Source organism: Streptomyces sp. Edi2, assembly GCF_040253635.1.
Lineage (GTDB): Bacteria > Actinomycetota > Actinomycetes > Streptomycetales > Streptomycetaceae > Streptomyces.
On record NZ_JBEJGX010000003.1, the window covers coordinates 2,976,600 to 3,034,270 of the forward strand.

Sequence of the window (57,671 nt, forward strand, 5' to 3'; positions counted from 1 at the left end):
GGTTGCAGCGCCGGCACGCGGCGACGACGTTTTCCCAGGTGTGCTGACCTCCGCGGCTGCGCGGGATGACGTGGTCGACGCTGGTTGCGACGCCACCGCAGTACATACAGCGCCCGCCGTCACGCGCGAACAGCGCCCGGCGGGTCAGGGGAACGGGGCCGCGAAAGGGCACCCGCACAAACCGCTTCAAGCGGACCACACTCGGAGCGGGTATGACATGGGTCGCACTGTGCATCAGGGCGCCGGACTCCTCGAGGCTGACAGCCTTCTCATTGAGGACGAGGATGAGCGCGCGGCGGAGCGGTACGACGCCGAGCGGCTCGTACGACGCATTGAGGACCAGGACATGCGGCACGGGTGCCTCCTTGTACGCCGGCGGCGCGTGGCTCGCGCCGGGACGATCTCCCCACAGTGTCCCCCGGTGCCTGGTGGGAGCGCCACCATGACCGAGTAACGGGTCGGAGGTGTTTTCCACCACACACCGGCACGTCCGGCCGGATCCGGTTCATTCCGGCCCTCCGCACAACTATCCGACTCGAACAAGGGCGCGGACCGTTCCTGTTGCCCCGTTAGTGTGGTTGGTCTGCCCGGTTCACGGTGTCCCACCGGGGCCCGGGTCTGCTGTCCCACACGGAAGGTTCGACTGTGTTCTGGTCCGCTTCGCCGGCCGCTGCCGCGCACCTGAGCGCCGCCACGCCCGGCCCATCCGGCCCGACGTCGCTCGACGACGCCACGGACAAGGCCACCAATGCCGCCGGCTGGGTGCAGGAGAACTGGGGGACGTGGCTCACGTCCGGCCTGCAGATCTTGCTGATCATCGTGATCGCGGTGGTGCTGCGGCATGTGATCCGCCGCACGATCACCAAGCTCATCGAGCGGATGAACCGCACCGTGGCCGCCGCCCAGGGCACCGCGCTGGGCGGTCTGCTCGTCAACGCCGAGAGACGCAGGCAGCGCTCCGAGGCCATCGGCTCGGTGCTGCGCAGTGTCGCCTCCTTCGTCATCATGGGCACCGCCGCCCTGACCGTGCTCTCCGTCCTGAAGATCAACCTGGCGCCGCTGCTGGCCAGTGCCGGTGTGGCCGGTGTCGCCATCGGTTTCGGCGCCCGCAACCTCGTCACCGACTTCCTCTCCGGCGTCTTCATGATCCTTGAGGACCAGTACGGCGTCGGCGACGAGATCGACGCGGGGGTGGCCAACGGTACGGTCATCGAGGTCGGCCTGCGGGTCACCAAGCTGCGCGGCCCCAACGGCGCGATCTGGTACATCCGCAACGGCGAGGTCAAGCGGATCGGCAACCTCAGCCAGGGCTGGGCCACCGCCGCCGTCGATGTGGTGATCGCCGCCGACCAGGACCTGGAGCGCGCCCGCGAGACCATCACCGGCGCCGGCGAGGAGATGTCCAAGGCCGAGCCCTGGAACGAGCAGCTGTGGGAGCCGGTGGAGGTCCTGGGCCTGAGCGAGGTCCACCTGGACACGGTCACCATCAGCGTCTCGGCCAAGACCATGCCCGGCAAGGCCCCCGGCGTGGAGCGCGAACTGCGCTGGCGCATCAAGCGCGCCCTGGACGCCGCCGGCGTCCACCTGGCCCCGCGCCCGGCCCCCGAGGACGAGGACGAGGAGGCCGCCGACTCCTCGGCCGGCATGGGCGCCCCCTCGGCCCTCAACAACCCGCTCTCCCCGCAGTCCCTGGCGACGAATCCGATCGCCTCGCCGTCGAAGATGGGGAAGTGAAGGGGAGTAAGAAGTAGGGGGAAGTAAACCGGCCCTCCGGGCCTGACGGCCGGGCTGTCGGGGGAGGGGCGCGCCGCGTGGGTGCGCCCCTTCTGCGTTGCGCCGGCCCTGAGCCCGACCGGAGGCGTGCCCGGTCCGCGGCTGCGCCGCTCAGACAGGCCGCAGATTCCCGCTGATCCAGTTACTGAAGAACTCACCTTTCGTCAGCGCCGAGGCCATACGCTCCGGTGTGATGGCAGCAATAGAATGCGCCGTCCTCGGCCACGAGGAAGATCGCACCGTCGGGAAGGTCGTATCCGATCCGGAACAGGCGCTTTTGCAGCTCGCGGGACAGCTCCGCGATCTCGCGGAAATCGCCGTCGCAACCGCCGGTCGGATTGGTGATCAGCAGGCTCGTGGGGTCACTTGGGTGTACCAGCCTGAGCAGCCCGTAGGAAGCGATGAACCGTTCGGCGACACCGAACGAGGCCATCGGAAATCCTTCCGCTTCCGACTCCGCCACTGCTTCCGCAAGGAATGCGCGAGCCTTCTCCCCGATATCTCCGTTACCTCTCTTTCCGCTGTTACCTCTGTCCGGACTCCAGCCATTTCCGGAGAGCCACTGCTGGATCTCGCCGCGTGACATTTCCACAAGCCCGGGAGCTTACGCCCAGGGCGCGGCGACCGGGGGGGCGGAGGGGACGACGGGCGGCGGGCGGTAGGCGGCGGGCAGCGGGCGGCGAAGCCGGCCCGCCCGCACCGTTGACGCCGCCTCGGCCCGCCGCTTAGCTTCCTGTGGGAACAATTGGAAGGTTTCTTAACAGATGCTCGGCGAGCGTTCCTGCGCCGCCGGAAAACGGGGGACCGCTCTCATGGCCGGTGGGCACAGCGCGCAACGGGCACAGAGAACGCCCGGAACGCAGAAAACACCCGGGACGCCGCGGGTGTTGCGGGCCATGAACGACCGGGCCGCGCTCGATCTGCTGGTGTCGCGGGGCCCGTTGACCCGTACGCAGATCGGGGAGCTGACCGGGCTGTCGAAGCCCACCGCCTCGCAGTTGCTGGCACGGCTGGAGGCCGCGGGGCTGGTGCGGACGACCGGGAATGTGACCGGGCGGCCGGGGCCCGGTGCGCAGCTCTACGCGATCGCCCCGGCGGCGGCCCATGTTGCCGCGCTGGCCGTCGATCAGCTGGGGATCACCGCCGCGGTCGCCGACATCACCGGGCAGGTGCTCGGGGAGGAACGGGTGGACGCCGGCATCGTCACCAGCACCGATACCGGCACCGCCGCCGTTGCCGAGGATGCGCCGCACCGGACCGCGCAGCTGGTCGCGCGGGCCGTCGACGGGGCGCTGGCCCGGGCCGGGCTGGAGCGCGGGCAGCTGCACGGGGCGGTGATCGGCACACCCGGTGCGCTGGACCCGCGGACCGGGCGGCTGCGCTATGCGCCGCATCTGCCGGGGTGGCACTCGCGGGCGCTGCAGGACGAACTGGCCGAGGTGCTGGGTACGCCGGTCACCATCGAGAACGATGTGAACCTGGCGGCGGTCGCCGAGCAGTACGACGGGGCCGCACAGGACGTCGACGACTTCGTGCTGGTGTGGGCGGACGAGGGGGTGGGCGCCGCCCTCGTGCTGGGCGGCCGGCTGCTGCGCGGGGCCACCGGCGGCGCGGGCGAGATCGGCTATCTGCCGCTGCCCGGCGCCCCGTTGTCCCGGGGCGGTGACCGCGGCGCCGGGCAGGCGGAGGCCGGCGGCGGCTTCCAGAGCCTGGTCGGTTCGCCGGGCGTGCTCCAACTCGCCCGGGAGTACGGGGCGCCGGACGTCCGTACCGTCGAGGCGGCGATGGCGCACGACGGGGTCCGGGCCGAGATCGCGCGGCGGCTGGCGACCGGGATCGCGGCCGTGGTCGCGGTCGTCGACCCGCGGCTGGTGGTGCTCTCCGGCGAGGTCGCCCGGGCCGGCGGGGAGGCGCTGCGCGCCCTGGTCGAGGAGGAGTTCACCGGGCTCCCGCTGCCCCGCCCCGCCCTGCGCCTGAGCTGTGTCGACGGCCCCGCGATCCTCACCGGCGCACTGCGGACGGCGCTCGCGAAGGCACGCGATGCGGTGTTCCACACCGGCTGAGTGCCGGGCTCCGGCCCGCGGATCCACGCCGCGCGGAACGTCACCGTCCTCTTCTTCGCACAGATCCTTCGCACAGATCCTCCGCACGGATTCTCCGCACGGATTCTCCGCACAGAAGGCCTTCGTCGAAGGCGTCACGCTCACCGGAGTGAAGGGCTGGTCCGTATGCCGTCTCCCCAGGGACGCACCCCGCACGCCCGTATCAAGCTCGCCGTGGTCGGCGGCGGCTCCACCTACACCCCCGAACTCATCGACGGTTTCGCGCGCCTGCGCGAGGTGCTGCCGCTGGAGGAGCTGGTCCTCGTCGACCCGGCAGCGGACCGGCTGGAGCTGGTGGGCGGCCTGGCCCGGCGGATCTTCGCCAGGCAGGGCCACCCGGGCCGGATCTCCTGTACCGACGACCTGGACGCCGCTGCCGACGGCGCGGACGCGGTGCTGCTGCAACTGCGGGTCGGCGGCCAGGCCGCCCGCCACCAGGACGAGACCTGGCCGCTGGAGTGCGGCTGCGTCGGCCAGGAGACCACCGGGGCAGGCGGCCTCGCCAAGGCGCTGCGCACGGTCCCCGTCATCCTGGACATCGCCGAGCGGGTGCGCCGCCGCAACCCCCGTGCCTGGATCATCGACTTCACCAACCCCGTCGGCATCGTCACCCGGGCGCTGCTCACCCACGGCTACAAAGCCGTGGGGCTGTGCAATGTCGCCATCGGTTTCCAGCGCCGGTTCGCCGCGCTGCTGGGCGTCTCCCCCGGCGGGGTCGAGCTGGAGCACGTCGGCCTCAACCACCTCACCTGGGAGCGGGCGGTACGCGTTGCGGGCGAGGACGTCCTCCCCCGGCTGCTGGCGGACCACGGCGACGCGCTGGCCGAGCATCTGCGCCTGCCCCGCTCGCTGCTCGACCGCCTCGGCGTCGTCCCCTCCTCCTACCTGCGCTACTACTACCGGCACGACGCGGTGGTACGGGAGTTGCGCGGCGCTCCGTCCCGCGCGGCGGAGGTCGCCGCCCTGGAGCAAAAGCTCCTCGGCATGTACGGCGACCCGGCACTCGACGAGAAGCCGGAGCTGCTGGCGCGGCGCGGCGGCGCCTTCTACTCGGAGGCCGCGGTGGCCCTGACCGCCTCCCTCCTGCGGCACACCGGCGACACCCAGGTCGTCAACGCCCTCAACCACGGCACCCTGCCGTTCCTGCCCGACGACGCGGTGATCGAGGTGCCCGCGACCGTGGACTCGACCGGCGCCACGCCCCTCCCGGTGCGCCCCCTGGAGCCGCTGTACGCCGGGCTGGTCGCGCACGTCAGCGCCTACGAACACCTCGCCCTCGAGGCCGCGTTGCGGGGCAGGGGCGGCCGGACATCCGACCGGGCGGGCGGGCGCAACGCCGTCTTCTCCGCGCTCCTCGCCCACCCCCTCATCGGCCGGGCCGACCACGCGGACCGGCTCACCGACGCGCTGATCGCGCACAACCGGGAGCATCTCCCGTGGGCCTGACCGGTACGGCGCTCGCCATCGACGCGGGCAACAGCAAGACCGACGTGGCGCTGGTGGACACCGACGGCAGGCTGCTCGGCACGGCACGCGGCGGTGGCTTCCGGCCGCCGGCGGTGGGGACCGGCCCGGCGGTCGACGTCCTGGCGCCGCTGGTGCGGTCGGTCCTGGCGCAGGCCCGCGCCGCGGGTCCCGTCGGGCACCTCTCCGCGTTCCTGGCAGGCGCCGACCTCCCCGTCGAGGAGGAGCGCCTGGCCGCCGAGATCGCGGGCCGGGGGTGGGCACGCACGGTGAGCGTCCGCAACGACACCTTCGCGCTGCTGCGGGCCGGGCTGCCGGACGACGGGGAGCGGGTGGGCGTCGCCGTGGTGTGCGGGGCGGGCATCAACTGCGCGGGGGCCGGCCGGGACGGTGCCACCGCGCGCTTCCCGGCCCTCGGCCGGCTCTCCGGTGACTGGGGCGGCGGGGCGTTCCTCGCCGAAGAGGCCGTGTGGTGCGCGGCCCGGGCCGAGGACGGCCGCGGCGCCCCGACCCGGCTGGCCGACGCCCTGCCCGCGCACTTCGGCCTGGCCGGCATGCCGGAACTGATCGAGGCCTTTCATCTGGGGGCCCTCCCCGGCCACCGCCGCCATGAGCTGGCGCCGCTGCTCTTCTCCGTGGCGGAGGCCGGTGACCCGGTCGCCCGGGGCCTCGTGGCCCGCCAGGCGGAGGAGATCGCGCTGCTGGCCACCGTCGCCCTGAAGCGCCTCGGCCTCCTCGGGGAAGGGGTCCCCGTGGTGCTGGGCGGCGGCGTCCTGGCCGCCCGTCACCCGCTCCTGCACGACCGGGTCACCCGGCTCCTCGCGGAACGTGCCCCCGGGGCGGTGCCCCATGTGGTGACCGCCCCGCCGGTGTTGGGGGCCGCCCTGGACACCTTGGACCGGGCGGGGGCGGGGGCGGACGCGTACGGACGGTTGCGGGCGGCTCGGTGGGCGGAGCGGCAGCCGCCCGGCCCTCAGCAGCCCGCCCCTCAGTCCCCCGCCGGAAGCGCCAAGTCCCGTACGTGACCGGCGAGGAGCAGGACCGCGGCGTCCACGGCGGCCCGGGGGTCCCGGTCGCGGATGGCGTCGGTGAGGCGGGAGTGCGGGTCGTCGGGAGCCGCGGTGGCGGTGTCCAGGCAGGCGGCGCGGCGCAGTTCCTCGCGCAGGGCGGCGCTCAGCGAGCGGTAGATGTCGGCGAGGACGGGGTTGTCGCTCGCCTCGGCCACCAGGACGTGGAACTCGGCGTCGGCGGCGGTGAAGGCCTCGCTGTCCTGGGCGTCGAGAGCGGCCCTGCGGCGGGCCAGCGCGGCTTCGATGCCGGCGAGCTGGCGGTCCGTACGGTGCTTGGCCGCCTGGCGGGCGGCGACCACGTCGAGGCCCTGGCGGACCTGGGTGACATGGCTGAGCTCGGCGCGTTCGAGGCGGCGGCGGAGGGCGAGGGCGCTGTCGTCGTCGGAGAGCACGAAGGTGCCGTCGCCCTGCCGGGGCTCCAGGAGGCCGGCGTGCACCAGGGACCGTACGGCTTCGCGGACCGAGGCGCGGCTGACCCCGAGGGTTTCGGACAGGGCGCTCTCGGGCGGGATGCGGCTGCCCACCGGCCAGGTGCCGTTCACGATCTGGGCGCGGATCTCGTCGGTCGCGGTCTCCACCAGCGACACCCTGCCCTTGCGGACCGACTGCACGGGATCACTCCCCCTTCGGCGCGGTGTCCGGGCCCCGGTGTCACCTGATGTCTGATGATTCTCCGCCCACTGTAGTGCCGGTCCCGGCGGCACGGCGGGCCCCGCCGGAACGCGGCCCGGACACGGCCCGGACGTGGCCAGGACAAGGCCCGGACGCGGTCCTCGAACAAGATCTCCGAACAAGATCGGGGCAATCGCGGTGTGTGTGTCAGTGGCTGCGGACATACTGCTGCCCATGCACCGGTTCTTCTCGTGAGCGCTCCCGGGCGCCGTGCACGGGGTCCGGTCCCGACGTCAGCGCCCAGGGGGAGGTTCCGTGTCGAGCACCAGCGCGCCGGCCTGCGACGGGTCACCGCCCACCGCGGGGCGCAGAACGGCCTGGGCCGAGGGGCTGGACGAGCTGCGGGCCGCGGCGACGACGGAGCCGGGCCGGCTGCGGGTGATCGGTGCGGTACTTGCCCTGCTGGTGGTGCTGTTCGGCGCGGTCACGGCCTGGCAGGCCGCGGACCGGGCGGCGGCCGCCGACGACGTGGTGGAGCGCAGCCAGCCGCTGTCCGCGGACGCCGCGAGCATCTACCGCTCGCTGGCCGATGCCGATACGACGGCCGCGGCCGGTTTCCTGGCCGGCGCCAAGGAGACCAGGGCGACCCGCGACCGGTATGCCGCCGATATCTCCACGGCGTCCGCGCTGCTGGTCAAGGCGGCCGCCAACAGCAGCGGTCCGTCCGGCGCCGGCGCGCAGATCGCGAAGCTCAACAGCGGGCTGCCGCGCTATACGGGGCTGGTGGAGACGGCGCGGGCGAACAACCGGCAGGGGCTGCCGCTGGGCGGCGCCTATCTGCGGTACGCCAATGAGCAGATGCGCACCGAACTCCTCCCTGCCGCACGGGCGTTGTACGACGCGCAGACGGACCGGCTGACGGCGGACTACGGCGCGGCCGGCGCCCGGCCGTGGTACGCGGTGGCGGCGGGGGTGGTGGCGCTCGCCGCGCTGGGGTGGGCGCAGCGCCGGCACTACCGGCGCACCAACCGGGTGTTCAACAGGGGCCTGCTGGCAGCGACGGCGGCGTCCGTGGTGGTGCTGGTGTGGCTGGTGGCGGGGCATAGCGTGGCGCGTACGGGGCTGACCGGTTCGTACGAGCACGGCGCCCGGTCGCTGCGGGTGCTCAACGAGGCGCGGATCGATGCGCTGCAGGCGCGCGCGGACGAGAACCTGACGCTGGTGGCGCGCGGCGCGGTACTGACGCACGGCCAGGAAGATTTCTACGAGGCCGGTTTCCGCTCCCGGATGGCGTACCTGGCGGGCGGGGGCGGCCCGGGGGCCGCGTCGGCGAAGAGCAGACTGGGAGCCGCACTGGCACTGGCCGACGACGAGGCGGGGCGGCGTCCGGTGCGCGCGGCGCTGACCGGCGTGCGGCAGTGGCAGGCGCGGCACGGCAAGGCGCGGACGGCGGACGAGAAGGGCGATTACCCGCAGGCGCTGGCCAAGGTGATCGGCCCGGACGGGTCCACCGGGGAGTCCTTCGACCGGGTGGCCGCCGGGCTGCAGCAGGCGCTGGTGCACGAGCAGGCGGAGTTCCGGTCGGCGGCGGACGCCGGGCGCAGGGCGCTGGACGGGCTTCCGGTGGGGGCCGGGCTGCTGGCGGCGTCGGCGGCGGTGGGCGCGGTGCTGGGAATCGGCCGCAGACTGGCGGAGTACCGGTGAGGAGGCCAGGTGAGAGGGGCATGCGGGTGCACGCGCGAGACCTGGTGAATCTGCGTGCCGTCCTTGCGCCGGTCGCGTCCGGGATGGGCGTGATGGCTATGGTCGCCGCCGTGCTGGTGCCGGCGCTGGGCGGCGACGCCGGGCATCCCCGGCACGGCCCCGGCCACGTCTCCTCGTCCGCGGCGGCACACCGGGCGTACGGCCCGGGGGCGGCGCCGGCCACACCTGCCGCCGCGCCGTGCACGGCGCGCAACGCCGCGGAGAGCCTGCGCCCTTCGCCGGACGACGGTGCGGCGGTGCGGCGGATCAAGGCGCGGGGTCAGCTGGTCGTCGGGGTGGACCAGAACACCTACCGGTGGGGGTACCGCAATCCCTCCACCGGCACGCTGGAGGGTTTCGACATCGATCTGGCGTGGGCGATCGCCGAGGACATCCTGGGCCCGCATCCCCCTGTGGTCTTCAAGACGGTGCCGACCAACCAGCGGATCCCGGCGCTGCAGAAGCGTGCGGTGGACATGGTGGTGCGGACGATGACGATCAACTGTGCCCGCAAGCGACAGGTGGCGTTCTCGACCTCGTACTTCCAGGCGGGGCAGCAGGTGCTGGCCCCGATCGACTCGACGATCAAGGCCTTCGACGATTCGCTGCGGGGCCGGCGGGTGTGCACGGCGGCGGGTTCGACGGGGGAGACGGCGCTGCGGGCGCGGCCGCACGGCGCGCAGGTGCTGACGGTGCCCAGCCAACTCGACTGTCTGGTGCGGCTGCAGCTGGGCCAGGCGGATGCGGTGGTCACGGACAGCGCGCTGGCGGCGGCGCAGGCGGCGCAGGACCCGAGGGTGGAGCTGAAGGGCGCGCCGTTCACGGACGAGTCGTACGGCGTGGCGATGAACAAGGACGACCCGGATCTGGTGCGGCGGGTGAACAAGGTCCTGGACGACTACCGGGGCGGCGGCGAGCACAGCGCCTGGATGCGGGCGTACCGCAAGTGGCTGAAGGCCGATCTGCCGGGCATATCGGGACCGCCCGCGCCGGAGTACGGCGACTGATCGCTCCAAGGAGCGGAGTAGTGCCACTGATCGCCCCGGGAGGGCCGGATGCCGTCACTATGGAAGAGGTCGTGGGAGGAGCAGACCGCAGCGGCCGCCCGGCCGCGGCAAACGCCGTGCACCGTACGTGTATTGGAGAGGTGATCGATGGGGGTCCCCAGGCCCTTCCCCGGTTCGCCGGGGGAGCCCGATGCCCCGGTGCCGGGCCAGGAGGAGGTGGACCGCGCGCTGGCGCGGCTCGGTGCCGAGTACGAGGCGATCGAGACGTCGCTGCTCGCGTTGCAGGATCACGCGGGCCGCCGGCTGCTGGAGGGCGCCGGTCTGGCCGGCACCACCAAGGAGCGCTGGGCCGCGGCGGAGCGGTCCATCACGGTCCTGTGGACGCTGTTCGACGCGTATACGGCGGCGCTGGAGCAGGCGCGTGAGCTGCGGGCCCGGCGGCGCCGGCCGTCCCCGGAGGACCTGGCGGAGCTGACCGGGCTGCTGTTCGGCGACGGGGTGACGGTGCCGGCTGCGGCCGCGTCCGGCGGCGGCGGGCCGGACGGCCCGGCCCTCACGGGTGAACGGTTCGGTCTGGAGGAGCTGGTCGAGCGGGTGAACGGGCTGTACGCGCAGTCGCTGGACGTCATCGTCGCCGCCGATGCGGTCTGGTCGGCGCTGCCGGCCCGGATAGACCTGCTGTCGGCCGAGTTGCAGCGGACGCGTTCGCTGGCGCATTCGGTGGGCGTGCGCCCCGGTGAGCATCCGGCCGGCGACGACCTGGAGCGGATCACGGACGAGCTGCTGCGGCTGCGGGAGCGGGTGATCGCGGATCCGCTGGCGTTCTGGGTGTCGTCGTCGACGGGGAGTTCGGCGCCGGGCGGCGGCCGCCCGGACACCACGCGCTACGACCGTGCGGCCCGTGCGCTGGAGGACATCCGGCGTGAGGTGGCGGCGGTGCTGGATGTGCGGCAGGACGCGGAGCGGCGGCTGATGCAGCTGCGGGACGTGCTGTCGCGGGCGGACCGCACGCTGACCGAGGCGCGGCAGGCCCGCGGCGAGGTGCTGGCGAAGATCGCCGCGTCGGAGGTGCCGGCGGTCAGCGGCCCGTCGACGGCGCTGCACGAACAGCTGGCCGCGGCCGCCGACTACCGAAGACGGTCGCAGTGGCACCGGCTCTCGCCGCTGCTGGACAGTCTGGAGGAGCGGGCGGAGGACGAACTCCTGCGGGCCCGCGAGTCGCTGACGGCGGTGACCGCGCCGCTGGCGGTACGGGCCGAGCTGCGCGGCCGGCTGGATGCGTACAAGGCGAAGCTGGCACGTCACGGTTTGGCTCAGGATCCGCTGCTGACCGAACGCTACGACCTGGCGCGGCGGATGCTGTGGAGTGGGCCGTGTGATCTGCGGGCAGCCGAGCAGGCGGTGTGGCGCTATCAGCAGGCGGCGGCGGAGGCATTGGCCGTGCAACAGCGGGAGGGCAGGGGGGATTCGTGACGGAGCGGGCCGACGAGCGCTGCCAGCGGCGGGAGTGCGCGGGCAGCTATGAGGATGTCGGCGGCGGCGAGCTGTACTGCGACCTGTGCGGGCTGGCGCCGGTGGTCTCGCCGGACGGCCTGCTGTCCTCGCCGCCCACGGGCCTGACGAGCCGGGCGCTCACGGACGGCACGACGGGCCGCGAGGCGGCGGGGGCGCTGCTGACGGTCCCCTCCCCCGGCCCCGGTTCCGGCCCCGATTCCGGCCCAGGTTCCGGTTCCGGCCCCGGCACCCGCACCGCCCGTTCCTCGCCCTCGCGGCGCTCGGTGCCCGGGCGGCACTCGCGCGCGGTGTCCGGCAGGGGGCCGGAGCGCGGTATGGCAGCGGTGTCGGTGCGCGGTGCGGGCAGCGGCTCCTCGTCCGGGGCGGCGCGGGGACGGCTGGGCGCGGGGCTGGTGACGGTGCCGGAGGTGCCGCGGCCCGATCCGCGTGCGGCGGTGCTGGAGCATCCGGAGGTCCCGGAGCGGAAGCGGTTCTGCAGCCGTACGGACTGCGGTGCGCCGGTGGGCCGGGCGCGCGGTGAGCAGCCGGGCACCACGGAAGGCTTCTGCATCAAGTGCGGCCACCCGTACAGCTTCGTGCCCAAGCTGCGGCCCGGCGACATGGTGCACGGCCAGTACGAGGTCGCGGGCTGTCTGGCGCACGGCGGGCTCGGCTGGATCTATCTGGCGACGGACCATGCGGTCTCCGACCGGTGGGTGGTCCTCAAGGGACTGCTGGACACCGGCGACGAGGAGGCGCTGGCGGTGGCGGTGTCCGAGCGGCGCTTCCTCGCCGAGATCGAGCACGCCAACATCGTGCGGATCTACAACTTCGTGGAACACCTCGACCGGGCGACGGGCAGCCTCGACGGCTACATCGTCATGGAGTACGTCGGCGGCAAGTCGCTCAAGGAGCTCGCCAACGACCGGCGCACGCCCCAGGGCAGGCGCGATCCGCTGCCGGTCGAACAGGCCTGTGCGTACGGCATCGAGGCGCTGGAGGCGCTGGGCCACCTGCACCGCCGCGGCTACCTCTACTGCGACTTCAAGGTCGACAACGCCATCCAGCAGCACGACCGGCTCAAGCTGATCGACATGGGCGCGGTGCGCGGGATGGACGACCACCGCAGCCCGGTCTACGGCACGATCGGCTATCAGGCGCCGGAGATCGCCGCGCTGGGCCCGTCGGTCTCCTCCGACCTCTACACCGTCGCCCGCACCCTCGCGGTCCTCACCTTCGACTTCCAGGGCTATACGAACGTCTTCGCGGACTCCCTGCCCGATCCGGACCACATCGAGGTGTTCCGCGCCTACGAGTCGTTCTACCGGCTGCTGGTGCGCGCCACGGACCCGGACCGGGCGCGCAGATTCGCCTCGGCGGAGGAGATGGCCGAGCAGCTGACGGGCGTACTGCGGGAGGTGGTGGCGCTCCAGACGGGCGAGCCGCGGCCCGCGCTGTCCCCGCTGTTCGGGCCCGAACTCCGGGTGGTCGACACGGAGCTGATGGCGGCGGCGGAGGGCGACAGTTCGCTGCTGGGCGCTCGGGGGGCGCGGGGTCGGGGGGCGGCGCCGGCACGCCCCGCGGCACCAGCATCCGCAGGCCCCGCGCTGCGCCCCCTGGACGTCGCCGGCGCCGCCCTGGCCCTGCCGGTGCCGCGGGTGGATCCGGACGACCCCCACGCCGGGCTGCTGGCGGGGTTGCTGGCCGCCGCGCCCGCCGAACTGCTGGACGCGCTGCGCTCGGCGCCGGCCGACTCCCTGGAGGTCCGGCTGCGTGCGCTGCGCGCCCGTCTGGAGACGGGTGACGGCGCGGCGGCGCAGCGGGCGCTGGAGGAGATGGCGGCGGAGCCCGCCGGGGAGTGGGCCGCCGGGGAGTGGGCCGCCGCGGAGTGGGCCGCGGCGGGGCGTGACGGCGGCGGGCCCGGCACCCGGGGCGCGGACTGGCGGGTGGTGTGGCATCGCGGCCTGGTGTCGCTGACGACCGGTGACCGCGAGGGCGCCGCGCTGGCCTTCGATGCTGTCTACGATGCCTTCCCCGGTGAGCCGGCGCCGAAGCTGGCGCTGGGGATCTGTGCGGAGCTGCTGGACCAGCTGGACAACGCCGTGGAGTACTACCGCCTGGTGTGGGCGACCGACCGCAGTTACGTCAGCGCGGCGTTCGGACTGGCACGGGTACGGCTGGCGGCGGGCGACCGCGCGGGCGCGGTCGGGGCGCTGGAGTCCGTCCCCGAGTCGTCCATCCACTACATCGCGGCACGGATCGCGGCGGTCCGCGCCCGGCTGCGGGGGCGCCCGCCGCGCGATCCGCTGACGGCGGACCTGCGGGCGGCCGCCGAACAGGTCGAGGCGCTTGCGGACTTCGGTCTGGACGCCGAACGAAGGGAACAACTCACCACCGAGGTACTGGGCAGCGCCCTGGACTGGGTACTCTCCGGGGGCCACGGTGCCGGGCCGGACGGTCCGGCGGGCGTGGCCGAGCGGCCGTCGCTGCTCGGCTGCCCGCTGGACGAGCGCGGTCTGCGGTTCGGCCTGGAGCGGTCGTACCGCTTGCTCGCGCGGCTGGCGCAGCGTGGTGAGAAGAGGATCGAACTGGTGGAACGGGCCAACCGCTTCCGCCCCAGGACGTGGGTGTGACATGGGTGTGACTGAGCCGTCCCGGTGCCCGGGCTGCGACGAACCGCTGGCTCCGGGAGACAACTTCTGCGGGCGGTGCGGCGCCGCTCTCCCGGCGCCCGCCGCGACGCCGGCGTACGACGCCCGGCCCGCGCACGGCGTCCCCGCCGCACCTCCCGTGCCGCCCCCGCCACCGGTGCCGCCCGGGGTGCCCGGTCCGGCCGGGCCGCCGCACGCCAATAGTGCGGGTGCGGCCGGGCCGCCGCCTCCTCCGGACCCGCAGGCCCGCCTCCCGTACGGGGACGCGGGCACGGTGCCGGGGCCTGGCCCCGTGCCTGCGCCGGTGCCGGGCAACGCCCCGCCGGTGCCCAGCCATGCGCCCTCGGTGCCTGGCCATGCCCCCTCGGTGGCCGGTCCCGCACCGGTGGCCGGTCCCGCCCCCGTGCCCGGTGCCGCACCGGTGACCGGTGGTCCCGCGTCCGTGGCCGGTGGTCCCGCCCCGGCGGCCGACACGCCGCCGCCCGTGGACCCGCCGGTGGACCCGCCCGCCGCCGCGCCCGTCGACCCGCGCGTGGCCGGAGCGGCAGGCGGCGCCGCCCGCTGTGCCGCCTGCCGTTCCGGCGCCGTGGGGCCGGACGGCTACTGCGAGCACTGCGGGCACGCCCAGCCCCGTGAACGCGACCACATGGAGCGCGAGTTGGCGGGCATCGCGGCGGTCAGCGACCGGGGCCACCGGCACCACCGCAACGAGGACTTCTTCGCGCTCCGCGCCGCCGCGCTCCCCGACGGCACCCCCGCCGTGGTCGCGGTGGTCTGTGACGGCGTCTCCTCGGCGACCCGTCCGGACGAGGCGTCCACGGCGGCGTCCGAGGCCGCCGGCGAGGCGCTGCGAACGTCACTGCCGCAAGGCACCCATCCCCAACAGGCCATGCACGAGGCCATCCTGGCGGCCTCCTCCGCCGTCGACGCGCTGGCCCCCGACCCCGCCTCGGCGCATGACGCACACCGTCAGCAGAACGCCCCGGCCTGCACCTTCGTCGGTGCGGTGGTGGGCGGCGGACTGCTGACCGTCGGCTGGGTCGGCGACAGCCGCGCCTACTGGATCCCCGATGACCGTACGGCGCCGCCCGCCCGGCTCACCGAGGACGACTCCTGGGCCGCCCAGATGGTCGCCAACAACCTGATGTCCGAGGCCGAGGCGAACGCCGACGAGCGGGCGCACGCCATCACCGGCTGGCTCGGGGCGGACGCGTACGAGGTCGAGCCGCACACCGCCACGTTCAAGCCGGACGGGCCCGGTGTCGTCGTGGTGTGCACCGACGGGCTGTGGAACTACGCGGAGTCCGCGGAGCAGATGGCCGCGGTGCTGCCGTACGACGCGCCCAGCAGGCCGCTGGAGAGCGCCCGCACGCTGGTCACCCACGCCCTCGACGGCGGCGGCCACGACAATGTAACGGTGGCAGTGGTGCCGTTCCCCGCCCCCGCGGGGCGGGCAGGATCGGCCTGACCAACTCACCACCGCCCCACCGGCCGCCGGTCCGGATGCCGCTCCGGCGGCCGGTGGGGCGCACCGCACAAGGCGCCCTGTACGAAGCACGGGCGCGCCCTGTGGCAACACGGCGCGCCCCACACACCGCCGAAAACCGGACACACCAGAGCCGGAACAGGCCACATCACGCGCCCTGGACGACCTGCACCACGCGCTCTGCCAGACCGACCCGCACCACGTGCTCTGTACGACCGGCCCGCAGCACATGCTCTGCACGGCGCGCCCCCTGCGTCCTGCACAGCGCGCCCCACGCACCCCCGCACCACGCATGAGGCAGCACGGCCCCGCCTCGGCCCCGATCGACCGGTTACGGCGTCTCAAGGAGCGGAACGGATGGCCAACTTCACCAAGTCCCGCGTGCCGCGCTTCTGTACCGAGGTGTACCAGAACCCCTGCCTGCCCGAAGGCGGGCGCGAGGTGCACGCCATCGTGACGGTCACCGCTACCGGGGGCGGCACGACCGGGGGCCGGCCGGTCCGTGCGGTGGGCACCGGCGGGCCGGACGCCGGCGTGGTGATCATGGTGGACTGCTCCGGGTCGATGGACCATCCCCCGGAGAAGATGCGCGGCGCTCGTGCGGCGACGGCCGCCGCCATCGACACCGTGCGCGACGGCGCCCGCTTCGCGGTGGTGGCCGGAACACACCGGGCCGCCGAGATCTTCCCCGGCGGCGGCCGGCTGGCCGTAGCCGGTGCGGCAACCCGCGCACGGGCGAAGGAGGCCCTGCGGAAGCTGAGCGCGGGCGGCGGTACGGCCATCGGGACCTGGCTGCGGCTGACCGGCCGGCTGCTGTCGGACGCCGAGGTGGGTATCCGGCACGCCGTTCTGCTCACCGACGGCCGCAATGAACACGAGTCATCGCAGGAGCTGCGCGCCGTCCTGGACGCCTGCGCCGGCTCGTTCACCTGCGACGCCCGCGGCGTCGGCACGGACTGGGAGGTCAAGGAGGTCACCGGGATCGCCTCGGCGCTGCTCGGCACCGCCGATATCGTCGCCGACCCGGCGCACCTCACCACCGACTTCACGCAGCTGATGGAGAAGGCGATGGGCAAGGAGATCGCCGATGTCGCCCTGCGGCTGTGGACCCCGCTGGGCGCCGAGACCGTCTTCGTCAGGCAGGTGGCGCCCGCCGTGGCGGAGCTGACCGGTCGGCGCCGGGATGCGGGCCCGCGGTCGGGGGACTATCCGACCGGCTCCTGGGGCGACGAGTCCCGCGACTACCACCTCTGCCTGCGGGTCCCCGCAGCCGCCGTCGGCCAGGAAATGCTCGCCTGCCGCGTCTCGTTGATCATCTCCGCGCCGGACGGCCCTGCCCCGTCCGCCACCCCGCCGCGCCCCCTGGCGCAGGGGCTCGTACGCGCCGTGTGGACGGACGATGTGACCGCTTCCACATCGATCAATCCGCAGGTCGCGCACTACACAGGACAGGCGGAACTGGCATATGTCATCCAGCAGGGCCTGGATGCCCGCAAGTCGGGTGATACCGACGGCGCCATGGCGAAACTGGGCCGTGCGGTGCAGCTGGCAGGCGTCTCGGGCAACGAGGAGACTGCGAAACTGCTTGCGAAGGTGGTGGACGTCGTCGATGCGGCGACCGGTACTGTGCGACTGAAGGCGAAGGTCGCCGAAGCGGACGAGATGACTCTCGAGACGCGCTCGACGAAAACCGTTCGCATGAAGAATTAGCCACGATCAGTACCGAGCAGTTCCACCGCAGCACATCGGTACGGAGGGGGAAGAACCGACATGCCGACCTGCCCGAGCGGCCACCAGTCGGTGGCCGAAGACTGGTGCGAGGTGTGCGGCCAGCGGATGGCGGGCGCTGTGCCCCCGTCGCCCTCCTTGCCTGCAGGATTCCTGAACACGCCGCCCGGCCCGCCGCCCGGACAGCCCGGCCCGCCCCCTGGACAGCCCGGCCCGCCCCCCGGCCAGCCCGGCCCGCCGCCCGGCGGCCCCGGCCCCGGCTTCGGCGGCCCCGGCGCACCGGACGGCCAGGGCGGCCAGGACAGCCAGGGCGGCTACGGCTTCCCGCCCCCGGCACCCGGCCCCCAGGGCGGCCAGGACGGCTACGGTTTCCCGCCCCCCGCTCCCGGCCCCGGCGGCCCCGGCCCCCAGGGCGGCCAGGACGGCTACGGTTTCCCGCCGCCCGCCCCCGGCCCCGCGGCTCCCGGCCCCGGCACCCAGGGTGGTCAGGGCGGCCAGGGCGGCTACGGCTTCCCGCCCCCCGCGCCGGGCCCCCAGGGCGGCCCCGGGCAGCCCGGTCCGTCCGGGCAGCCCGGCCAGTCCGAGACCTGCCCTCAGTGCGGTACCCCGCGTGAGGCGATGGCGCCGTTCTGTGAGGGCTGCCGCTACAACTTCCTCACCAACTCCCCCACGTCCTACGCGCCGCCGCAGCCGGGCCCGCAGGGCGGCCAGGGCGGCTATGGCTTCCCCCCGCCCGCACCCGGGCCGCAGGGTGGCCAGGACGGCTACGGCTTCCCGCCCCCGCAGCAGCCCCAGCCCCAGCCCCCGCAGCAGCACGGCATGCCCCCCGGCGGCCCCGGCGGCTTCCCGGGTCAGCCGGGCCCCGGCGGCCCCGGTCAGCCCGGCCCCGGCAATTTTCCCGACCAGCCCGGCCCGGGCGGTTTCCCTGACCAGCCCGGCCCCGGTGGCTACCCCGGCATGCCCGGCCCCGGCCCGGCCGGCCAGCCCGGCCCGCCGCAGCAGCAGCAGGGCGGCGACGACTGGACGCTGAATCCGCCGAGCGCCCAGCCCGGGCCCCCGCCGATGGCACCCGCCCCGCCCGGACCGGGCCCGCAGGCCCCGTTCGAACAGCAGCCGCCGTCGCCGTTCCCGCCCCAGCCGCAGGCCCCGTACGAACAGCAGCAGCCGCAGGCTCCGTTCGAGCAGCAGCAGCCCGGCCCGTACGAGCAGCAGCAGCAGCCCGCGCCGTTCGAGCAGCAGCAGATGCCGCCGCAGCAGCAGCCCGGGCCCGACCAGCAGTGGAACGGCGGCCCCGGCCAGGGGCCCGCGGCACCGCCGCAGGGTCCGCAGCCGGTCGTCGGCAACGGCTGGGTGGTGGCGATCGCGCCGGACCGCGAGTACTTCATGGCGATGATGGGCCGCAGCGGCCCGGAGGCGGCGGGGCTCAATCTGCCCTCGTACTCCCCCGAGCAGGTGCTCCCGCTCGCCAACGGACAGATCGCGGTCGGCCGCCGCCGGAACAGCACCGGTGAGGCCCCGGACATCGATCTGGGCAGCACGCCGGAGGACCCGGGCGTCTCGCACCAGCACGCGCTGCTGGTGCAGCAGCAGGACGGCAGCTGGGCGGTGGTGGACCAGAACTCCACCAACGGCACGACGGTCAACCTCGCCGAGGACCCCATCCAGCCCTATGTGCCGGTACCGCTCCATGAGGGCGACCGGGTGCATGTCGGTGCCTGGACGACGCTGACCGTCCGCCGCGGCTGACCCGCCGCAGGCCACCGGGCGCCCCCGGGGCGTGATCAACCGGTCACGCCCCGGCCGCATTTCCGGCCGCACTGCGGTCGCGGTCCGGCCGTGACCGGTCTCTCCGTCCTACGACCGAAGTCCTCGGCCGGGGCGTCTGCCACCATGGACGGGTGAACAAGATTCCACGCGGCACGCTCGAGGAGCAGACCTTCTACGAACAGGTCGGTGGCGAGGAGACCTTCCGGCGCCTGGTGCACCGCTTCTACCAGGGAGTCGCCGAGGACCCGCTGCTGCGGCCGATGTACCCGGAGGAGGACCTGGGCCCGGCCGAGGAGCGGCTTGCGCTCTTCCTCATGCAGTACTGGGGCGGCCCCCGTACGTACAGCGACGGGCGCGGACACCCGCGGCTGCGGATGCGGCACGCCCCCTTCACCGTCGACCGGGCCGCCCACGACGCCTGGCTGCGCCACATGCGGGACGCGGTGGACTCCCTCGACCTGTCCGAGGCCCACGCCACGCAGCTGTGGAACTACCTGACGTACGCGGCCGCCTCGATGATCAACGCCGCGGACTGACACGGCCGTACGCGTGCCGGCGCGGACCCACACGGCCTGACGCACGCCGCCCGGCTGTGTGAGTCCGGGTGTGATGCGTTCCACGGTCCGCTCGCGCCGGCACGCGTCGGTGGTCCGCTCCGGCGCGCGCCGGTCCGCCTCACCGCCTGGTCAGGCAGGCGTGACGGTGAGCCCCGAGAGTCCGGTCAGCCCTTCCGGGCCCCCGGTCCGTACGGCGATCGACCCGTACGGGGTGCTCAGCCGCAGCCAGCCGCCCGAGGACAGCAGGCTCAGCGGCTGGGGCTGCGGTACGGGGCCGGGGGCAGCGGCGCCGGAAGACGTACCGCTCCCCACGAGCGCACCCGCCCGCGCCGGCCGGAGAAAGCCCAGCGACTGCGCGGCATGGGCGGCACGCAGCGGAAGATGGGTGTCGCCGAGGGTCCGCGACCAGATCTCCCGGCCGATACGGTCCCGTTCGCTGCGGGTGCGGTGCTGCGGCGGCAACGCCTCGTCACGGGCCCGGAATTCGGCGACCGCACCGGCCACCGCACGCAGCAGTGCCTCGGGCGCGGGCAGTCCCGGCACCCGCTGCCAGCCGCCGCGCGGCGGCAGCAGCCCCGTCCACGGCGGACCGGTCACCGCGGCGGGCACGGTCACCACGCCCGCCGGCTCCTCGATGCCGTCGAGGAGTTCACCGGCCGAGACGGTGGCGTCCACAGCGGTGTGCGCGGCGTGCGCAGCGCTGTCCCCGGCGTCCGGAGTGCCGTTTCCGGCGTCCGCGGTGCCGTTCCCGGCGAGCCGGGCGGTGCGGATCGCCAGCACCTCGAAGGACGGCGGGCGGCCGAAGACGGCAAGCACCCCGCCGCCGGCCTGGAGGCGTACCGCGGCGGCCTTGTCGTAGTGGATCAGCCGGGCAAGGAAGGCGGCGAGATCCGCCGCCTCCCCCGCGTCGGCCAGGTGAAGCGCCGTCATACCGCGGCGGTCCCCTTCGGGTGCGACGTCTGGTGTGACGTCTGGTGTGACGCGTCGTCCAGATACTCCTTGAGGATCGCCTTCTCCTCCGCGGTGAGGCGGCGCGGGCGCTCCTCGGTGAAGTTGTACGGGACGACGACGGTCGAGGCGCGCAGGTAGAGCGCGTCCTCGTCCTTGACCTCGTAGCCGACCGTCATCGACGCGGCGCTGATCTTCGTCACCCACAGTTCGACGGTCACCGGGGCGGGCCGGTGCACCAGCGGCCGCACATAGTCGATCTCGTGCCGGGCGACGACCGAGCCGCCCGTGAACGACGGACTGCCGCCCTCCGGCGCCAGCCGGCGCATGAAGTCGATCCGCGCCTCTTCGAGGTAGCGGACGAACACCGCGTTGTTGACATGGCCGAACGCGTCCATGTCCGACCAGCGCAGGGGGCAGGAGTAGAGGTAACGCACGGCGGTCAGCCCCGGGTCAGCTTCTTGTACGTGGCGCGGTGCGGGCGGGCCGCGTCCGCACCGAGGCGCTCGATCTTGTTCTTCTCGTACGACTCGAAGTTGCCCTCGAACCAGAACCACCGGGATTCGCCCTCGTACGCCAGGATGTGCGTGGCGACGCGGTCCAGGAACCAGCGGTCGTGGGAGACGACCACGGCGCAGCCCGGGAACTCCAGGAGCGCGTTCTCCAGCGAGGACAGGGTCTCGACGTCGAGGTCGTTGGTCGGCTCGTCGAGGAGCAGCAGGTTGCCGCCCTGCTTGAGGGTGAGCGCCAGGTTGAGGCGGTTGCGCTCACCACCGGAGAGCACCCCGGCCGGCTTCTGCTGGTCCGGGCCCTTGAAGCCGAACGCGGACACATAGGCGCGCGAGGGCATCTCGACCTGGCCGACGTTGATGTAGTCGAGCTCGTCGGAGACCACGGCCCACAGGGTCTTCTTGGGGTCGATGTTCTCGCGGCTCTGGTCGACGTAGGAGATCTTGACGGTCTCGCCGACCTTGATGTCGCCGGAGTCCGGGGTCTCCAGACCCTGGAGCATCTTGAACAGCGTGGTCTTGCCGGCGCCGTTCGGGCCGATGACGCCGACGATGCCGTTGCGCGGCAGCGTGAAGCTCAGGTTCTCGATCAGGACCTTCTCGCCGAAGGCCTTGTTGAGCTTGTCGACCTCGACGACGACATTGCCCAGACGCGGGCCCGGCGGGATCTGGATCTCCTCGAAGTCCAGCTTCCGCATCTTGTCGGCCTCGGCGGCCATTTCCTCGTAACGGGCCAGTCGCGACTTGGACTTGGCCTGCCGCCCCTTGGCGTTGGAGCGGACCCACTCCAGCTCTTCCTTCAGACGCTTGGCACGCTTGGCGTCCTTCTGGCCCTCGACCTTGAGACGGGTCTCCTTGGTCTCCAGGTACTTGGAGTAGTTGCCCTCGTAGCCGTGCAGGCGGCCGCGGTCGACCTCACAGATCCACTGGGCGACGTGGTCGAGGAAGTACCGGTCGTGGGTGACGGCGACGACGGTGCCGGGGTACTTCGCGAGGTGCTGCTCCAGCCACTGCACGGACTCGGCGTCCAGGTGGTTGGTGGGCTCGTCGAGGAGCAGCAGGTCGGGGGCTTCCAGCAGCAGCTTGCACAGCGCGACGCGGCGGCGCTCACCACCGGAGAGGTTGGTGACCGGCCAGTCGCCGGGCGGGCAGCCCAGCGCGTCCATGGCCTGCTCCAGCTGGGTGTCCAGGTCCCACGCGTTGGCGTGGTCAAGGTCCTCCTGGAGCTTGCCCATCTCCTCCATCAGCGCGTCGGAGTAGTCGGTCGCCATGAGCTCGGCGACCTCGTTGAAGCGGTGGAGCTTGCCCATGGTCTCGGCGGCGCCGTCCTGCACGTTCTGCAGCACCGTCTTGGACTCGTCCAGCGGCGGCTCCTGCAGGAGCATGCCGACGGTGTAGCCCGGGGAGAGGAACGCGTCACCGTTCGACGGCTGCTCAAGACCGGCCATGATCTTCAGCACCGTGGACTTACCGGCGCCGTTGGGACCCACGACACCGATCTTTGCGCCCGGCAGGAAGCTCAGCGAGACGTCATCGAGGATGACCTTGTCGCCGTGCGCCTTGCGCGCCTTGCGCATCGTGTAGATGTACTCAGCCAAGAGAAACCGTCCGGCAGATTTGGATGGATCAGGGTCTGTGCGCCACCGCCCCAGGGCCGTCATACGCCGTGACCATGGGAAGGGCAGATACACCCATCTTGCCGTACGCCCGTGCTCTGGCGGAAACGAGTAGGTCAGAGCGCCCCTGCTCAGCGCCCGACCCGCTACGACGCGGTGTCCGCCCGGTTGCCGTCTGTCAGCATTGACCGCTTTTGATCGCCGTGCGGCGGGCCTTCTTCCGCGGCCGGCGTTCGGGGCCGGGGCCGGGCGGGGCCAGGGCCAGGCGGGGCCAGGGCCGGGCGGGGCCAGGGCCGGGCGGGGCAGGGGCCAGGGCCGGGGCGGGGACGAGGCCGGGGCTTCCCTGCGGGAGGGAGTTGCCCGGGGCCCGGACGCAGCAAGGCCCCGGAGCGCCGTTGCGCTCCGGGGCCTTGTTGCCGGCCGACCGGCGGCCGCTCGCTCACCTGAGGTGCCCGAGCGGCGCCGATGGCCACTGCTCGCCGGCTCTCACCGGTTCCGGCCAGGTATCACCGGACGCCGGGGGTCACCGAGCCGGGTGTCACTGAGCCGGGTGTCACTGAGCCGGGTGTCACTGAGCCGGGGTGCCGGTCTTCTTCTTGCGGAGGAAGAACACCGCGGCGCCGCCGACCACGACGAGGACGACCGCGACGCCCGCGATCATCGGGGTGGCGTTGCTGGAACCGGTCTCGGCGAGGTCGCCGCCCTTGTCGCCGCCCGTGCTGCCGCCGACCGAGGCCGGGCTGGGCTTGCTGGAGGGCTTGCCGCCGCCGCTGCCGGCGGTCTTGCAGTCCAGGACGCCGGAGAAGGACTTCTTGAAGCCGCCCTCACCCTTGATGGTGATGTTGTACGGCTGGTCCTCGGACACCGGGACGGTCACGGTCTGCGACTTGCCCGGGGCGATCTCGTAGTTCTTGCCGGAGAGCTGGAAGCGGAAGGCCTCATCGCCCTTGTTGGCCGCCGTGACGTCCACGCCGCCCTTGGCGCAGTTCTTCTCGGCGGTGATCGCCGGGATGGCGCCCTGCTTCTTCCAGGAGACCGTGGCGGCCGCGGAGACCGTGGACTCGCTGGAACCGGCCAGGATCTGGGTCTGGCTCTTGGCGTGCTCACCGATGCCGGTGAAGGCACGGCCGACCGGGACCTTGGTGGCGGCCTGCGCGGTCAGCGAGGTGCTGCCGTCGGCGGCGCCCTTGGGCACGTCGAAGAACAGCTGGGTGCCGTCGGCGGCGCTGGTGACCGGCTTGCCGTCCTTGCCGACGACCTTCACACCGGCCGGCACACCGGCGGCGGGGGAGATCGTGACGCTGTCGGCGTTGGTGTGCACGGTGACCGGGCCGAGCTTGCTGCCGGACTTGCCGGACACCGCCGGCGGGTCCAGGGTCAGCGACGCCTTGGGCTCACCGACGTTCTGTGCGTTCTTCTCGAGGTAGTCGGCAAGCTTCTCGGCCGCCGGGTCGACCGCGTCCACCTTGACGTGGTCGGAGAAGCGCCAGATCGCGACCTGGGTGCCGGCCGCGGCGGTCTTCTCGGTGAGGTTCCCGGCGCCGGCCTTGGAGGCGAGCGTGGCCAGGTCGTTCACCTGCGGGTACGAGTTCTGCAGAATCCAGCGGATCTTGCCCGCGTCCCCGTTGTTGTGCAGCGACGAGGCGCTCCAGGGCACTTCCTGGTACTTCGCCTGCTGCTGCGTCGGGTTGTGGATGTCGATGCAGTACGTCTGGAGCGTGCCGCCGTTGTCGACCGCCATCTCGAAGAGGCCCGCGCCTACGCGCTGGTCCCCTCCGTCGTTGTGCACGACCGCCTGGTCGAAGGTCTTCAGACCGCCGAGCGTGGCGGTGGCACCCCCGTGCGTGGGGGTCGTGTCATCCGCCGCGGCAGTGCCCGCGGTGGCTATCGCACCCGCCGCGACCAGGCCCGAGGCCACGACCGCGGCGGCAAGGCGAGCTGCGCCCCGCCTCTTCATCGAAAGCATGAATTTCCCCTCTGGGCGAGGCGGTCGAGTGGGAGAGGATGCCTCGCCGGAAAGATCCCAAAGAACTCAACAGCCGAACACGTCAGCCCCCGTGAGTACTTGTCGGATCTTATGGAGCAGGCGCATCAGGGTCCCCAGTAATGGCATCCCATAAGCGATCCGAATCGCAATCGTTACCGACAACGGGCACCCTGACCCACCATTATCGACAAATCCCCGGAACTTTTCAGGACACAGCGACCTTCTCGGGCGAACAGGCTGCAGCCGAGGCTGACGGAACGGACGCTTCCGGGAGCTCGGGCGGTGGCGAAATCACGTCGGTCGGCGGCCTCTTGGCGGGTGGCCGTGACTTGGTAGGCGGCTGTGGCTTGGCGGGTGACTGTGGCTTGGCGGGCGCCGGTCTCGTGGCGAGCGCAGGTCTCCTGGCGGACACCGGTCTCTTGGCGGGTCCCTCTGCGGGTGCAGGTCTCTTGGCAGGTCCCCTTGCGGGTGCAGGCCTCTTGGCGAGTGCCGGTTTCTCGGCGGGTTCCGTCGCCGGTGCCGGTTTCCTGGCGAGCGTCCGTGCGTCGGCCTGGGCCTGGACAGCCGCCGGTGTCGCCGCTGGTGTCGATGTGTCTCCGTCCGCCGCTGTCAGCGCCTCTCCAGCCGCCGGTGCGTCCCTGGCCGCCGGCACCTCTACGGCCACCGGCCCTTCCCCGGCCGCCGGCAGTTCCCCCTCTGTCGGTTCTGTTGCCTCTGTTGATTCTGTTGGTTCTGCCGGTGACCCGGCGGCGCTCGGCGGTGTCCGGCCGGCCGGCAACATCTCTTCCCCGGGCTCTTGTTGTCCGGGAGCGCCTTGCCGCGACGAGGGCGAGGAGTGCGGCGCCGATGACGGGGGCGGCCCGTGGTCGGCGTCCGTACGCGGCGGCCGGACGACTCTCCGGAAGGCGGCGGTGCCGCGCGCGAGATCGTGGCCGATCGCCACGGCGTCGACCTCCGCCGAGAACCAGCGCTGCCCGCCCCGCTCAGGCGGCTGCTCCCCTTCCCGCAGCCGCAAGCGCCCCTGGACGACGAGTGGTTCCCCCACCGCCACCGACGCCGCGACATTGTCGGCGAGCGCGCGCCACGACCGGACCGTGTAGAAGCTCGTCCCCCCGTCGGTCCAGCGCTCCTGCGCCCTGTCCCACCGGCGGGATGTCGCCGCCAGCCGGAACCTGGCCACCGTCACACCCGCCGTCGTCTGCCGGTGCTCCACCGCCGTTGCGGCATTCCCCACCAGCGTCACCATCGTCTCGTTCACGGAACACGCCTCCCCCGCGTCATGCGCTCGCTTCCGTCATGTGCCGCTCGCGCTGCGTTGACCTCATGCTGCACGGATTCGGCGGGCGCCGCGGCGGCCTGTGGACGGTCAACCGACTGTGGACAACTCGGCCACCCGGGAGAGGGAATCCGCCGTCCCTGCCCACAGTCCCGCGCCCACCGTCACGTGCCAACCGCCCCGCAACAGCCACCAAGCACCGCCGCCAGGCCAAAGCCGTCAGGCACCCCCGCCAGGCCGGAGCCGCCACCCACCCCCGCCAGGCAATAGCCATCAGGCACAGCCGCCGGACTCAGTCGCCACCGAGCCCGAGGCAACGCAACACCCTTCACGCGCCCGGCATCAGGCGCCGCCACCATGCAGCACCACTCAGACACCCGCCCGTCCCGCGCCACCATCCCGACCCCACCCGCCACGCCCCCGCCCTCAGGCGCCCGACGCCACCGCGTACTGCTCCCGTACCTCGCGATAGCGCAACAGTTCGGCCGCGACCGGTTCCAGGACCCGCGCCCGTCCGCACCCGGCCGCCGCACTCCGCAGCCGACGCTCGGCGTCCTGCCCGTAGCGCCTGGCCGGGCCGCGTGCCACCACCCGGCACAGCCACGCCAGCGCCGGTCCGCCCACCGAGCCGACAAGCGCGGGCAGCAGCCCGGATACCCATGCCGTCGCCCCACCCGCCCCCGTGACCGCGCCCAGCAACCACAGCACACCGACGACTTGGAGTACGGACAGCAGTCCCTGCAGCGAGGCGGCAACCTTCCACCATCGCGGCTTCACCCCCGGCCCACCCCGCAGCGACTCCTCGGCATCCGCCGCCACCTTGTCCAACGCCTCCGGCAGCCCGTACGCCCCCCGGTCCGCTGCCTCCCGCACCGCCTGGGCCCAGGGCGCCGGCAATCCCTGCGCCGCCTCAGCAGCCACCGTGCGGACGGCCTGCTCCACCACGGGCCGCGCCGCCGCCCGGCCGTCGACCGCCGACTCCCCTCCCCCACCGGCCGCACCGCCCGCCGCACCACCGGCCATCGGCAGCTCACCTGACGCCCCCTGCCGCCCCGCCAGACCCCACCGCACGCCGTGACGCCACGGAGCGGCCCGACGAGCGGCCGAACGAGCTGCCGGACGAGCACCCGCCCGACCGACACCGGCCCGCCCTGCATCCGTGCGCCCCGCCTCCGCCCGCCCGGCGCCCATCGCCACCGCGCCCGTCGGCCCCGCCCCCGTCGGCCCTCCCCCGAAAGCCCCTGCGCCCGTTGTCCCCACCCCGGAGCCCCGGATCCCCCACCGGCTCCCCCGCCACCCCCGCACCCGCGCCCACGGCGACCCGCACGCGCGCTCCGCGTACCGCAGCCAGTCCCGTTCCGCCGCGCGGCCCGTGGCCACCGCCCCGACCGCCTCCGCCAGCCGGTCGTCGAACTCCGCCCTGGCCTGCTCGGTCAGCCCGACCCGGCTCTGTGCCGCATATACGGACCGCAACCGCTCGGCGGCCGCATCCACGTCCGCCGCCAGCCGCCGGTCCGCCGCTCCCCGCTCGGCAACGAACTGGCCCAGCGCCTCCCGCAGTTCCCCCACGCCCCTGCCGGTCGCGGCGGACAGCGCGAGTACCGCCGCCCCGGGCTCCCCGTGTTCGCCGAGGGCCAGCCCGTCCTCGTCCAGCAGCCTGCGCAGATCGTCGACCACCTGGTCGGCGGCGTCCCCGGGCAGCCGGTCCACCTGGTTGAGGACGACGAACATGACCTCGGCGTAGCCCGCCAACGGGCGCAGATAGCGCTCGTGCAGCACCGCATCCGCGTACTTCTCCGGGTCCACCACCCAGATCACCGCGTCCACCAGCTCCAGCATCCGGTCCACCTGAGCGCGGTGCTCGGTGGCCGAGGAGTCGTGGTCGGGCAGGTCGACCAGGATGAGTCCGTGCAGCTCTGAGCTACCGTCCGCCGGGGCGTGCCGCCGGTGCGCGGGCACGCCCAGCCGGTGCAGCAGCCCCTCCGCGCCCGACCGGCTGCCCGGCCAGACACAGGCCACCGGCTCCGCGGTCGTCGGCCGCCGCGGCCCGACCTGGGAACGGTTCGCCCCGGCCAGCGCATTGAACAGCGACGACTTACCGCTGCCGGTCGCCCCCGCGATGGCGACGACGGTGTGCTCACCGGACAGCCGGTAGCGCTCGTCCGCCGTCTCCAGCACCCGCCCCGCACCCTCCAGCGCCCGCCCGTCCAGCCGGGACCGGGACAGCGCGATCAACTCCCGCAAGGCATCCAGCCGCCCGCGCAGCCCACCCCCGAGGGCGCGCCGCCCGCCGCCCGCCACCCACCGGTACGCGCCCCCGTCCCCGCTCTCCACACCCGCCGGCGAACGCGGCTGCACCATCGCCTCACCACGGGCGTCACCACAGATGTCACCACGGCGGTCACCACGGGCCCCGGCACAGGCGTCGGCGCGGGCCCCGGCACGATATGCGGTCCATGCCCCAGCATGTGACGCGCCATACGCCCGCACGTCGGACGGCACATGGCTCCGACCCGACGCACCCGACGACGCCACACCTGCCGCCACAGGCATCTCCACCCGCTCCTCATTCCCCACCTGCCGCACCAGTGGCCTGGGCACCCCCACATCCCGCGCCCGCCGCGCAATCAACCCGTCATCCCACGCCCCACCCACCACAGCCGCCCTCACCACCAGCTCGTCCCCCACGCAGGTCTCCCGCTCCCGCTCCCGCTCCCGCTCCCGCTCCCGCACAGCCTCCACCGGCCCCACAGCATTAGCGGACTCCACCCCCACCTCGCACGCCTCTGACGCCTCTGACGCCTCTGACGCCTCTGACGCCTCTGACGCCTCCGACACCACCGACCGCGCCTGCTGCCCCGAAACCTCTGAAGCCCCCGAGACCCCCGGGGCCCCCAGATCCATCGACGTCACCCACTCCCCCGAAGCCACACCCTCCCCCTGCCTCTCCTGCATCTCCTGGGCCTCCTTGTTCCCCCGGATCTCCCCCTCCCCCGCCTCCCGCCTCTTCCCCGAGCTCTCCCCGGAACCGACCGCCGCCTCGGAATCACTCACCCCGACACCTCCTCCTTCTCCATCTCCATCGCCCGCTCCATCTCCCTCGCGTCCTCGTCCCGCGCCCGCGGCCGCTTCCGCCTCTCCGACTCCTCCTCCCGTTCCCTCTGCACCACGGACAGCGCGGCGATCAGCTCCGCCTGCTGGTCCAGCGGCACGGTCAGCTGGTCCAGCGGTGCCAGCCGCCGCTCGCGCTCACCGTCCAGGGCGCGCTCCACGTACGTGGACAGGAGCCGGGCACCGCGGTCGCAGAGCCGCAGCGCGGTCTGGGCCCCCAAGAGGTCGGCAAGGTTCTCGCCCGCCGTACGGGCCCGTCGGCCCCCGAGCAAGGCGGTGGCCAACAGCGCCGCCGATTCCTCCGGCTCCACCGACCCCGCCCGTTCACCGGCCTGCCCGGCACGCGCCTCACGGGTCTCCTCCTCGGCCAGCTCCTCCAGACAGCGCCGCCAGCGCCGGACGATCACGCCGAGCCGTCCGCCCGCGCCGGTCGCGTCCGCGGCGGCCGACATCGGGACCTCGGTGGCCGCGGGATCCTGCCGCCAGGCACGCGCGGCCCGCTCATCGGCCTCCTCCACGGCACAGGTCAGCAGCGAGGTCAGCCCGTCGGTCAACGCGTCGAGCAGTTCGTCCGACCGGCCGTCGAGCCCATGGTCACGCCAGTGGGCCCGGGCGTCCCCGGACAGCACCTCACCAACCGCGACCTCCTGCCGTACCCGCTCCGCGGCCCGCTCGTACGCCTCCTCGACCCGGCCGGCCAGCCGCAGCGCCGCGGCGTGCTGAGCGGCGGCGGCCCCGGCCAGCGCGGGCAGCCGGCTGCGCAGCGACGCGATCACCCCGGCGGCCGTACGGTCCGCTGCGGCGGTGCGGGCCACGGGGTCCTGGGCATGCCGCTCCAGCCAGCCCCGCAGCGCCGCCACGGCCGTGGCGGGCAGCAGCCCGCTCCCGCCGCCGGCCGACTCGGGCAGCTCGGGAATGGTGAACCGCGGGACATGGCCGAGACCGGCGCGCTGGAGAAGTTCCGCGTACCGGCCGGAAATGTCCGTGGCGATCTGATGCGGCACCCGGTCGAGCACCGTCACCAACGTGACGTCGTACTCCTTGGCCGTACGCAGCAGATGCCAGGGCACCGCATCCGCGTACCGGGCGGCCGTGGTGACCAGCACCCACACATCCGCCGCGCAGATCAGCTCCGCGGCCAGCTCCCGGTTGCGGGCGACCAGCGAATCGATGTCCGGGGCGTCCAGCAACGCCAGCCCGCTGGGCAGCGCCCGATCCGTCTCGATCCGCACCGTGAACAGCCCCGCCTCACCCCCACCCCCCGCCGCACCCGCACCCGGTGCCCCACCAAGCCCCACGCCCGGACCGGCGCCCCTGCCACTCCCCACACCTTCAAACGCCCCGCCGCCGTATCCCCCGCCCCCGTACGCCCCGTCGCCTCCGCCCCCATAGCCGCCCCCGGCGGCACCCTCACCGGCGGCACCCCCGACCGCGCCACCGCCGGCCCCCCGCCCCTCGCCCGCGTAGCCATAGCCCCCGGCCAATCCGGCCCCTCCGACGACTCCGCCCCCACCGTGTACCCCGTAGCCACCCCGGCCCAGAGCGTCTCCACCCCGGCCCAGGACGTCTCCACCCCGGCCCAGGCCGTCACCACCCGCCGCGTACTCGTCCTCACCACCGTCGTCCTGCTCAGGAACCCACACCCGGGCGAGCTGCGGCAGCACACGCGGCCCTGCAAACCAATGGAGATCATCGGGATGACAGACCAACACCGGCGTACGCGTCGTCGGCCGCAGCACCCCCGCCTCCGAGACCCGCCGCCCCACCAGCGAATTCACCAGCGTGGACTTGCCCGCCCCGGTCGATCCGCCGATCACCGCGAGCAGCGGTGCCTGAGGAGAACGCAGGCGGGGAATCACATAGTCATCGAGCTGGGCCAGCAGCTCGGCCCGGTTGCGCCGGGCCCGGGCCGCACCCCGAAGTGGCAGGGGAAAGCGTGCGGCGTCGACGCGATTGCGCAGAACGGACAGTGCGTCGATCAGCCGGGGTCGTACGTCCAAGGTCGCCACATGTGCAGAATGCCCAATTTCGTTGGGTTTTTGAAGCGTATAACCCCTTGTGCGCGCCGCAAGAACCCACACAGAACGGGATGAGTGACCCATGGGACGCTCGCGACAAGCGAGACGCAGGCATAACGAGTGCACAACACCCGCCGCACGGGACGCCAAAAGCGATGCAGGATTCGTACCTGCCTGCGATTATCGGGACCGCTTCACCGAACCTCCACAACGTGCCACGCAGGTGAAGCAACCGGGACGAGGCACCCGGACCTCTATCCTTGTCCGCGGTCCGTGATCCACGCCCACACCCGGCCCCCGTAGCTCAGTGGATAGAGCAGGTGCCTTCTAAGCACTTGGCCGCAGGTTCGAGTCCTGCCGGGGGCGCCATCGCCCGTACTGCACCCAGCCCTCCCTCGTGGAGGGCTTTTTTGCAGCTCAGAGGCGGTTTAACGGACGCGGCGTGGCAGCTTCGGCAGGGCCGGAACGACACCCGGCGACGAGGCTGCCAGTCCGGCTGACGCCGGTTTTGAACGGCTCTCGGCGGCTGGTTTTCCCGAAAACTTCCCGAAGTTTTCCGACGGACCCTTCACGGCCACGGGCACGGCAGGCAGCCGCTGGGGCTCTTCGATCCGCCCCTGGAGTTCGGTCAGCTGTCCGGTGATGCAGCGTGTGTAGGTGGCCAGGAGGACGGGGACGCTGTTGCCCGCCCAGGCGGCGACCTGGGCCGGCGGGATGCCGTTGTTGAGCCACGTCGTCAGGCAGGTGTGGCGCAGGTCGTACACGCGCTTGCCGACGGGCGAGCTGTACTCGTGCTCGTCGAGGACGGCCTTTCGGGCCTTGCGCCAGACCCGGCGGAAGACCGATCCGGCGAGCAGCCCTCCCTTCTCCCCGGGGAAGAGCAGATCGCCGGGCTTGAGGCCGTCCTCCTCGGTCAGATCGCGCAGGATCGCGACGAGGGCGGGATGTACGGGCACAGGCCGGGTGTCACCCACGGCTCGCCCTTTGAGGTCACGGGTCTCATGGACTTCTCGGTCGTCGGTCCAGTTACGGCCGGCCTCGGGTTCAGCGGTGTGGACCAGGAACTCTCCCCACCCGGAAGCCGGCAGCGTGGCGGCATCGACCCGCAGGGCGACGGCTTCCTCCGGACGCAGGCCTGCGTAATAGAGGGTGGCGAAGAACGCGCGGAGGCGGTAGCCGGTGTGGGGACGGTCACCGATCCAGGCCAGGAGACTGGCGACTTGGCCGGGATGGAGCAGAGACCGCTTGTCCACGGCCCCGGCTGCCTTGGGCGCGGCGTTCTCGTCTTTTCCCTTGGGTAGCGGGTTGGTCCTGAGGATCTTCTGCCGGATGGCGTGCTTCAGGACCACGTTCGTGATGCGCCGGTCGCGGTTTACGGAGCTGGCCGCAGTCCGCGACCCCTCCAACCGGGTGCCGATCGCCAGCAACACGTTGTCGACGTGCCTGGTGTCCTCCCAAGCGCGCATGGGCAGGGAGTTGCCCCGGATCCAGGACAGGATCGTGCGTGTCTCGGGAGGGGCCTCGTCGCGTCGGTTCTTGTTGAACGCGTACTCGCGCAGGGCCCTGCGGACCTCGACGGGGTCGAAGTGCGTCGGTTGGGCGTGCAGCAGGGCGAGGGTGATCTTCGTCAGGGCCTTGGCTGTGCTCTTGCGGTTATTCGCCGAGATGCGGGGCCACTTCATGTCGACGTACTGGAGGGCGAATTCGTACCAGGTGACCTCGGCTGCGGGCGAGGCGTGGGAGACCGGGCGTCCGGTCTCCAGGTCGAAGGGTTCGCCGTTGTTCGCCGCAACGAGCAGCGTCGCGCGAAAGGACTCCGCAAGGGCGCTGGTCTTGAAAGTCTCGCCGCGGCGCTTGCCGTTCACGGACCAGCGGACGGTGTGGGTGGTGCCGCGCTTTCCCTTGTAGACCTCCGTGTCGTAGAAGCGGACCTTGAAGGACCGGTCCGTCACGCGCGACCCTCACAGTCCGTCAGCCAGTTCTCGATGTCGCTGCGCCGGATACGCAGGGCACCGTTCGGGATCCGTATGCAGTGCGGAGCCCGGCCTTTCTGCCGCCACTCGTAGAAGGTCGAGCGCGAGATGCGCAGTTCGCTGCAGAACTCGTCGACGGTCAGCTTGTCGCTCGGCCGGCGGGGGGCGTGGGTCAAGCCGATGCCTCCATCGCGACGCGGCCGGCGGAGAGGCCGGGGCCGACGGGCATGACGAGGGCAGGGGGTATCGCGGATCGGTGCATGGGTTCCTCACTCGGCGTCTGGCGCAGGGAATGCGACACGGCACGCCGTTGCAGGGGGAGACGATTCGCCCGGGTGACTGCTTCACCTGGTCGTAGGGGGACCCAGCACGCGCGCTCGTCCGAACTCCTTTCCGCTTGAGCACACGGGACCGGTCCTCCACGTCCGCACCAGCTGCGCCACCACGTGCAGCGGGGTGCGGACCTGTTTAATCGTCAGGAGAAACCCGGATTTCGGAATTCCGGGATCCACTGCTACAGGCGACTCCTGGCACCGACCGTCGACGTTGATGCCGTGCAGTCGGCGAAGACTCGCTGAAGGCTCGTCGAGCCCTCGCGAGTATTCGACGAGGGCTCGACGAGCCCTCGCGCAATCCGCTTTGCGGCAGTTCGACGGTTTGGAGGGGTGGCGTGCCAGCAACACGCCCTTGGGCTCGTCGCTCTCCGCCGAGGTTTGTGGCCCTCATCACCCCTCAACGGAAAGATGCAGGTCAGACGCCATTCGACGAGCCCTCGTGAATTTTTGACGAGGGCTCGTCGAGGGCTCGTCGTCCGGATCTAGGATCTTGGATCCTGGATCTTTCCTTTCGGGGCGCGGTGCGCCCGCGCCTCCACCCCCCGACTGGAGGCCGATCGAGGTCACGCGCCGGGGGTAGTCGCTTCACCGACGAACTCGCCCCTACCGGTCTCCGATCGATCGCTCTGGCCGTGGCCAATCCGGAATCTTGGGTTACGGTGTTGGCCGCGAGCCCCGCCGACCGGCCACCACACCCTCGCCGCTACGCCGCCCTGCCTCCTGGGATACCGATTCCCCGTCCACGACTCGAACACCCCGCCTGCCGCCCCGTGTCGGCTCGTCAGCGCATTTCCGTGCACGGTTGGCGCCGAGCCCCAGCAGGGCCATCAACGGCCCCCAGATCGCCGCTGAGCACCTCTGGCCTCGCTGGTCACCACCTGAGCACGCACCCGGCGGTCTGCCCCAGGCCGCAAGGAGCTGGGTGTAGCGCTCCGCGGCGGACCAGAGCAGCGAGCGTTTAGCGGACCGTCCGCTGCCGCTGCGGACCATCACCCTCCAGCCGTCTGGTCCGGACCGCGGACCAGACGACACACCCGGAGACCCCGGACTGCGGACTGCGGACTGCGGACTGCGGACTGCGGACTGCGGACTGCGGACCAGCGTCGCGGACCGAATCGGACCGAGGCATCTGCGGACGGACCGGTCCCCCGGACTGCCCGTCGCCGGTCCGCGGACCGGCGGACCAACTCCGCGGACCACCACGCAGCCCAGCCCGGTCCACAAGCCAGCCCGGTCCGCAGACCATTCCGGTCTGCGGACCGACAAAGAAACAGGTCAGCCCACTGGTCCGCCGACAGCGGACCGGTTCCTCTCCCGACCTCTGCGGACGGCGGTCCGGACCGAAGGCTCGGTCCGCTCCGGTGATCGGCGGACCGTCCGCGATGCGCCGACATTCCTGCCGCGGACCACGGACGACGGACCACGCAGTCGATCTGCCGGACCGCGGACCGGACAGCCGAGGCCGGGCTTGCGGGCCTCGGGCTATCGCAGCGTCATCCAGCTACTGGCGTCAGTAGCCCACACCACCCCCAGCACACCGAGTCCTGTCACACCCACACACCACGGAAAGAACGCTCATGCATGACCACTTCCACGCGGCCATCCCCCACCACGAGGCAGACGGGGCCACTTCAGCCGCAGGCGGAGCAAGGTATGGCGTTGGACCGTCCAAGGGCCGGACCAACGCAGAAGCCTCCGCCCCAGGGGTGGCGGAGGCAGAGCCCCGGAGCGAGGGCGCACCGACGACAGGGGTTGTGCGTGCCGCCGACGAGGCCGCGCTGCACCGTGTCGCTCGCCGCCGCGTCCGCCAGGGCGTACAGCGCAAAGAGCGCGTCGACGTCCGCTACAGCGTCGCCGAGAAGCAGGAGATCCTGACCGAGGCCCGTGGGCTCGGTCTGGCCGGCGCTCACTTCGTCGGCGCAATCGTCATGGCCCACCTGGACGGCGCCCTCGCCCTGCCCGAGCAGCGCACGGCGACGGACGACCTGATCGACGAGCTCGCCGCCCTGCGCGAGCAGGTCGCCAGGATCGGCAGGAACGCCAATCAGATCGCCCACCGCCTCAACGCCGGCGGCGAGGCACACCCCGTGGACGCCGCCGTACTCGCCGAGGCCCGACGGCTAGTGGCCCTCGTGAAGGAGGCGCTCTCGGCTGTGGACACAGCAGCCGATGTGGCCGCCACACAGCGCTGGGCGGCCTGATTGATCGCGAACATCGTCAAGCCCGGCAACAAGACTCGCGGCGTCCTGAACTACCTCTACGGGCCCGGCCGCGCCAACGAGCACACCGACCCCCACCTCGTCGCGTCCTTCGACGGCTTCGCGCCCGACCCTGGCCGCGACCCCGACGCCACCCTCGCCCAGCTCGCCACTGTCCTCGACTTGCGCGTCAAGCAGGCCGACGACAAGGCACCGAAGAACCACGTCTGGCACTGCTCGATCCGCGCCGCACCCGAGGATCGCACCTTGACCGACGACGAGTGGGCCACCATCGCCCGTCGCGTGCTGAATGCCACCGGCATCGCCCCCGCTGGCGACCCGGACGCCTGCCGCTGGATCGCCGTCCGCCACGCCGACGACCACATCCACATCGTCGCCACCAAAGTCCGAGGCGACCTCCGCCCACCCCGAAACTGGAACGACTACCTGCACGCCGACAAGGAACTCGCCGCCATCGAGAAGGCATACGGCCTGCGCCAGCTCCCGCGCGGCGACCGCACCGCCGCCAAGCGGCCCACCCGGGCCGAACAGGAGAAGGCGCGCCGCACGGGAAACGCCCGGACCGCCCGCGAGCGCCTCCGAACCATCGTCCGCACCGCCCTCTCGGCTGCCACCAGCACCGAGGAGTTCTTCAACATCGTCGAAGGCTCTGGGGCTCTCGTGGACATCCAGTACTTCCCCTCCGGCGACATCCGCGGATACAAGGTCGCCCTCGCCGGCGACACCAACAAGGACGGCCGGCCCGTCTGGTTCTCCGGCTCCACCCTCGCGCCCGACCTCTCCTATCCCAAGATCATCGAACGCCTGGTGTCCACGGAGGCAACGGTGGCGGGCCAGCCCCATGTCCCCGCATGGCGACGGCTGGCTCTCGCCGTCGACCAGACACCTAGCTTCCTCGCCCACAGCGAGGACGATGCCGGGCAGGCCCACATCGCGGTTCTCGCCGAAGCCCTCGACGCATTGCCCCTGATCGCTCCCGGCGGCCTTCGGCCCCAATTGGTCCAGGCAGCAGCCGCCTTCGAGCGCGCCGGCCGGTCCCGCATCCGCGCCCGCCACCAGCAGACCCAGGCCACGCGGCGGGCTGTGAAGGCAATACTTCGTATGCCTCCGCCCGAAGACGGGGCTCTTCTCGCGATCGTCCTCGACGCCCTCCTGTTGGCGGTCGTCGCCGCACAGCACTGGCACCGCACCCGCGACCACAGCCAGCAGGCCGAAGCCGCCCGGCAAACGGCCGAGCACCTCCGCGCGGCCTACCAGGCCGCAGCCGCCGAGCCACTGGCTGTGATCCACCATCGGGGCCAGCGCCTCGCCCAGCCACTTCTGGAGCAGCAGGCCGCCTTCGTACGCCGGGCACTCCCTGACCTGGCCGAGCAGATCCTCGCCGAACCCGGCTGGCTCGCTCTCGCCACCACCCTCAATGACACATCGGTTGAAGGCCACGATCCCACCGCGCTCCTCGCCGAGGCTGCCCGTCGTCGGGAACTGGACACCGCCACCAGCGTCAGCGAAGTCCTCACCTGGCGGCTGGCCCGCCTCCACGATCCAGCAGTTGAGGTCCCCGTCAACACCAACTCGACACGCAGTGCTCCGCCTGGCTCCGCTACAACCGTACAAAGGGGCTCAGGGGCCCGGAGTAGGAGCCGATGAAGCGGACACTGACCCGAGCGGCGCCGTCCGGACGTTCGCTGAGTGAACCGGGCGATCGGTGCTCCGGGCTCGGACTATCCAATCGGGGAGTCCGACCAGGGGCTTCGCCATCTGGCCTGTTCCCCGAGGGAACAGCGTGTCTGTTCCCTCGGGGAACAGGCACGCCGCTCCGTCAGGGAACAGGCCGGATCGCGTTCAGTTTCTGAACGGCGGGCGTGTTCAGTCTCTGAACGGCCACTCCGTTCAGTGACTGAACAGGTCGCCGCGATCGGCCTACCCCCTTGAGACCCTGTGTTGCCACCAGGGCCAACATGTTGAAGCGTTGGCCCCGAGGGCATGCGTACTCGCAGGTCAAGCCGTAGTCTCGTCGAGGGTGAGGGTCCCGTCAGCGATGGCCCCCCGCAGAACGTGGGCGATCTCCTCGGGCTTGAGGTCGATGCCGTCGATTCCTTCGACGGTCAGCGGGACCTCCTCCAGGGCGTACTCGCCCCGGCCCTCGGCGCTGAACTCGGGGCCGGTGCGGTCTTCGAAGGACCACGTCGCGATGCGGGCGAGATAGAAGAGCTGGCGCTCGTCCGCGGCCTCCAGGGTGTGCAGGAGGCGGACGATGTCGGCCTTGCCCGCGATCTCCTCGTGGATCTCCCGGTGGAGGGCGGCCTCCCGGGACTCATCATGGGCTTCGACGCCGCCGCCGGGCAGCACCCAGTACACGGGGACGCCGGGCTTGGAGCGGCGGATGACCAGCATGGTCTCGTCCGCGGTGACGAGGACGGCTCGGACTCGTTCGTTCATTGGGCTTTGTCTCCTTGCTTGTTGACGGTCTCAGTGCAGCAGCCAGCCGCCGTCGACGTGGACGGATTGTCCCGTGATGAACGACGCGGTGGGTCCCACGAGGAACGCCACCAGGGCCGCCACGTCTTCGGGCCGTCCACGGCGGGGAACACACTGGCGGTTGATCTGGTCCTTCGGGTCGGCCCGGTGGCGGGCGGGGATGACGGTCTCGGCCTCGACTTGGATGGCGCCGGGCAGGACGGTGTTGACGCAGACGCCGTACGGGCCCATTTCGCGGGCGAGGGAACGGGTGAGGCCCAGGAGGCCGGCCTTTGCAGTGCTGTAGGCGACGAGGTTGGTCCGTCCCGCCCGGGCGTTGACGCTGCCGATGTTCACGATGCGGCCCCAGCGGCGTTCGACCATGCCGGGGGTCACCGCGTGGCAGGCGCGGTAGTGGGCGGTGAGGTTCACATCGAGGGAGTAGTTCCACGCGTCCTCGTCGGTGTCCCGCCACGGGACTCGGGGGTAGGCCCCGGCGTTGTTCACGAGGATGTCGATCGGCCCCGCCTCCGCACGGACCCGGTCGGTCATCGCATGGACGGCGTCGGGGTCGGTCAGGTCGGCGTTGATCGCGACCCCAAGGCTTCCGCCGCGGTCGAAGGCGGCGAGGAGGGCTTGCGCTTCCCGCTCCTGGCCGAGGTGGTTGATGGCCACCACGGCTCCGGCAGCGGCGAGTGCGCGGCCGATCTCGGCGCCGATTCCGGTCGCTCCGCCCGTGACGAGAGCGATCCGGCCTTGCAGCGGCCGGGCCTGGAGCGGTACTTCAAGCAGGGACAGGGGCATTGCGGCTCCGTTCGCTGGGGTCGGAAGGAGGGACCGGTGCAGTGGTGAAGAAGGCGTCGAGGCTGGTTGCGGCATCCTGGCTCTCGGCGAGCTTGATCAGGACGAGCAGCAGGTCGTGTCCGGTCAGCCGACCGGCCGGGATGACTCCGAGGATGCGAAGGGCGAGGAAGGCACGGAGTTCATCCATGCCGATGCCGCCTTGGACGCAGAGCCCGTGCAGCGCTCTCTTGATGGCGGCGTGGCGGCCGGGGCCGGTGTTCCAGGAGTACTGGATGTCGATATGCCGGGCGGCGGCGTGCAGTTCCAGACGGTCGATGCGAGGGCTGGTCCGGGCCGGCAGCGCCAGGCGCAGGGTGCGGGCGTAGACGTCGGGCTGGTAGCGGGGGACGAGCCAGCCGCCCATGGCCATGAGGTACCAGAGGAGGTTGGCGGCCTCTCCCACGGCGGTATTGCGGCCGGCGCATTCGAAGTCGAGCCAGCACAGCGGATCGGCGATGTTGGGCTCGGTGGGGTCGCCCTGCGTCAACCCGGCCAACCAGCGCCGATCGGGGACGAGGGCGTGGCGGGCGCTGTCGACGACGGCGGCGACGTTCAGCGTGAGCGGTCGGCCGTTGGCGGTGACGGTGTAGTCGGCCAACTCCTGGACTGTGAGGGTCACATCGGTGTGGGGCAGGGTGAAAGGCACGTCTCGCAGCAGGTACCAGCGGTCGAGTCGTCCGCCGGGGCGGATTCGGTCGAGGTAGAGGGCGGGCACGCACTCGGCGAGTGGGACCACCTTCCCGGTTTCGGCGGCCGCGGACCGCAGGTCGTGGCATACGCCGTCAACGAGGCGGGCCAGGCGCGGCAGCAAGGCCGGATCGCGGTCGGCCAGGGCGATCACGTCGCCGAGCAGCAGGTCGCATCGCCCGCTGGCGAAGACGTCCTCGTACGCCAGCAGGTGCCGGTCCGGCAGCGGCAGACGCCCCCGCAGGGCCGGGACCTGGAGACGCGAGACGAGCTTCGTCCAGCCCTTGGCTTCGGCTTCGGCCGCCTCACGGGTGGTGGCCTCCTTGTAGAAGGTGGCCGTGCTCGACACCCTTGGCCGGTCGCTCATGCTCACGTCATGTCCCCGGGAAGAGTGGCCAGCCAGCTCCGCAGGACGACCATGGCCAACTCGTCGGCGGCAGCCCGTTCGGTGCGGGCCGCTGCGACCATGCCCGTGTCCTGGTGCCCGGCTTCGACGAGTACCCGCAGGGCGTCGTTGTCAGAGGGGCACTCGATCCCGCGGAAACGCAGTTGGATCTTCGCCAGGAGCGCGGTGACCTTGTACAGGTCGCGGAGGTCGGGCGAACCCTTCAGGAGCTGACGACGGATCTCTATGGCGGCCTGGATTCCGTCGCGCAGGCTCACGTCGATGTCGGTATCCGTGTCCGGAGCAGGCAGGGCAAGTCCGGCAGCGCACCACAGGGGGGCGAGGCCACCGCTCCCGATGAGCGCCAGGACGTGCACGAGCCTGGAGGTGACGGCTCCTGCCCGGCACTCCGCGCGGGTGAGCACGGTCAGCCCGAGCTTGACGCCTCCGAGTTCGGCTTCCAGGTCGGCCAGCACACGCCGCATCCCTTCCAGGGAGTCGACGCCGGCGACAACGAACACGTCGAGGTCGCTCCAGTCGTGCTGGTACTTGCCACGGGCGCCGCTGCCGGTGACGGCCAGCAGGTCGATCAACGGGCTCGGCCCAGTCAGGCGGTCGAGAAGTTCGGAAAGATAGGACTCCAGGTGTACCGGCAGACCCAGCGCGTTGACCGGCATGGTGCTCGGCCGATGCTCGGGCCACTTGTGGGCCAGCGCCATGCGGTCCAGCCTTCGCTCCAGCTCCAGGCGCGGTCCGTCGTTGCCGATGACCTCCTGGGCGATGGAGGCGATCTTGTCTGCGCCCCGAGCGCTCTTGACCACGTCACGGTCGGCAACGTCCCGTGCGCCTGCGGTGCCACGCTGTGCGCGGACGGCTGCGGAGACGTCCAGGTAGGCAATGGTGAGCTGGGATCCGAGCATCCTGGCGAGCTCAGCCGTCGAGTCGAAGTCGTGCAGGGACTCGACGCTGACGGAGTCTAGGAAGTGGTGTGCCTCGCAGTATCGGTCCAGGGCATCCACGATTAGCTCGGCCTGCACGACCGGGTCCAGCCGGTACGGGTCAGCGATGCCCGCCCGGGTGGCCGCGTCCTGGATCAGGTAGCCAATCTTGAGACGGGCGTACCCGTGGTGCGTGCGTAAGTACTCGCCGGCCGTGCTCTTGCCGCTCTCCGACATGCCACCGAGCGCGGTGACGTGCACGCCTGCCATCGCCCGGCCGGGGATGGCAGGGTGCAGAGGTGCCAGGAGCCGACGGACCTCGTCCTGGACAGTGACGGTCGGCCGGTCGCCGATGCGCATCGTCATGGCGAACCGGCCCTCCGCAGTGAGCCGGTTGATCTGCTCCTGGAGGACACGCTGATAGGCCGCGTAGATGTCGGTGACGCTGGCCTCGTGGGACAGGCTCCGGCGGGTGCCTTCGTCGGCGTCCTCGCAGTGCAGGAGCAGGAGGGCGCATTCGCCGGCTTCCGCGGTCCGGAGACCGGCCTCGTATGGGGCCAGTAGGCAGCGGGCACGATCAGCGGCCTGCGAAGCGGCCAGGTTCTCCCGGACGGCGACAGTGGCCGCGACGGATGCCTCCAGCATCGGGATGCCCCGGTCGAGGAGCCGCACCGGCGCCGAGAACGGACGGCGGGAGCGCTCCAGGTAGGAGGTGGCGAGGACGTCGCAGACCTCCTGTACCGGTCCGGTCTCGAACCACCAGCGGCTCATGCCGTCGGCCTTGATGGCGGCCCAGCGCCGGTCGTAGTGGTCGAGGGGCCCCGCCGAGGTGGCGCTGGCGCTCATGCGGCGGGCGAGGATTCCGATCTGCTTGGTCTTCCCAGTGTTGTCGGGACCGCTGAACGCGACCGACACGGGGAGGCGCTGCGTATCGCTGGTGAGCTGGCTGATCATTGGCTTCCCTTCACAGGTTGTGCAGAGCACGCGTGCCGGCGAGGTGCTGTCGTATCTGAACTCGGGGAACGGGCGGCCCCGTCGGAGGAAGTCAGAGCCAGAATGGTCTGTCCAGCGGCGTCGTCCGGACCGGTGTCATCGACGCGGAGCGAAGGGTGCGCCAGGGAGCCCTGCACAGCCGGGGACTCGCCCTGGGCGAGCACGCCGACCATGGCGAGCCCGGCTGCCGTACCGAGCGCCCACACCCAGGTCAGGGCAGTTCCGAGCGGGTCGGACGACACGGTCCGACTCACTCGGACTCCTCCTTGCGTGCCGCCTCGCGCAGAGCGATGGACCGCTCCAGTTGGATGTTCAGCAACTGGACTCGTCCCGGGTCCAGTTCGAGCTTCGTGGTTGTCTTCGTTCCATCGAGGAAGCAGACGTCTACCAAGAGGGCCGCGTGCCCGGTCCGCCGGTCGTAGCGGGGGTCCTTGTCTAGGAGAGCCAGACCCTGGACGATCGGGGTCGTCGGCCGGGAGGGGCGCTCGGACACCTCGGGGGCCGTGGCGCTCTGCGCCGAATCATCCACCGTCGAGGGTGTGGTCCTGCGGGTGCGGGAGTCCTGATCGGTCGTCGTCACCAGTGGTTCCTTTCACTCGTCCGGGCAGGCGCCAACAGGCCCTGCGCAGGGGCTGTTCGAGCCATTCGGAGATCCAAGGGGTGATGTTCAGTGAACGGCGATCCGCGGTCCCGGGACAGGGCCCAGGATGTAGTCCTGCGTAATCCCGCGTAATCCAGGTGGGGAGGGTGACGGGGTGCCGAAGAACCCGGCCGTCGCGGATCTGATCAAGCAGGCGTGCCAGGAACGCGGCTGGGGGCCCTCAGAGTTGGCACGCGCTCTGGGGCTGGCTGAGAGCGGCGATCCGCGTCGTCTGCAGCGGCAGCACGCCCGGCGCTGGATCGAGGGCGAACGCACCCCGGACCACTGGTGGCCCTACATCGCCCAAGTGCTGGAACTGGATCCGGAGGCGATCAACCTTCCGGAGGCCATGCCGGTGGCACTCCGCACCGATACCGTGGCCTCAGTCCTACACCTGGGAAGGAGCGACGTGGACCGCCGGAACTTCATCGTCGCATCCAGCGGATACGCCCTGTCCGCCCTCGACCTGCCCGACATGGACAGCATCACCCGCAGGACCAAAAGCGCCTCTCCCGGGAGCCTGCGCGTCGGCCGGGGCGAAGTGGCAGCGGTGCGCCACATGGTGAAGACGCTCGGCGACTCGGCCTCCGAACTCGGCGGCGGCCACGCCCGCCACCTCGCCGTCCGCTACCTCACCCAGGACGTCGCTCCCTGGCTGGAGGGCCGATTCACCGAGACCACCGGCCGCGAGCTATTCGCCGCCACCTCCCAGCTGGTGCACCTCGCGGGCTGGATGGCCCAGGACGAAGGCGACACCCCCGAACTGCGCGGGCTCGCCCAGAGCTACTACGCACACTCCTTCCGCCTGGCCGCAGAGGCCGGCGATCCGGAGCTGTCCGCCACCGCCCTGCGGGGGCTCGCCGTGCAGTGCGTCGACCTGGGCTACCGAGCCGAGGCCGTCCAGCTCGGCGAAGCCTGCGTGGACTATGGCCGCCACCTCGACAACTCGCGCGCCGTCGCCTACTACGAGGCCACCCTCGCAAACGCCGCAGCCCAGGACGACGACCGCCGCACGGCCACCAGGCACCTCGCCATGGCCGAGACCGCTATCGGGAAGCCGGTTACCGCGAGCGGCGACTCCTGGGCAGCCCACTACTCCCCCGGCCGATGGGCCCACGAATCCGGCATGATCCTCTCCCGCCTCGGCGACCTCGACGCCGCCGAGGAGCACCTCCACCTCGCCCTCGACATCCACGGCCTCGACCGCCGCCGCACCCGCGCCATCGTCCTGGCCGACCTGGGCGGCGTACGGCTCCGCCAGGGCGATGCCGACGGCGCCCTGGTGACCTGGCGGGACTTCCTCGACTGCGCGGACGGCATCCGCTCCGTGAAGGTCCAAGCCGCCCTCCAGGACATGCGCGTCCGCCTGCGCCGGTACAGGGGAGTCCCGGAGGCCCAGGAGCTGCGCGAGCGGGCGGCCCGGTTCGCTGTTTGAGTCTCATCCGGTGCTCGTGCCACGGCATCGCGCCAGACCCCGTCCGGCTCCATGCCTGGGTGCAGACTGACAACGGAGCCCCGGCCGCCGAGCCATCGTCAATGCTCGCCTACACCGCCGCCCTCACCATTGGAGCCCGCCATCAGCACCAACTCTGACCCGATCCTGTGGATCGGCACCGACACCTGCGCACTCGGCCCCTACCGCGCCGACCTCGTCGAGACGTACTGGCGCTGGGAACAGGACCCCACCCTCCTCGTCGGCTACGGCCGCCAGGCACCCGAGTCCCTCGAAGCACGCACCGAAGGCATGGCCCACCAACTCCGCGGCGAGAACATCCGATTCTCTATCTACGACCGCACCTCCGGCGAGCCCGTACCCGGCGGAGTCGCCACCCTCCTGCCCGACCACGCCGTCCGCACCGCCGAATACATCATCATGCTCGCCCCCGAAGCCCGCGGACGAGGACTCGGCACACAGGCCACCCGCCTGACCCTCGACTGCGCCTTCCACATCACCAACCTGCGCATGGTCTGGCTCAAGGTCCTCGCCCCGAACACAGCCGGCATCCGGGCTTAGGAGAAGGCAGGCTTCCGCACTGCCGGCAACCTCCGGGAAGCCGGGCACTGGCTCGGGCAGACATGCGACGAAGTCATCATGGATGCCGTTGCGGGAGAGTTCCAAGGCCCTTCAGTTGTTAAATCCCTACTGAGCGGCGAGTAAGGCGTTGGTTGCGCTGTCACCGACCAGCTGTCGCTCGGCGCCGACGACCAGGCAGCGTGCTCAGGTCTGCCCTGCATGGCCGGTCTCGTCAATCGGTCCGTGAATGCAATTCCACCGCCTCTCACGTCCTGCCCGTCGTCATGACGAGGTCGGACGGCCCTGCGGCGGTGGCGCCGGTAAGGAAGCAGGGAAGGGCAACCGGAAGCGGCATCTTAAGCCACGCCAGCTGTGCGCTGTGCGCAATTGAGCACCTTCGCCGAATCGATTCGCTTGCTCAGTGCAAAGGTTAGCGTGGCGCGTGCCCCGGCGCTGCCAGGGGCAACAGCGTCCGCCCGATGAACGATCGCGCACCCCCTCCGGAGGCATGATGCAATCCCATGCGCGAAATCCGAGGCCCTCATCCCGTCGTGGCCGCCTGATAGCCATTGCCGTCGCTCTCGTGGCAGTCATCGCCACCGTGTCTGTATGACTCTCGCAGAGAAGCAGTTCCGCCGACGAGTCGGTCTCCGCGAATCTCCCGGTGTCGGGGGCCGGCCAAACCGTTCCTCGGGTGGGAAACGCAGGCGCCGTTACCGAGTTGGACAAGACGTTCCTCACCAAGGTCCCACAAGCCGGCCTATGGGAGATGCCGGCGGGCCGGCTCGCCCAGACGCATGCGTCGAGCGAAGCCGTCAAGCGCGCGGGCATGCACGTGCTCGACGGGCACAGCAAGCTCGATCAGCTGGTCCGCGAGGACTCCGAAGCGTTGAACGTGTCGATTCCCGACCAGGCCACCGCAGAACAGCAAGGCTGGGTAGGCCAGTTGAAGAAGGCCCATGGCCGCGCCTTCGACCAGCTCTTCGTGGAACTCCTCCGGGCGTCCCACGGGAAGGTGTTCATCACCATCGGCGAAGTCCGCGCAACCACCAAGAACACCTTGGTGCGGCGACTGGCGACGCAGGCCAACAACACCGTCCAGGACCACATGGATGTCCTGGAGGACACCGGTCTCGTCACGGACGCCACCCTCGACGACGTCGCGTCGACCATTCCCAAGTGACCCCGGGGCCTGCTACGGCAGATCGGAGGCCACCGCCGCAACGGCAGGTGCCGCCCTTGGCAGACCGCCCTGCTCAGACGAAGGCGAAGTAGCGCAGCCACACGTACAGGAGCGACAGTGCCACCGTCGCCGCCGTGACGATCAGGCCGTACTTGGTGAACTGCCAGAAGGAGATGGGCTGGCGGTTGCGTTCGGCGATGCCGAGGACGACCACGTTGGCGGAGGCTCCGATGGCGGTGGCGTTGCCGCCGAGGTCGGCGCCGAGGGCGAGGGCCCACCACATGACGTGGTCGCTTCCGCCGCCCATGTTGTGAACCAGGTCGCTGGTGATGGGGGCCATGGTCGCGACGTACGGGATGTTGTCGACGACGCCGGAGAGGACGGCGGAGGCGCTCAGCAACGTCATGGAGCCGGCGAGTTCGTTGGATCCGATGAGGTGGGCCAGGCCCTTGGAGATCTCGTTGATGACGCCGGTGTCGATCAGGCCACCGATCATGACGAAGAGCCCGGCGAAGAAGGCCAGGGTGGGCCACTCCACCTCGGCAAGTACGTCGCCGGTCTCGGCGGAGGAGATGGCGACGAGCAGGCCGGCGCCGAGCAGGGCGACGATGCTGGGCGCGTAGTGCAGGACCGGGTGCAGGACGAAGCCGGCCACCACCAGGGCGAGCACGATCAGGCCCTGGATCAGCAAGCGTGAGTCCTTGATGGCCTCGCGCTCCTCCAGCGCCATGATCTCAGCTGCCCGGTCCTCGTTGTAGACGAAGGTCTTGCGGAACATGACCCGGCACAGGGCAACGAGGACGGCGATCAGTACCGCCGAGAGGGGGGCGAGATGGACGAGGAAGTCGTTGAAGGTGAGGCCGGCCCGGCTGGCGATGATGATGTTGGGCGGGTCGCCGACCAGGGTCGCTATGCCGCCGATGTTGGAGGCCAGGACTTCGGCGATGAGGAACGGCGCGGCGGGCAGGGCGAGGCGTTCGCAGACGAGCAGGGTGACGGGCGCGATCAGCAGGACCGTCGTGACGTTGTCGAGGAGCGCCGAAGCCATGGCGGTGATGACGACGAGCATGGCCATGACCCGGAACGGTTTGGCGCGGGCCCGTTTGACCGACCAGATCGCCAGGTACTCGAACAGGCCGGTCTTCTTCAGCACACCGACGATCATCATCATGCCCATGAGCAGGAAGATGACGTTCCAGTCGATGCCGGACTCCGCGGAGTAGAACGCCGACGCATCGTCGGTCGCCCCGATCACCAGCATCAGCCCTGCGCCGCCGAGGGCCACGGCGACGCGGTGGATCTTCTCGCTGATGATCAGGGCGTAGGCGCCGACGAACACGACGATAGCCGCCCAGCTGTGCCAGTTGTTCACGATCCTCCGATGAAAGGTTTCGGCCCCGGGCCCTCACGGCCCGGGCGGGGTGTCGTCAGCTGGGCGCACCGGCGCGAGTCTCCTTGGTGAGCGCGTGCGGGGCCGCGCCCTCGTGAGCGGCGGGGATCGCGGCCAGGTCGTCGACGTGGAAGGCGCGGGCGATCGGTACGTCCGTGGAGCTGTGGGCGGTGATCGAGAAGGCGATGCACACGGCGATGAGCGTGAATGCCTTCTCGGCCTGGGGGATGCCGGACTGGAGCACCAGCAGGCCGTAGACCACCGACGCGAAGCCCTTCGGGCCGAACCAGGCGGCCACCAGCTTCTCCCGGCGGGGGAAGCGTGCGCCGAGCAGTGAGATCAGCAGCGAGGCCGGGCGGATGAGGACGATCGCCAGTACCACGGCCGCGTAGCCGCCCCAGGACAAGGCGCTGAAGAGCTGCGGCGTCAGCAGCGCGCCGAAGACCAGCAGCGCCGCGAACTTCGCCAGCTCCGCCAGTGCCTCGCCGAGCGGTTCGAAGGACCGCCTGGCCTCGGGCGAGACGTGGGCCAGGACCGCGCCGGCCGAGAATGCGGCCAGGTAGGGGTTGGCGTGGGTCAGGTGGCAGGTCGCGTAGAGGATGATGCTGGCGGCCAGCGGCAGCAACGGCTGGAGTTTCGGCTCGGCGCCCAGCAGCCGGAAGCGTACGAGGCCGCCCACGACCAGGGGCAGTGTGATCCCGATGGCCAGGCCGAGCGCCAGCTCCAGCGTGATGGTGGCGAGCGATGCCTCCGCGCTGCCGGCCGTCGGGCCCGCAGCGGCGATGAGGACGAGGACGACGGGGAGGGCGAGGCCGTCGTTGATGCCGCTCTCCACGTTCAGCAGTTGCCGGAGTTTGGCGGGGACTTCGCTCCGCCCGACGATCGCCGAGGCGAATACTGGGTCGGTGGGTGCGAGGACCGCGCCCACCAGGAAGGACGTCGTCCAGTCCAGACCCGCAAGGTAGTGGGTGATCAGTGCCATGAAGACGAACGCGAGCGGCATGCCCAGGCCCAGTGCGCGAGCGGGGCTCTTCCAGTTGGCCCGCGGCTTGGGCAGCGAGACGTGCATGCCGTCGGTGAAGAGCACCGCGAAGAGCGCCAGGTCGGCCGTGACGGACACGATCTCGCTGTCGGGGGTTATGTGGATCAGCCCCAGGAAGCCGTCGCTGACGAGGGCACCGCCGAGGAGGAAGAGCAAGGACGTGGAGAGCACCGTGCGTGCCGCCAATCCCGACAGCAACACCGCCACCAGCAGTGCGGCGCCGAACACCACTACGAGCACCATGACGAAAGCCCCCGATCGGAAGAGAGAGTGATCCCCTGCTCGCCGACCAGACTTCCCGGCACACCGTGCGGAAGCTTACCGATTCTTGATGAGTCTTTGACAGATTACTAACGGGCACCCTGGGGGACGGGAATGTTGCCGGGCTCCGGCAGTGGCGAGACATCGCCGGCCCAGCCGTTGCAGGCCCCGAACGGCCCATTCCCCACCCGCTCCGGCGGCGGTCGGCAAGAGCTGGGCCTAGGCTCACGATCAGGTGCGCCGGGAAGTCTGGTCGGCAATGAGCCCGCCCCTGCCCTGGAGCCCGGATGCCGGACGACTTCCCCGCTCACGAGCACCACGAGCATCGCGGACTGCCGTGGTCGGACAGCCGTCTGCTGCATCCGTTCCGTCACCGCGGCGGCGGGGCCACCTCCAGCCCGGACCACGTCATCGTGCGGCTGCCCAGGGAGGTCACGGTCGAGAACGCCGAGCGCATCCGGAAGAACCTCCAGAAGGTCCTCAGCTCCGGTCCCGCTGTCCTGGAAGTCGACCTCAGCCGGGTCACGCACCTCGACAGCGTTGGCGGGGCGGTGTTCATCACGGCGTCCAGATTGGCGTGGCAGCACGGTACGCGGGTGATTGCCACCCACGCCGGGTCTCAGGTGCGCCGCGCCCTTGGCCAGCTGGGGCTGAGGCGTGTCATCGACGTGTATGAAGGCAGCGACCCCGGCAGGGCTCCCGGTCGCCGGTCAGGAGGCGGCGAGCAGTAGCCGCTCCAGCAGATGGGAGGCGGTGATCACACCGAGCAGCCGCACGCCGCTCTCGTCCTTGTCCACGACCGCCACGAGCGGACTGCGGACCTGCGCCATCAACGCCGCGACCTCCAGAGCCGTGTCGTCAGGCGACGCAACCGGCGGCGTGGGCGCCGACCTCGACAGGCATTCCCGTACGGTACGGCCTGCCAAAGCCTGGCACAGCCGGTCCGCGTGGCGTTCGTCCACCACCGCGGCGAGCGTCGGGTCCTCCACCACATAACCGGGCACCAGGACCTTGACCATCTGGGAGGCCGGCAGGATCGCCGCCGGGGCACCCTTCTCGTCCACCACCAGCAGGCCGGGCAGCCGGTGTTCGGCCATCAGCCGGGCCGCGTCCAGGGCCTCGCTGTCGAGGCTGACCGTCTCGTATTCCACCGCCAGGTCACGTGCGCGCACGATCGGCTCCTGTCTCGCCCTGAGGTGCCGGCCTTCGGCGTCACGGGAGTGGCGCCCGGACGGCACTGGGCACGATACAACCGGCTGGACCGGACGGGACCACGAGGCGGAGCGCTCGCAGGCCGTGCCACACCCCGAAGGCAATGCACTCATTCGGCGTGCGGCTTGGACGCGTGCCGGGCCGTGGGGTTGGCCACCAGGTGGCGGGGGTCGGCGGCACGGGTGATGGCGGATTCGACGGCGGCGATCCGGTCGGCGAGGAGCCCGAGGGCGGCGACGGCGCGGACGACCGGGTCGTCCTCCGTGCCGCCGAGCTTCTGGGCGCGGACGTAGGCGGACTTCAGCTCCGCCCAGCGGACCGACTGTCCGGGGGTGAGGGTGTCACGCAGTTCGGCCAGTTTCAGCAGGTTGGCCTCGGCTCCGGTGGTGAGGGTCTGGGCCTCGGCCGTGTAGTGGTCACCGATGACGGCGGCGAGTTCGTCCTCGTTCATGACCGGCTGGATGCGTTGGGCGATCTTGGTCATATTGCGGTAGGAGCCCTGGAGCTGGAAGGGCGGTTCGGTCCGGGTGGCGTCAGTCTGCGCCGCGGAGGTGATGGATGCGTTGTTGACCGCCAGGACGGTGGCGCGGGCGGTGAGCAGGTGCCGTAGTGCGGCGGTGATGCGGTCCAGTTCGGCGGGGGCGTAGGGGTGTGTGAGCTGGTCGGCGCGGGCGGTGGGGTCGTCGGCGGCGAGTCGGATGAGGATGTCGAGGTCGTCGCGGTTGCGGCCGGCGAGTGGAGCCAGCACGGGGTTCGCGGTGAGGGTGTTCTCGATGAAGCTGAGGGCAAAGACCTCCTCTTTGCCGGTCAGGACGTCGCCCAGGTTCCAGACGTCGGCTCGGTTGGCGAGCATGTCGGGGACCTGGAAGCGACCGCCGGACTCGGTGTAGGGGTTGCCTGCCATGCAGACCGCGAAGCGCTTGCCGCGCAGGTCGTAGGTGCGGGGCTCGCCGTCCCAGACCCCGTCAATGCGGCGGGTGGCGTCGCACAGCGGGATGAACTTCTGGAGCAGCTCGGGTGCGGTGTGCTGGATGTCGTCCAGGTAGAGGAGCGTGTTGTTGCCCGCCGCGAGGGCGAAGTTGATCTTTTCGATCTCCTGACGGGCAGTGGCGTTCGGAGTCTCGGCCGGGTCCAGGGAGGTGACGGTGTGGCCGAGTGCCGGGCCGTTGGCCTTGACAAGGACGAGGCCGAGGCGGTCGGCGACGTACTCCATGAGCGTCGTCTTGCCGTATCCGGGCGGGGAAATGAGCAGGAGCAGGCCGCCGGTGTCGGTGAGCTTGGCCTCGCCCGTGGTGCCGAGTTGCTTGGCAAGGTTGTCGCCGATGAGGGGGAGGTACACCTCGTCGATGAGCCGGTTGCGGACGAAGGACGACATCACCCGAGGCCGGTAGGAGTCCAGGTGGAGCCGTGAGCGCTCGGCCGCCACCAGGGCGGTGCGCCGGCGCTGGTAGGCGCGGTGGCCGGGGATGTCGTGGGTACGGAAGTCGATGGTGCGGGCGAGGAATTCGTCGATACGGATCGTGATCGCGCGGCGGGTGATCCGTGGATGGGTGCCGAGCAGTCCCTCGACGGTCTCGGTCAGCGGTGTTTCGGACTCGTAGCGCGTCAGGTCCGGGCAGAGCTCCGCGGCCACGGCCTCGGCCAGGTCACCGGCGGTGATGTCGGTGCCGGTGGCGGCGGTGTACGAGGAGAGCCACGCCTTGACCAGCTGGCGTCGTGCGGCGAGGTCGTCGAGGATGGCCAGGTCCTCGTCGTAGGCCGAAGTGCCCACCGTGCGGCGGAATTTGTCGAGCAGTGTGCGGGCGCCTGCGCTGAGGACGAACCCGTCGGGACCGGAGGTCAGCTCGTCGAAGAGGTACGCGGCGGCGGACGCTGCCTCGTCCCCGCCGATCGCGGTGGCGAGTTCCGCCTGGAATTCGGCGATCGCCGGGGCCAGGCCGAACGTCTCACGGGCGCGGGCGAGCGAGACCGCGCGACGGGCCCAGACTTCGCGGGCCTCGGCGGCCGTCCCGTGCGCCCAGAAGAGCTGAGCGGCGGCACGGGCCGCGGGCTGGTGGCGCAACAGGCCCGCGCCGTTGTGCAGTCGGAGCAGCACGGCCAGGATCGCGGTGGCATCGTGGTCGTGGATGCCGCGTTCGTAGCCCTCGTCGTACGCCTCCTCCGCGGCCTGTCGTACGAGGGCGGGCAGGTCGGCCGCCGCGAGGGCCGCCGGGCCGTGCTCGTCCAGGAGCCGGGCGGCGAGGTGTTCGGCGCGGTAGACCTCGGGCGACTCCGAGGGCAGGAGCCGGCCCCAGTACGGGCGGGTGGCGGCGAAATCCGGGTCGGTGACCGGGGAGCGGTAGTCGGTGCCGGCCAGGGCGAAGGCGAGGCCGTCGCCCTGAGGGACCAGGGTCAGGTCGAGGGGCTGGGTGTTGACGGCGAAGCGGTGGTGGCCCAGGCGGATGGTCCGGCCGTCGTCGGCGTAGAGGTCGGTGCGGTCCCGCAGGGCGCGGGATGCCTCCTGGCGGGCGGCCTTCAGGCGGCCCTCCAACTCCTCCGCCCGTACCTGGTCGCCGAGTTCACGCAGTTCCTTGGCTATGCCGCGGGCCTTGGCCACCATCGGGTCGGAGGCGAAGTAGGTGGCGACCGCGTCGGCGTCGGCGAGCGTGGCGGCCCGGCGGGCCACGGTCTCCAGGACCCGGGCCGCCGAGGCCGCGAGCTGTTCGGCGCGCCGGGAGCGTGCATCGGCGAGCGTCTGCTTGCGGGCGGAGAACGCCTCGTAGACCTCGGTGCGCTTGTCCGTCAGCTCGCCGAGGAAGTCGTCGAACTCGGCGAAGCGGGACTCCAGGTCCTCCAGTCGTACGAGCATGCGGGCCAGCTGCTCGTCGCACGCCTCCGGGGTGTCCGCGACGGCGAGCGCGCCGGTGACGGCCTGGCCCAGCAGGGCGAACTCGGCGGCGAACTCGGCGCGGCCCTCGTGGTCGAGGAGTTCGCGGCGGTGGGCATCGAGCGTGGCGCGGGCGCGGTTGGCCCCTCCCAGTACCTCCGCGATGCGGCCGAGGACGGACGTACGGACGGTGGCGTCGCCGATGTCGAGGCCCGCGACGACCTCGGTGACGGTCTGGAGTCCGTCGGCCAGCTCGTCGAGCCGGGCGCTGACGGGTGCGGCTTCGGCGACCGTGGTGATCGACTCCGCGTCGGCGACGAGTTGTTCGATGTCCTGGTGGTGGCCGGTGAAGGCGTCCTCGCGGGCCAGGAAGGCGATGGCGCGCTGGCCGAACGAGGCGAGGTCGGCCCCGACGTCGGCGGCGAGGTCGTCGATGCGGGTGGTGTCCGCGTACCGCAGGTCCTTGAGGGTGAGCAGATGGCCCTGGGCCTGCCGCAGTTCGGTCAGGCCCGCCACCCACGCGCTCGCGCTGCGCGGGGCCTCGCCGCGCAGGCGGCGGACCACCGACGCGATACGGTCCGCCGCCTCGCTCAGTGCATCGGCGGCCTTCCGGGTCAGTTCCTGGACGGTCTCGAACTCGCTCAGCACCTGCTCGGCGGTGGCCCGCATCGCGTCCAGCGGGGTGCGCAGATCACCCAGCTCGGCGTCAGCGAGCCAGTGATGGGTGTCCGAAGCACGGGCGCAACCGGCCACCAGCGCCTCGTACACCTCAGTCGTCGGCTTGGTCTCGGCAACGGCGCGAGTAAGAGAGAGACAGTCGGAGAGACCGCGGACGAGGTCGGCGTTGCCCACGCGAGCCAGGGGCCCGGTGCCGACGGGCTGCGCGGCGGCGTGAGTGTCGGAGACATAGGGAGAGCGCCACAGCTGGAGCGGGTGGACGCGGGCCGGTTCGCCACCAATGCCGTGTTGCAGCACCATCAGCGTGCCATCGTCAAAGAGCGCCCAGCCGTGACAGAACAGCGGGGTGGCGACCTCCTTGCGGATCAGGTTGTAGGGCAGCAGCAGGCTGCGGCCCTCGGCGCGCGTGTGGAAGGCGAAGAGCATGTCCTCGCCGTTGGGCGAGCGGACCACGCGCTCGAACTCCAGGCCGGTGGTGTCCGTGTCGAAGACCTTGTACGCACCCGAGGCCAGGCAGTAGCCACCCGGGAAGACGATCCCCTGGTCCTCGGGCAGGCGGCGGCACGCCTGGCCGATGCCGTCGAGGCGCACCACGGCTTTGGTGAGAGCGTTGAAGACCAGGTGGCGGTGGGCGGACTCCTTGTAGGGGCGGATCCTCAGCAGGAGGAGGTCTCCCACGCGTGCATGGGCTATCTCCGCGTCGGCGAGGGACTGGAGCGGCTCGTCCACCGGTTCGGTGTAGATCCCCTCGCCAGTCTCGGTGTCGTTCGCCACCTTGATGGTGAGGGTGCCGTTCGCCGTACCGACGAATACCTCGCCCGCGATGGAGACGTGCGGGTGGCGGCCGAGGACATGGTCCTCTCGAGTTGCCTCGGTCCACTGGAAGTCGTGCGAGGCCGGAAGGACGTGATCGCGCTCCCCGCGCGAGTCGAGGAAGGGGACCCGGCTTCCGTCGTCGGCGGCAGACCAACGCAGCACCCGGATGTCGTCGGTCTTCTCACCGGTCTGGAAGACGGCGAGAAGCTTGCCCTCGACCCGGCGCAGCTGGAGGAGCCGGACCTCACGGTAATAGCGGTGCAGGGCGGCGAATTCCCTGACGAAAGCGGGGTCGTCGAGAAGGCCGGGAACAGCGTCCTCGTCCAGCCGGTTCAGGTCGCGGTCGTACAGCGCGAAGACCTCGCCCGGGGCGGTCTCGGACGTGGCTCCGGGCGGGGCGCCGTATCCGAACAGCAGGGCATCGCCGATGGCGACGATGTCGCGGGGCAGGCAGGTGTGCTCGGTGCGCAGCCGCTCGGTGCCGGTGAGTACGAGCCGCGTCGCCCCGAACTCCGCGGTGCGGCGGATGTTGAGTTCCTCGGCCCGGCGGGCGAGTTCGGCGGCCTGCGCGGCGAGCCGGTCGCGCAGTACCTCGTACGTACCGGTGTCCAGGCCGGTTGCCCCGGTTGACATGGGGTGCGGTTCCCTTCGCAAAGGTGCGGACCGGAGCTGCCGTCCCCTGTGCGGCAGCTCCGGTCGACGCGGGTGATCAAGCCTTGACGGTGCCGTTGGCTTCGTGGGTGCTGTTGCCGCCGTTGAGGGCGGTCAGAGGTAGGTCGGCCAGGCCCAGTTCGCCGGCCTTGTCCATCAGTTGCCGCAGCTGACCGGCGTTGGCTCCGTCTCCGGTCTTCATCAGCTTCATCAGCAGCGCGGAGACGGTCAGGTTCTGTACGTCCGCCGTCGACACCGAGCCGAGGATCCGGGCGATGTCGTCGGTGAAGCTCGCCGAGCCGTCCAGCCAGGGCTTCGCCAGGGCCTGCGCGGTCTCGGAGTGCTGGACGAAGCCGTCGACGCCCTTGCCGAGCGCGATCGAGGACACCAGCCGGTCGAAGAAGACCGACTCCCCGCCGACGATGTTGATGTCGGCGTTCTCCAGACCGGTCGCGATGACCGTGGCCTGGGCCTCGGCGACCTGGCGCTGGACGTCGAGTCCGGCCAGGCGGATCTCCTTCTCGGCCTGGATGCGCAGCCGGTACTCCTCGTGACCGCGGGACGCCTCGTCCAGCGCGGCCATCGCGGCGGCCTTCTCCGTGAGGCCCGCCGCCTCCGCCTTGAGCTTCTCGCCGATCGCCGTGGCCTCGGCCAGGGCCTTCGCCCGCACGCCCTCGGCCTCGGCGCGCAGCCGTGCCTCGGCGGCCTCCGCCTCGGCGCGGCCCGCCTTCTCGACGACCTCGGCCTCCTTGTCGCGGACCTGTACGGCCGCGAGCCCTTCCGCCGCCGACTCGGCCTGGATGCCCTCGGCGAGCCGTACCTTGGCGCGCGCGTCGAGATCGGCGGACTTCAACCGGGCCTCGGCCAGCGTCAGTTCCTCTGCGGCCCGGTGGGTGGCGGCCTGCTCGGCGGCCTCCGCGGCCTTGATGTCCTTGACCAGCTTCTCCTGCGCCTCCGCCTCGGCGGCGATGATCACTGCCTGCCGACCGCGCTCAGCCTCCTCCACAGCCCGCAGCTTCTTGATGGACTCCTCCTGCTCGGCGACCGTACGGTCCACCGCCACCCGCTCCCGGATGACCTCGGCGATCTCCCGCTTCTCCGCCTCGACCTCCTTCTCGGCGGAAATCCGGGTCAGTTGCGTCTCCCGCTCCCGGGCGATGACCTCCAGCAGGCGGTCCTTCTCGATGCGCTCGTTCTCGACGGCGATGACCCGCTCGCGGTTCTTCGCGGCGACCGCGACCTCCCGCTCCTGGTTCTCGCGCTGCACCCCCAGCTGCTCCTCGGTGCGCAGGAACGCGCCCTGCGCCCGCAGCCGCTCCTCCTCCACCACCCGTGCCGTCTCGGCCTCCTCGCGGGCCCGTGAGGTGTCGATCTCGCGCTTCTGCTTGATCTCGGCGTCCGCCTGCCGGCGCTGCAGTTCGAGGATGGCCTCGCGGGCGTCGACGTTCTGCCGGGTGATCTCCTTCTCCTCGGTGCGCTGGAACTCGTTGGTGCGTACGTGCTCCACCGTGGTCAGCTCGGTGATCTTCCGGATGCCCTGGGCGTCGAGGACGTTGTGAGGGTCGAGCTGGCTGAGCGGCGTCTGCTCCAGGTAGTCGATCGCCGCGTCCTCCAGGTGGTAACCGTTCAGGTCGACACCGATGAGCTCGATGATCTTGTACCGCAGCTCCTCGCGCTTGGTGTACAGGTCGGTGAAGTCCAGCTGCTTGCCAACCGTCTTGAGCGCCTCGGAGAACTTCGCGTGGAACAGCTCCTGCAACGTGCGCTGGTCGCTGGCCCGCTGCGTACCGACGGCCTGGGCGACCTTGATGACGTCCTCGACGGTCTTGTTGACCTTCACGAAGAACGAAATGCGGATGTCCGCACGGATGTTGTCCCGGCAGATCAGCCCGTCCTTGCCGGCCCGCGTGATCTCGATGGCCTTCACCGAGATGTCCATCACCTCGGCCTTGTGCAGCACCGGCAGTACGACCTGCCCGGTGAAGGTCACATCGACCTTCCGCATCTTCGAGACGATCAGTGCCTTGCCCTGCTCCACCTTGCGGAACAGGCGGGAGAAGACCAGCAGCATGCCGACGGCGGCGAGCAGGACAACGGCTATGAGCGCACCGATGCCCACGGTGAGGGGATCCATGAGAGACGTCCTTGAAGCGTGAGGAAGCGGAAGTGTGAAGGGGCGCGCCGGTCCTGGAGTCAGGCGGCGTGGCCGCGCGGGGCTAGCGCCGCGACGTAGGGCGCGGCCCGGAAGTGCTCGCCGGTGTCGTCGTAGGCGTACAACAGCCCGGGGACGCCGTACGTCAGGGGTTCGGCGCCCGCCTGGCGCACCCGGATCGCGGATCCGTCCTGGTCGGCGACCTCGGCCCGGCGGAGGCCCGCGTCCACCTGTCCGGTGCGAAGGGTGCGGGTCAACCCGGTGAAGTTGGCTCGGGGCGGCCCGGGTTCGTCAGGGAAGAGGCGGCGCAGTGGTCCTACCAGAACCCCTGTCACACGCCACGCGCCCAGCAGCGCTGCCGCCAGAACAGCAACGCGGACCAGCGCCCGGCCCATGCCCGGCGCAACGACCGGATCCAGCAGCAAGGTCCCGGCCAGACTCACCAACCAGGCCACCGCCGTCAGAAGGGAGAACGCGACCACGACCGGCACCCCGCCCATCCCCCAGGCATCGAGGTCCGCGTCCGAGTCAAAAGCGTCGGGCGTGGTCACGCCAACGGCGACCAGCAGCCAGAAGGCCACAACCACGCCCAGAGCGGCCGTGAACACGAGGGTGGGAAAGCCGGCGGCAGCCATAAGAAACGTCCCCATGCCCGCCCTCCCCGATCGTCCTGTTCCGGTCCGTGCCCGCGCTGTGCCCCGCCCCGTGCGGCAGCCAGGGGAGACGGCCCGCGACACCCCCTACCTGCCGGTATCCGGCATCGGGACCGTCCCCTGTGCTCCCCCACGACCATCCTGCCCCCACCCGCACCCCACCCGCATTGCCGGTTTCCGGCAGTCTTCATTAGGGTCTTCATGCCAGGTTGCCGCTAAGAAGGCGTCACCGGCGCGTCAAGAAACCGGGGGAACTGTGGCGGAGTGCGAGATACCTGAGGACTATCTGGCGGGCTACGCGCAGATCCTGGCCGACGTCTCATCCACCGGCCGCCGACTGAGCCGCGACGAGATCACCTCCCGC

General features: G+C 71.5%; 42 protein-coding genes and 1 tRNA gene (2 of these 43 cut by a window edge). 20 read left to right on the forward strand and 23 right to left on the reverse strand.

Annotated elements, in window-relative coordinates; all coding sequences use genetic code 11:
* Positions 1–355: the 5' portion of an HNH endonuclease gene (locus ABR737_RS16570; RefSeq protein ID WP_006605595.1), read on the reverse strand. The gene continues 182 nt to the left of window position 1, outside the view; the window shows 355 of its 537 coding nt (coding positions 1–355); it begins with the start codon at positions 353–355; its stop codon lies beyond the left edge, outside the window.
* Positions 356–645: 290 nt separating this feature from the next.
* Between ABR737_RS16570 and ABR737_RS16575 the strand changes: the two genes are divergently transcribed.
* Positions 646–1,734, forward strand: coding sequence for a mechanosensitive ion channel family protein (locus tag ABR737_RS16575; protein ID WP_350250939.1), 1,089 nt, complete (start codon positions 646–648; stop codon positions 1,732–1,734).
* A gap of 193 nt (positions 1,735–1,927) precedes the next feature.
* Here ABR737_RS16575 and ABR737_RS16580 read toward each other — a convergent pair whose 3' ends face one another.
* Entirely contained in the window at positions 1,928–2,359 is a 432-nt protein-coding gene (locus ABR737_RS16580) for an SUKH-3 domain-containing protein (protein WP_350256806.1), read from the reverse strand.
* A gap of 310 nt (positions 2,360–2,669) precedes the next feature.
* Here ABR737_RS16580 and ABR737_RS16585 point away from each other — a divergent pair, with 310 nt between their 5' ends.
* From ABR737_RS16585 to ABR737_RS16595, 3 genes are all read left to right on the forward strand, one after another.
* A complete protein-coding gene (locus ABR737_RS16585; RefSeq protein ID WP_350250940.1) occupies positions 2,670–3,836 on the forward strand; it encodes an ROK family transcriptional regulator in 1,167 nt (388 codons plus the stop codon).
* A 201-nt stretch (positions 3,837–4,037) separates the two neighbouring features.
* Entirely contained in the window at positions 4,038–5,321 is a 1,284-nt protein-coding gene (locus ABR737_RS16590) for a 6-phospho-beta-glucosidase (RefSeq protein WP_350256807.1), read from the forward strand.
* Positions 5,312–6,364, forward strand: a complete 1,053-nt coding sequence (locus ABR737_RS16595; RefSeq protein WP_350250941.1) for an N-acetylglucosamine kinase — start codon at positions 5,312–5,314, stop codon at positions 6,362–6,364. Before ABR737_RS16590 ends, ABR737_RS16595 begins: the two co-directional genes overlap by 10 nt.
* Here the strand turns inward: ABR737_RS16595 and ABR737_RS16600 are convergent.
* Positions 6,328–7,020, reverse strand: coding sequence for a FadR/GntR family transcriptional regulator (locus ABR737_RS16600; RefSeq protein ID WP_350250942.1), 693 nt, complete (start codon positions 7,018–7,020; stop codon positions 6,328–6,330). The two genes, ABR737_RS16595 and ABR737_RS16600, sit on opposite strands and share 37 nt — an antisense overlap.
* Before the next feature lie 316 nt (positions 7,021–7,336).
* On the opposite strand from ABR737_RS16600, the gene ABR737_RS16605 reads away from it, so the two are divergent.
* From ABR737_RS16605 to ABR737_RS16640, 8 genes are all read left to right on the forward strand, one after another.
* On the forward strand, positions 7,337–8,725 hold the full coding sequence (locus tag ABR737_RS16605; RefSeq protein ID WP_350250943.1) for a GlnX family signal transduction membrane protein: 1,389 nt from the start codon (positions 7,337–7,339) through the stop codon (positions 8,723–8,725).
* 20 nt (positions 8,726–8,745) lie between these two features.
* Positions 8,746–9,771: a glutamate ABC transporter substrate-binding protein gene (locus ABR737_RS16610; RefSeq protein WP_350250944.1), complete on the forward strand. Its 1,026-nt coding sequence runs from the start codon at positions 8,746–8,748 to the stop codon at positions 9,769–9,771.
* 147 nt (positions 9,772–9,918) lie between these two features.
* Complete coding sequence (locus tag ABR737_RS16615; RefSeq protein WP_350250945.1) at positions 9,919–11,244, forward strand: coiled-coil domain-containing protein; 1,326 nt, start codon at positions 9,919–9,921, stop codon at positions 11,242–11,244.
* Entirely contained in the window at positions 11,241–13,898 is a 2,658-nt protein-coding gene (locus tag ABR737_RS16620) for a serine/threonine-protein kinase (RefSeq protein WP_350250946.1), read from the forward strand. Before ABR737_RS16615 ends, ABR737_RS16620 begins: the two co-directional genes overlap by 4 nt.
* 1 nt (position 13,899) lies before the next feature.
* The gene (locus tag ABR737_RS16625) at positions 13,900–15,384 is read left to right on the forward strand and encodes a protein phosphatase 2C domain-containing protein (RefSeq protein ID WP_350250947.1); all 1,485 of its coding nucleotides are present in this window, start codon (positions 13,900–13,902) and stop codon (positions 15,382–15,384) included.
* A gap of 375 nt (positions 15,385–15,759) precedes the next feature.
* Complete coding sequence (locus ABR737_RS16630) at positions 15,760–17,112, forward strand: vWA domain-containing protein (RefSeq protein WP_350250948.1); 1,353 nt, start codon at positions 15,760–15,762, stop codon at positions 17,110–17,112.
* A 60-nt stretch (positions 17,113–17,172) separates the two neighbouring features.
* Entirely contained in the window at positions 17,173–18,876 is a 1,704-nt protein-coding gene (locus ABR737_RS16635; protein WP_350250949.1) for an FHA domain-containing protein, read from the forward strand.
* A gap of 152 nt (positions 18,877–19,028) precedes the next feature.
* Positions 19,029–19,433 (forward strand): globin, encoded by a 405-nt coding sequence (locus tag ABR737_RS16640; protein ID WP_030082224.1) that lies wholly within the window; start codon positions 19,029–19,031, stop codon positions 19,431–19,433.
* A gap of 150 nt (positions 19,434–19,583) precedes the next feature.
* Here ABR737_RS16640 and ABR737_RS16645 read toward each other — a convergent pair whose 3' ends face one another.
* The 7 genes from ABR737_RS16645 to ABR737_RS16675 all read right to left on the reverse strand — a co-directional run bounded on the left by ABR737_RS16645 (position 19,584) and on the right by ABR737_RS16675 (position 30,910).
* Positions 19,584–20,384: a DUF8185 domain-containing protein gene (locus ABR737_RS16645; protein WP_350250950.1), complete on the reverse strand. Its 801-nt coding sequence runs from the start codon at positions 20,382–20,384 to the stop codon at positions 19,584–19,586.
* Complete coding sequence (locus ABR737_RS16650; RefSeq protein WP_350250951.1) at positions 20,381–20,839, reverse strand: acyl-CoA thioesterase; 459 nt, start codon at positions 20,837–20,839, stop codon at positions 20,381–20,383. The genes ABR737_RS16645 and ABR737_RS16650 overlap by 4 nt, the downstream gene beginning before the upstream one ends.
* A 5-nt stretch (positions 20,840–20,844) precedes the next feature.
* Positions 20,845–22,509, reverse strand: coding sequence for an energy-dependent translational throttle protein EttA (ettA, locus tag ABR737_RS16655; RefSeq protein ID WP_350250952.1), 1,665 nt, complete (start codon positions 22,507–22,509; stop codon positions 20,845–20,847).
* A 586-nt stretch (positions 22,510–23,095) separates the two neighbouring features.
* Positions 23,096–24,493 (reverse strand): Cys-Gln thioester bond-forming surface protein, encoded by a 1,398-nt coding sequence (locus tag ABR737_RS16660; protein WP_350250953.1) that lies wholly within the window; start codon positions 24,491–24,493, stop codon positions 23,096–23,098.
* A gap of 226 nt (positions 24,494–24,719) precedes the next feature.
* Positions 24,720–25,760 (reverse strand): single-stranded DNA-binding protein, encoded by a 1,041-nt coding sequence (locus ABR737_RS16665; RefSeq protein ID WP_350256808.1) that lies wholly within the window; start codon positions 25,758–25,760, stop codon positions 24,720–24,722.
* Positions 25,761–26,216: 456 nt separating this feature from the next.
* Positions 26,217–28,151, reverse strand: a complete 1,935-nt coding sequence (locus ABR737_RS16670; RefSeq protein WP_350250954.1) for a GTPase — start codon at positions 28,149–28,151, stop codon at positions 26,217–26,219.
* 689 nt (positions 28,152–28,840) lie between these two features.
* The gene (locus ABR737_RS16675) at positions 28,841–30,910 is read right to left on the reverse strand and encodes a GTPase domain-containing protein (RefSeq protein WP_350250955.1); all 2,070 of its coding nucleotides are present in this window, start codon (positions 30,908–30,910) and stop codon (positions 28,841–28,843) included.
* Between the two features lie 302 nt (positions 30,911–31,212).
* Between ABR737_RS16675 and ABR737_RS16680 the strand changes: the two genes are divergently transcribed.
* Positions 31,213–31,288: transfer RNA gene (locus ABR737_RS16680), tRNA-Arg, on the forward strand.
* Positions 31,289–31,347: 59 nt separating this feature from the next.
* Here ABR737_RS16680 and ABR737_RS16685 read toward each other — a convergent pair.
* On the reverse strand, positions 31,348–32,871 hold the full coding sequence (locus ABR737_RS16685; protein ID WP_350250956.1) for a tyrosine-type recombinase/integrase: 1,524 nt from the start codon (positions 32,869–32,871) through the stop codon (positions 31,348–31,350).
* Positions 32,868–33,068 carry a helix-turn-helix transcriptional regulator gene (locus tag ABR737_RS16690; RefSeq protein ID WP_350250957.1) on the reverse strand — a complete coding sequence of 67 codons (201 nt, stop codon included), beginning with the start codon at positions 33,066–33,068 and terminating at the stop codon, positions 32,868–32,870. Before ABR737_RS16690 ends, ABR737_RS16685 begins: the two co-directional genes overlap by 4 nt.
* Positions 33,069–34,981: 1,913 nt before the next feature.
* Between ABR737_RS16690 and mobC the strand changes: the two genes are divergently transcribed.
* Together mobC and ABR737_RS16700 are read left to right on the forward strand one after the other, a co-directional pair.
* A complete protein-coding gene (gene mobC, locus ABR737_RS16695) occupies positions 34,982–35,428 on the forward strand; it encodes a plasmid mobilization relaxosome protein MobC (RefSeq protein ID WP_350250958.1) in 447 nt (148 codons plus the stop codon).
* A complete protein-coding gene (locus ABR737_RS16700; protein ID WP_350250959.1) occupies positions 35,429–37,093 on the forward strand; it encodes a relaxase/mobilization nuclease domain-containing protein in 1,665 nt (554 codons plus the stop codon).
* A gap of 351 nt (positions 37,094–37,444) precedes the next feature.
* Here ABR737_RS16700 and ABR737_RS16705 read toward each other — a convergent pair whose 3' ends face one another.
* The 5 genes from ABR737_RS16705 to ABR737_RS16725 all read right to left on the reverse strand — a co-directional run bounded on the left by ABR737_RS16705 (position 37,445) and on the right by ABR737_RS16725 (position 42,329).
* Positions 37,445–37,885 (reverse strand): NUDIX hydrolase, encoded by a 441-nt coding sequence (locus tag ABR737_RS16705; RefSeq protein ID WP_350250960.1) that lies wholly within the window; start codon positions 37,883–37,885, stop codon positions 37,445–37,447.
* A gap of 30 nt (positions 37,886–37,915) precedes the next feature.
* A complete protein-coding gene (locus tag ABR737_RS16710; RefSeq protein WP_350250961.1) occupies positions 37,916–38,707 on the reverse strand; it encodes an SDR family NAD(P)-dependent oxidoreductase in 792 nt (263 codons plus the stop codon).
* On the reverse strand, positions 38,688–39,800 hold the full coding sequence (locus tag ABR737_RS16715) for a hypothetical protein (RefSeq protein ID WP_350250962.1): 1,113 nt from the start codon (positions 39,798–39,800) through the stop codon (positions 38,688–38,690). The genes ABR737_RS16710 and ABR737_RS16715 overlap by 20 nt, the downstream gene beginning before the upstream one ends.
* A gap of 2 nt (positions 39,801–39,802) precedes the next feature.
* Entirely contained in the window at positions 39,803–41,710 is a 1,908-nt protein-coding gene (locus ABR737_RS16720) for a nucleotidyltransferase domain-containing protein (protein ID WP_350250963.1), read from the reverse strand.
* Between the two features lie 289 nt (positions 41,711–41,999).
* Complete coding sequence (locus ABR737_RS16725; protein WP_350250964.1) at positions 42,000–42,329, reverse strand: hypothetical protein; 330 nt, start codon at positions 42,327–42,329, stop codon at positions 42,000–42,002.
* Positions 42,330–42,504: 175 nt separating this feature from the next.
* Here ABR737_RS16725 and ABR737_RS16730 point away from each other — a divergent pair, with 175 nt between their 5' ends.
* The 3 genes from ABR737_RS16730 (at position 42,505) to ABR737_RS16740 (ending at position 45,586) form a co-directional block, all read left to right on the forward strand.
* On the forward strand, positions 42,505–43,824 hold the full coding sequence (locus ABR737_RS16730) for an NsdA family TPR-like regulatory protein (RefSeq protein ID WP_350250965.1): 1,320 nt from the start codon (positions 42,505–42,507) through the stop codon (positions 43,822–43,824).
* Between the two features lie 129 nt (positions 43,825–43,953).
* A complete protein-coding gene (locus ABR737_RS16735) occupies positions 43,954–44,403 on the forward strand; it encodes a GNAT family N-acetyltransferase (protein WP_350250966.1) in 450 nt (149 codons plus the stop codon).
* A 694-nt stretch (positions 44,404–45,097) separates the two neighbouring features.
* Entirely contained in the window at positions 45,098–45,586 is a 489-nt protein-coding gene (locus ABR737_RS16740) for a DUF4142 domain-containing protein (RefSeq protein WP_350250967.1), read from the forward strand.
* A gap of 73 nt (positions 45,587–45,659) precedes the next feature.
* Here the strand turns inward: ABR737_RS16740 and ABR737_RS16745 are convergent, their stop codons facing one another.
* Both ABR737_RS16745 and ABR737_RS16750 read right to left on the reverse strand, forming a co-directional pair.
* Positions 45,660–46,958 (reverse strand): ArsB/NhaD family transporter, encoded by a 1,299-nt coding sequence (locus ABR737_RS16745; protein ID WP_350250968.1) that lies wholly within the window; start codon positions 46,956–46,958, stop codon positions 45,660–45,662.
* A 55-nt stretch (positions 46,959–47,013) separates the two neighbouring features.
* Positions 47,014–48,261 (reverse strand): cation:proton antiporter, encoded by a 1,248-nt coding sequence (locus ABR737_RS16750; protein ID WP_350250969.1) that lies wholly within the window; start codon positions 48,259–48,261, stop codon positions 47,014–47,016.
* Positions 48,262–48,566: 305 nt separating this feature from the next.
* Between ABR737_RS16750 and ABR737_RS16755 the strand changes: the two genes are divergently transcribed.
* Positions 48,567–49,010 (forward strand): STAS domain-containing protein, encoded by a 444-nt coding sequence (locus ABR737_RS16755; protein WP_350250970.1) that lies wholly within the window; start codon positions 48,567–48,569, stop codon positions 49,008–49,010.
* On the opposite strand, the gene ABR737_RS16760 is transcribed toward ABR737_RS16755, so the two are convergent.
* From ABR737_RS16760 to ABR737_RS16775, 4 genes are all read right to left on the reverse strand, one after another.
* The gene (locus ABR737_RS16760; protein ID WP_350250971.1) at positions 48,990–49,451 is read right to left on the reverse strand and encodes a CBS domain-containing protein; all 462 of its coding nucleotides are present in this window, start codon (positions 49,449–49,451) and stop codon (positions 48,990–48,992) included. The two genes, ABR737_RS16755 and ABR737_RS16760, sit on opposite strands and share 21 nt — an antisense overlap.
* Positions 49,452–49,600: 149 nt before the next feature.
* Entirely contained in the window at positions 49,601–54,484 is a 4,884-nt protein-coding gene (locus ABR737_RS16765; protein ID WP_350250972.1) for a DNA repair ATPase, read from the reverse strand.
* A gap of 76 nt (positions 54,485–54,560) precedes the next feature.
* Positions 54,561–56,636 carry a flotillin family protein gene (locus ABR737_RS16770; protein WP_350250973.1) on the reverse strand — a complete coding sequence of 692 codons (2,076 nt, stop codon included), beginning with the start codon at positions 56,634–56,636 and terminating at the stop codon, positions 54,561–54,563.
* Positions 56,637–56,695: 59 nt separating this feature from the next.
* Positions 56,696–57,304: a hypothetical protein gene (locus ABR737_RS16775; protein WP_350250974.1), complete on the reverse strand. Its 609-nt coding sequence runs from the start codon at positions 57,302–57,304 to the stop codon at positions 56,696–56,698.
* Between the two features lie 259 nt (positions 57,305–57,563).
* Between ABR737_RS16775 and ABR737_RS16780 the strand changes: the two genes are divergently transcribed.
* Positions 57,564–57,671, forward strand: partial view of a PucR family transcriptional regulator gene (locus ABR737_RS16780; protein WP_350250975.1) — the 5' portion only. Its footprint extends 951 nt past the window's final position; the window shows 108 of its 1,059 coding nt (coding positions 1–108); it begins with the start codon at positions 57,564–57,566; its stop codon lies beyond the right edge, outside the window.

Coding starts and splice junctions, on each gene's coding strand:
- ABR737_RS16580 (WP_350256806.1), bottom strand. CDS start 2,359: ATGTCACGCGGCGAGATCCAGCAGTGGCTCTCCGGAAATGGCTGGAGT.
- ABR737_RS16585 (WP_350250940.1), top strand. CDS start 2,670: ATGAACGACCGGGCCGCGCTCGATCTGCTGGTGTCGCGGGGCCCGTTG.
- ABR737_RS16610 (WP_350250944.1), top strand. CDS start 8,746: ATGCGGGTGCACGCGCGAGACCTGGTGAATCTGCGTGCCGTCCTTGCG.
- ABR737_RS16615 (WP_350250945.1), top strand. CDS start 9,919: ATGGGGGTCCCCAGGCCCTTCCCCGGTTCGCCGGGGGAGCCCGATGCC.
- ABR737_RS16625 (WP_350250947.1), top strand. CDS start 13,900: ATGGGTGTGACTGAGCCGTCCCGGTGCCCGGGCTGCGACGAACCGCTG.
- ABR737_RS16630 (WP_350250948.1), top strand. CDS start 15,760: ATGGCCAACTTCACCAAGTCCCGCGTGCCGCGCTTCTGTACCGAGGTG.
- ABR737_RS16635 (WP_350250949.1), top strand. CDS start 17,173: ATGCCGACCTGCCCGAGCGGCCACCAGTCGGTGGCCGAAGACTGGTGC.
- ABR737_RS16645 (WP_350250950.1), bottom strand. CDS start 20,384: ATGACGGCGCTTCACCTGGCCGACGCGGGGGAGGCGGCGGATCTCGCC.
- ABR737_RS16660 (WP_350250953.1), bottom strand. CDS start 24,493: ATGCTTTCGATGAAGAGGCGGGGCGCAGCTCGCCTTGCCGCCGCGGTC.
- ABR737_RS16665 (WP_350256808.1), bottom strand. CDS start 25,760: ATGGTGACGCTGGTGGGGAATGCCGCAACGGCGGTGGAGCACCGGCAG.
- ABR737_RS16670 (WP_350250954.1), bottom strand. CDS start 28,151: ATGGTGCAGCCGCGTTCGCCGGCGGGTGTGGAGAGCGGGGACGGGGGC.
- ABR737_RS16705 (WP_350250960.1), bottom strand. CDS start 37,885: ATGAACGAACGAGTCCGAGCCGTCCTCGTCACCGCGGACGAGACCATG.
- ABR737_RS16710 (WP_350250961.1), bottom strand. CDS start 38,707: ATGCCCCTGTCCCTGCTTGAAGTACCGCTCCAGGCCCGGCCGCTGCAA.
- ABR737_RS16715 (WP_350250962.1), bottom strand. CDS start 39,800: ATGAGCGACCGGCCAAGGGTGTCGAGCACGGCCACCTTCTACAAGGAG.
- ABR737_RS16720 (WP_350250963.1), bottom strand. CDS start 41,710: ATGATCAGCCAGCTCACCAGCGATACGCAGCGCCTCCCCGTGTCGGTC.
- ABR737_RS16750 (WP_350250969.1), bottom strand. CDS start 48,261: ATGGTGCTCGTAGTGGTGTTCGGCGCCGCACTGCTGGTGGCGGTGTTG.
- ABR737_RS16755 (WP_350250970.1), top strand. CDS start 48,567: ATGCCGGACGACTTCCCCGCTCACGAGCACCACGAGCATCGCGGACTG.
- ABR737_RS16765 (WP_350250972.1), bottom strand. CDS start 54,484: ATGTCAACCGGGGCAACCGGCCTGGACACCGGTACGTACGAGGTACTG.
- ABR737_RS16770 (WP_350250973.1), bottom strand. CDS start 56,636: ATGGATCCCCTCACCGTGGGCATCGGTGCGCTCATAGCCGTTGTCCTG.
- ABR737_RS16775 (WP_350250974.1), bottom strand. CDS start 57,304: ATGGGGACGTTTCTTATGGCTGCCGCCGGCTTTCCCACCCTCGTGTTC.